53 protein-coding genes, 1 tRNA gene and 2 pseudogenes (1 of these 56 running past the window's edge) are annotated in these 47,951 nt (G+C 70.5%); 35 read left to right on the top strand and 21 right to left on the bottom strand.

Annotation, left to right across the window (positions count from 1 at the left end; translation table 11 throughout):
• Nucleotides 1-91 precede the first annotated feature (91 nt).
• Nucleotides 92-952: an NAD(+) diphosphatase gene (gene nudC, locus ACIBF5_RS08385; protein WP_396809396.1), complete on the bottom strand. Its 861-nt coding sequence runs from the start codon at nt 950-952 to the stop codon at nt 92-94.
• A gap of 321 nt (nt 953-1,273) precedes the next feature.
• On the opposite strand from nudC, the gene eno reads away from it, so the two are divergent.
• From eno to ACIBF5_RS08305, 16 genes are all read left to right on the top strand, one after another.
• Nucleotides 1,274-2,557 carry a phosphopyruvate hydratase gene (gene eno / locus ACIBF5_RS08380; RefSeq protein ID WP_121158538.1) on the top strand — a complete coding sequence of 428 codons (1,284 nt, stop codon included), beginning with the start codon at nt 1,274-1,276 and terminating at the stop codon, nt 2,555-2,557.
• Between the two features lie 38 nt (nt 2,558-2,595).
• The gene (locus ACIBF5_RS08375) at nt 2,596-3,213 is read left to right on the top strand and encodes a septum formation initiator family protein (RefSeq protein ID WP_396809394.1); all 618 of its coding nucleotides are present in this window, start codon (nt 2,596-2,598) and stop codon (nt 3,211-3,213) included.
• Nucleotides 3,210-3,767 (top strand): DUF501 domain-containing protein, encoded by a 558-nt coding sequence (locus ACIBF5_RS08370; protein ID WP_396809392.1) that lies wholly within the window; start codon nt 3,210-3,212, stop codon nt 3,765-3,767. Before ACIBF5_RS08375 ends, ACIBF5_RS08370 begins: the two co-directional genes overlap by 4 nt.
• A 49-nt stretch (nt 3,768-3,816) precedes the next feature.
• Entirely contained in the window at nt 3,817-4,326 is a 510-nt protein-coding gene (locus tag ACIBF5_RS08365) for an amino-acid N-acetyltransferase (RefSeq protein ID WP_396809390.1), read from the top strand.
• A 27-nt stretch (nt 4,327-4,353) separates the two neighbouring features.
• Nucleotides 4,354-5,316 (top strand): exopolyphosphatase, encoded by a 963-nt coding sequence (locus tag ACIBF5_RS08360; RefSeq protein WP_396809425.1) that lies wholly within the window; start codon nt 4,354-4,356, stop codon nt 5,314-5,316.
• A gap of 88 nt (nt 5,317-5,404) precedes the next feature.
• The gene (locus ACIBF5_RS08355) at nt 5,405-5,737 is read left to right on the top strand and encodes a PadR family transcriptional regulator (protein ID WP_396809388.1); all 333 of its coding nucleotides are present in this window, start codon (nt 5,405-5,407) and stop codon (nt 5,735-5,737) included.
• Entirely contained in the window at nt 5,734-6,798 is a 1,065-nt protein-coding gene (locus ACIBF5_RS08350; RefSeq protein ID WP_396809386.1) for an HAAS signaling domain-containing protein, read from the top strand. Before ACIBF5_RS08355 ends, ACIBF5_RS08350 begins: the two co-directional genes overlap by 4 nt.
• Before the next feature lie 226 nt (nt 6,799-7,024).
• A complete protein-coding gene (locus ACIBF5_RS08345) occupies nt 7,025-7,465 on the top strand; it encodes a hypothetical protein (RefSeq protein WP_396809384.1) in 441 nt (146 codons plus the stop codon).
• 168 nt (nt 7,466-7,633) lie between these two features.
• Complete coding sequence (locus ACIBF5_RS08340; RefSeq protein WP_396809382.1) at nt 7,634-8,320, top strand: dienelactone hydrolase family protein; 687 nt, start codon at nt 7,634-7,636, stop codon at nt 8,318-8,320.
• The gene (locus ACIBF5_RS08335; protein ID WP_396809380.1) at nt 8,313-9,056 is read left to right on the top strand and encodes a uracil-DNA glycosylase; all 744 of its coding nucleotides are present in this window, start codon (nt 8,313-8,315) and stop codon (nt 9,054-9,056) included. Before ACIBF5_RS08340 ends, ACIBF5_RS08335 begins: the two co-directional genes overlap by 8 nt.
• Nucleotides 9,057-9,089: 33 nt before the next feature.
• A complete protein-coding gene (locus ACIBF5_RS08330; RefSeq protein WP_396809379.1) occupies nt 9,090-9,800 on the top strand; it encodes a DUF4129 domain-containing protein in 711 nt (236 codons plus the stop codon).
• Complete coding sequence (locus tag ACIBF5_RS08325; protein ID WP_396809378.1) at nt 9,797-10,405, top strand: hypothetical protein; 609 nt, start codon at nt 9,797-9,799, stop codon at nt 10,403-10,405. The genes ACIBF5_RS08330 and ACIBF5_RS08325 overlap by 4 nt, the downstream gene beginning before the upstream one ends.
• Nucleotides 10,402-11,415, top strand: coding sequence for an AAA family ATPase (locus ACIBF5_RS08320; RefSeq protein WP_396809377.1), 1,014 nt, complete (start codon nt 10,402-10,404; stop codon nt 11,413-11,415). Before ACIBF5_RS08325 ends, ACIBF5_RS08320 begins: the two co-directional genes overlap by 4 nt.
• Nucleotides 11,412-12,848 (top strand): DUF58 domain-containing protein, encoded by a 1,437-nt coding sequence (locus tag ACIBF5_RS08315; protein WP_396809376.1) that lies wholly within the window; start codon nt 11,412-11,414, stop codon nt 12,846-12,848. Before ACIBF5_RS08320 ends, ACIBF5_RS08315 begins: the two co-directional genes overlap by 4 nt.
• Before the next feature lie 37 nt (nt 12,849-12,885).
• Nucleotides 12,886-13,455, top strand: a complete 570-nt coding sequence (locus tag ACIBF5_RS08310) for a hypothetical protein (protein WP_396809374.1) — start codon at nt 12,886-12,888, stop codon at nt 13,453-13,455.
• 105 nt (nt 13,456-13,560) lie between these two features.
• Complete coding sequence (locus ACIBF5_RS08305; protein WP_396809372.1) at nt 13,561-14,886, top strand: NAD(P)/FAD-dependent oxidoreductase; 1,326 nt, start codon at nt 13,561-13,563, stop codon at nt 14,884-14,886.
• 104 nt (nt 14,887-14,990) lie between these two features.
• Here the strand turns inward: ACIBF5_RS08305 and ACIBF5_RS08300 are convergent, their stop codons facing one another.
• Nucleotides 14,991-16,847 carry a hypothetical protein gene (locus ACIBF5_RS08300; protein WP_396809370.1) on the bottom strand — a complete coding sequence of 619 codons (1,857 nt, stop codon included), beginning with the start codon at nt 16,845-16,847 and terminating at the stop codon, nt 14,991-14,993.
• A 101-nt stretch (nt 16,848-16,948) separates the two neighbouring features.
• Here ACIBF5_RS08300 and ACIBF5_RS08295 point away from each other — a divergent pair.
• The 3 genes from ACIBF5_RS08295 (at nt 16,949) to ACIBF5_RS08285 (ending at nt 18,417) form a co-directional block, all read left to right on the top strand.
• Nucleotides 16,949-17,032, top strand: a tRNA-Leu gene (locus tag ACIBF5_RS08295).
• Between the two features lie 111 nt (nt 17,033-17,143).
• Complete coding sequence (locus tag ACIBF5_RS08290) at nt 17,144-17,962, top strand: Bax inhibitor-1/YccA family protein (RefSeq protein WP_396809368.1); 819 nt, start codon at nt 17,144-17,146, stop codon at nt 17,960-17,962.
• Nucleotides 17,963-18,096: 134 nt separating this feature from the next.
• Nucleotides 18,097-18,417: a hypothetical protein gene (locus ACIBF5_RS08285; RefSeq protein ID WP_396809366.1), complete on the top strand. Its 321-nt coding sequence runs from the start codon at nt 18,097-18,099 to the stop codon at nt 18,415-18,417.
• Between the two features lie 43 nt (nt 18,418-18,460).
• On the opposite strand, the gene ACIBF5_RS08280 is transcribed toward ACIBF5_RS08285, so the two are convergent.
• From ACIBF5_RS08280 to ACIBF5_RS08270, 3 genes are all read right to left on the bottom strand, one after another.
• Nucleotides 18,461-19,723, bottom strand: a complete 1,263-nt coding sequence (locus ACIBF5_RS08280) for an acetyl-CoA C-acetyltransferase (RefSeq protein WP_396809364.1) — start codon at nt 19,721-19,723, stop codon at nt 18,461-18,463.
• A gap of 91 nt (nt 19,724-19,814) precedes the next feature.
• Complete coding sequence (locus ACIBF5_RS08275) at nt 19,815-20,657, bottom strand: SGNH/GDSL hydrolase family protein (RefSeq protein WP_396809363.1); 843 nt, start codon at nt 20,655-20,657, stop codon at nt 19,815-19,817.
• Complete coding sequence (locus ACIBF5_RS08270) at nt 20,654-21,853, bottom strand: SGNH/GDSL hydrolase family protein (RefSeq protein WP_396809361.1); 1,200 nt, start codon at nt 21,851-21,853, stop codon at nt 20,654-20,656. The genes ACIBF5_RS08275 and ACIBF5_RS08270 overlap by 4 nt, the downstream gene beginning before the upstream one ends.
• Before the next feature lie 235 nt (nt 21,854-22,088).
• Between ACIBF5_RS08270 and ACIBF5_RS08265 the strand changes: the two genes are divergently transcribed.
• Both ACIBF5_RS08265 and ACIBF5_RS08260 read left to right on the top strand, forming a co-directional pair.
• The gene (locus ACIBF5_RS08265; RefSeq protein WP_396809359.1) at nt 22,089-22,445 is read left to right on the top strand and encodes a YkvA family protein; all 357 of its coding nucleotides are present in this window, start codon (nt 22,089-22,091) and stop codon (nt 22,443-22,445) included.
• Between the two features lie 105 nt (nt 22,446-22,550).
• Complete coding sequence (locus ACIBF5_RS08260; RefSeq protein WP_396809357.1) at nt 22,551-23,921, top strand: cystathionine beta-synthase; 1,371 nt, start codon at nt 22,551-22,553, stop codon at nt 23,919-23,921.
• Nucleotides 23,922-23,968: 47 nt separating this feature from the next.
• On the opposite strand, the gene ACIBF5_RS08255 is transcribed toward ACIBF5_RS08260, so the two are convergent.
• The 11 genes and pseudogenes from ACIBF5_RS08255 to ACIBF5_RS08205 form a co-directional block, all read right to left on the bottom strand.
• Complete coding sequence (locus ACIBF5_RS08255) at nt 23,969-24,478, bottom strand: GNAT family N-acetyltransferase (RefSeq protein ID WP_396809355.1); 510 nt, start codon at nt 24,476-24,478, stop codon at nt 23,969-23,971.
• Nucleotides 24,475-25,395 (bottom strand): ribonuclease Z, encoded by a 921-nt coding sequence (locus tag ACIBF5_RS08250; protein ID WP_396809353.1) that lies wholly within the window; start codon nt 25,393-25,395, stop codon nt 24,475-24,477. Before ACIBF5_RS08250 ends, ACIBF5_RS08255 begins: the two co-directional genes overlap by 4 nt.
• 335 nt (nt 25,396-25,730) lie before the next feature.
• Nucleotides 25,731-25,808 (bottom strand): annotated as a pseudogene (locus ACIBF5_RS08245) (peptide-methionine (S)-S-oxide reductase); the annotation flags it as partial.
• A gap of 20 nt (nt 25,809-25,828) precedes the next feature.
• The gene (locus ACIBF5_RS08240; RefSeq protein WP_396809351.1) at nt 25,829-26,140 is read right to left on the bottom strand and encodes a type II toxin-antitoxin system RelE/ParE family toxin; all 312 of its coding nucleotides are present in this window, start codon (nt 26,138-26,140) and stop codon (nt 25,829-25,831) included.
• The gene (locus ACIBF5_RS08235) at nt 26,137-26,421 is read right to left on the bottom strand and encodes a type II toxin-antitoxin system Phd/YefM family antitoxin (protein ID WP_396809349.1); all 285 of its coding nucleotides are present in this window, start codon (nt 26,419-26,421) and stop codon (nt 26,137-26,139) included. Before ACIBF5_RS08235 ends, ACIBF5_RS08240 begins: the two co-directional genes overlap by 4 nt.
• A 199-nt stretch (nt 26,422-26,620) precedes the next feature.
• Nucleotides 26,621-26,995 (bottom strand): hypothetical protein, encoded by a 375-nt coding sequence (locus ACIBF5_RS08230; RefSeq protein WP_396809347.1) that lies wholly within the window; start codon nt 26,993-26,995, stop codon nt 26,621-26,623.
• Nucleotides 26,996-27,016: 21 nt separating this feature from the next.
• On the bottom strand, nt 27,017-27,469 hold the full coding sequence (locus tag ACIBF5_RS08225; protein WP_396809345.1) for a hypothetical protein: 453 nt from the start codon (nt 27,467-27,469) through the stop codon (nt 27,017-27,019).
• 59 nt (nt 27,470-27,528) lie between these two features.
• Nucleotides 27,529-27,768, bottom strand: coding sequence for a DUF397 domain-containing protein (locus tag ACIBF5_RS08220; protein WP_396809343.1), 240 nt, complete (start codon nt 27,766-27,768; stop codon nt 27,529-27,531).
• 92 nt (nt 27,769-27,860) lie between these two features.
• Nucleotides 27,861-28,178 carry a hypothetical protein gene (locus ACIBF5_RS08215; RefSeq protein ID WP_396809341.1) on the bottom strand — a complete coding sequence of 106 codons (318 nt, stop codon included), beginning with the start codon at nt 28,176-28,178 and terminating at the stop codon, nt 27,861-27,863.
• Nucleotides 28,175-28,456, bottom strand: coding sequence for a hypothetical protein (locus ACIBF5_RS08210; RefSeq protein ID WP_396809339.1), 282 nt, complete (start codon nt 28,454-28,456; stop codon nt 28,175-28,177). The genes ACIBF5_RS08215 and ACIBF5_RS08210 overlap by 4 nt, the downstream gene beginning before the upstream one ends.
• A complete protein-coding gene (locus ACIBF5_RS08205) occupies nt 28,446-28,655 on the bottom strand; it encodes a hypothetical protein (protein ID WP_396809337.1) in 210 nt (69 codons plus the stop codon). The genes ACIBF5_RS08210 and ACIBF5_RS08205 overlap by 11 nt, the downstream gene beginning before the upstream one ends.
• 266 nt (nt 28,656-28,921) lie before the next feature.
• Between ACIBF5_RS08205 and ACIBF5_RS08200 the strand changes: the two genes are divergently transcribed.
• Together ACIBF5_RS08200 and ACIBF5_RS08195 are read left to right on the top strand one after the other, a co-directional pair.
• Entirely contained in the window at nt 28,922-29,788 is an 867-nt protein-coding gene (locus ACIBF5_RS08200) for a helix-turn-helix domain-containing protein (protein WP_396809335.1), read from the top strand.
• Entirely contained in the window at nt 29,785-29,976 is a 192-nt protein-coding gene (locus ACIBF5_RS08195) for a DUF397 domain-containing protein (protein WP_396809334.1), read from the top strand. The genes ACIBF5_RS08200 and ACIBF5_RS08195 overlap by 4 nt, the downstream gene beginning before the upstream one ends.
• A 127-nt stretch (nt 29,977-30,103) precedes the next feature.
• Here the strand turns inward: ACIBF5_RS08195 and ACIBF5_RS08190 are convergent.
• Nucleotides 30,104-30,184: pseudogene (locus ACIBF5_RS08190) on the bottom strand (peptide-methionine (S)-S-oxide reductase); the annotation flags it as partial.
• 102 nt (nt 30,185-30,286) lie between these two features.
• Between ACIBF5_RS08190 and ACIBF5_RS08185 the strand changes: the two are divergent.
• The gene (locus ACIBF5_RS08185) at nt 30,287-30,763 is read left to right on the top strand and encodes a hypothetical protein (RefSeq protein ID WP_396809332.1); all 477 of its coding nucleotides are present in this window, start codon (nt 30,287-30,289) and stop codon (nt 30,761-30,763) included.
• 346 nt (nt 30,764-31,109) lie between these two features.
• Here the strand turns inward: ACIBF5_RS08185 and msrA are convergent, their stop codons facing one another.
• Both msrA and ACIBF5_RS08175 read right to left on the bottom strand, forming a co-directional pair.
• Complete coding sequence (msrA, locus tag ACIBF5_RS08180) at nt 31,110-31,772, bottom strand: peptide-methionine (S)-S-oxide reductase MsrA (RefSeq protein WP_396809330.1); 663 nt, start codon at nt 31,770-31,772, stop codon at nt 31,110-31,112.
• A gap of 82 nt (nt 31,773-31,854) precedes the next feature.
• Nucleotides 31,855-32,262: an HIT family protein gene (locus tag ACIBF5_RS08175; RefSeq protein ID WP_396809328.1), complete on the bottom strand. Its 408-nt coding sequence runs from the start codon at nt 32,260-32,262 to the stop codon at nt 31,855-31,857.
• A gap of 35 nt (nt 32,263-32,297) precedes the next feature.
• On the opposite strand from ACIBF5_RS08175, the gene ACIBF5_RS08170 reads away from it, so the two are divergent.
• From ACIBF5_RS08170 to ilvA, 3 genes are all read left to right on the top strand, one after another.
• Nucleotides 32,298-33,440 (top strand): cystathionine gamma-synthase, encoded by a 1,143-nt coding sequence (locus tag ACIBF5_RS08170; RefSeq protein WP_396809326.1) that lies wholly within the window; start codon nt 32,298-32,300, stop codon nt 33,438-33,440.
• Between the two features lie 33 nt (nt 33,441-33,473).
• On the top strand, nt 33,474-34,856 hold the full coding sequence (locus tag ACIBF5_RS08165) for an amidase (protein ID WP_396809423.1): 1,383 nt from the start codon (nt 33,474-33,476) through the stop codon (nt 34,854-34,856).
• Between the two features lie 138 nt (nt 34,857-34,994).
• A complete protein-coding gene (gene ilvA, locus ACIBF5_RS08160) occupies nt 34,995-36,218 on the top strand; it encodes a threonine ammonia-lyase (protein WP_396809324.1) in 1,224 nt (407 codons plus the stop codon).
• A 111-nt stretch (nt 36,219-36,329) separates the two neighbouring features.
• Here ilvA and greA read toward each other — a convergent pair whose 3' ends face one another.
• Together greA and ACIBF5_RS08150 are read right to left on the bottom strand one after the other, a co-directional pair.
• Entirely contained in the window at nt 36,330-36,830 is a 501-nt protein-coding gene (greA, locus tag ACIBF5_RS08155; RefSeq protein ID WP_396809322.1) for a transcription elongation factor GreA, read from the bottom strand.
• 210 nt (nt 36,831-37,040) lie between these two features.
• On the bottom strand, nt 37,041-37,475 hold the full coding sequence (locus tag ACIBF5_RS08150; RefSeq protein WP_396809320.1) for a DUF4307 domain-containing protein: 435 nt from the start codon (nt 37,473-37,475) through the stop codon (nt 37,041-37,043).
• Nucleotides 37,476-37,619: 144 nt separating this feature from the next.
• Between ACIBF5_RS08150 and mca the strand changes: the two genes are divergently transcribed.
• The 8 genes from mca to ACIBF5_RS08110 form a co-directional block, all read left to right on the top strand.
• The gene (gene mca / locus ACIBF5_RS08145; protein WP_396809318.1) at nt 37,620-38,501 is read left to right on the top strand and encodes a mycothiol conjugate amidase Mca; all 882 of its coding nucleotides are present in this window, start codon (nt 37,620-37,622) and stop codon (nt 38,499-38,501) included.
• Between the two features lie 51 nt (nt 38,502-38,552).
• The gene (locus ACIBF5_RS08140; RefSeq protein ID WP_396809316.1) at nt 38,553-38,849 is read left to right on the top strand and encodes a hypothetical protein; all 297 of its coding nucleotides are present in this window, start codon (nt 38,553-38,555) and stop codon (nt 38,847-38,849) included.
• 262 nt (nt 38,850-39,111) lie between these two features.
• Nucleotides 39,112-41,661: a putative bifunctional diguanylate cyclase/phosphodiesterase gene (locus ACIBF5_RS08135; RefSeq protein ID WP_396809421.1), complete on the top strand. Its 2,550-nt coding sequence runs from the start codon at nt 39,112-39,114 to the stop codon at nt 41,659-41,661.
• Between the two features lie 82 nt (nt 41,662-41,743).
• Nucleotides 41,744-43,732, top strand: coding sequence for a thioredoxin domain-containing protein (locus tag ACIBF5_RS08130; protein ID WP_396809314.1), 1,989 nt, complete (start codon nt 41,744-41,746; stop codon nt 43,730-43,732).
• A 173-nt stretch (nt 43,733-43,905) separates the two neighbouring features.
• Entirely contained in the window at nt 43,906-45,078 is a 1,173-nt protein-coding gene (locus ACIBF5_RS08125) for a 5-(carboxyamino)imidazole ribonucleotide synthase (RefSeq protein ID WP_396809312.1), read from the top strand.
• Complete coding sequence (gene purE, locus ACIBF5_RS08120; protein ID WP_396809310.1) at nt 45,075-45,587, top strand: 5-(carboxyamino)imidazole ribonucleotide mutase; 513 nt, start codon at nt 45,075-45,077, stop codon at nt 45,585-45,587. The genes ACIBF5_RS08125 and purE overlap by 4 nt, the downstream gene beginning before the upstream one ends.
• 261 nt (nt 45,588-45,848) lie before the next feature.
• Nucleotides 45,849-47,504: a glutaminase A gene (gene glsA, locus ACIBF5_RS08115; protein ID WP_396809308.1), complete on the top strand. Its 1,656-nt coding sequence runs from the start codon at nt 45,849-45,851 to the stop codon at nt 47,502-47,504.
• A gap of 191 nt (nt 47,505-47,695) precedes the next feature.
• Nucleotides 47,696-47,951, top strand: partial view of a type VII secretion target gene (locus ACIBF5_RS08110; RefSeq protein WP_396809307.1) — the 5' portion only. The gene runs 212 nt beyond the window's last position; 256 of the gene's 468 nt are visible here — the first part of the coding sequence; the start codon lies at nt 47,696-47,698; its stop codon lies beyond the right edge, outside the window.

The following is a 47,951-nucleotide window of genomic DNA, read 5'->3' as shown; positions in this document are numbered from 1 at the left end:
TGCGACGGTCCTCATCGGTCAACGTCAACGGCGGCAGCGTCGGATCTGGCACCCCACCAGCCTACTGCCTACTTACTTCTGACTCAGGACACTAGGTCGTGGCCGGCACCCGGACCGACTCGACCAGCCACCGGGAGATCGAGTACGTCGGTGGCAGCGCCTCCGGCAGCGCGTCGAGCGGGAACCAGCGGGCCTGCGTCAACTCCCTACCGTCGACCACCGGCTCGGACATCGGATCCGGGCAGTACGCGGTGAATCCGGCGAGCACCACGCTGGGACCGGACATCGCCCAGGGCTGGCTGCCGAAGTAGACGAGCCGGTCGACCCGGAGTCCCACCTCCTCGGCGACCTCCCGGTGCACCGCCTGTTCCAGCGTCTCGCCCGCCTCGACGAAGCCGGCGACCAGGGCCCACACCTCGGTCGACCCGTACGAGTGGCGTACCAGCAGGAGCTGTTCGGGCGCGCCCGGCGGACCGGGGCGGCGGATCGCCACCAGCACGGCCGGGGAGAGCTGCATCGGCACGTAGAGCTGGCAGTCGGGGCAACGCCGCGCGTGTTCGCCCGGCACGTCGGCCAGCTCCGCCGTACAGGCCCCGCAGTAGCGGTGACTGCGCCGCCAGGTCACCACCTGTAGAGCCCGTCCGGCGAGGGCGGCGAGCGGCTCGGTGAGCCCGGAAGCCAACTCCCGCCAGCCGAGCCACCTACCGAGCGTGGCGTCGTCCGTCTCCCACGCAACCGCCCAGACCGGCACCCCGTCCAGGGTGCCGAGCGGAACCAGATCCGGCTCGGTGGCCCGGCCGGGCACGTCCGCGACCCGGGGAAAGTCGCCGTCGGGTCGGACCAGCAGCTTGCCGTCGGCCACCATCAGACAGTGGTCGGTCGGTTCCGCCGGTACGTCGGCCGCCGCCCCGGGAAGGAAGACCGGGCGGGTCGGCGGCGGGTCGGAGCTCACTGTGCGTGCCGCCGTCGGTGGCGGCGAGCCGCGCTCCGGGGTCGACCGGTGGCGGCGGATCGGGCGGTGGTGGTGGACCGGCCGGCGCCGGCGGGTGGGTCGGCGGACATGTCTGCCAGCCTTGTCGATCAGGGCAACCCCCGCAAACCCCGGCGCCGACGAGGGGGTGGAGAATCGGTAGATGTACGGCAGATCGTCGCCGTAGAAGGTGGAGGCAGTCCCCGTACGGCGACCACGGCCCGTTACGCTGCCATCGAACGCTTCCGCCGCACCGTCGCGGCCCGAGAGCATCAGCTGACACTCATCACGAGGAGCGACACAGTGGCCACCATCGAGGGAATCGTCGCCCGGGAGATTCTCGACTCGCGCGGCAACCCGACCATCGAGGTCGAGATCGGGCTGGACGACGGTACGACCGCCCGCGCGGCGGTGCCGTCGGGCGCCTCCACCGGCGCTTTCGAGGCGATCGAGCTGCGCGACGGCGACGCCGACCGTTACCAGGGCAAGGGTGTCGAGACCGCGGTCGCGAACATCGAGGACCGGATCGTCGACCAGCTCATCGGCTACGAGGCCAGCGAGCAGCGGCTGATCGACCAGAAGATGCTCGACATCGACGGCACCGCCGACAAGTCCGGCCTCGGCGCGAACGCGATCCTCGGCGTCTCGCTGGCGGTGGCGAAGGCGGCGGCGAGCAGCGCCGAACTGAGCCTCTTCCGCTACCTCGGTGGCCCGAACGCGCACCTGCTTCCGGTGCCGATGATGAACATCCTCAACGGTGGGGCGCACGCGGACTCCAACGTCGACGTGCAGGAGTTCATGATCGCTCCGATCGGCGCGCCGACCTTCCGTGAGGCGCTCCGTTCCGGTGCCGAGGTGTACCACGCGCTCAAGTCCGTACTGAAGAAGCGTGGTCTCTCCACCGGCCTCGGCGACGAGGGCGGCTTCGCGCCGGACCTGCCGACCAACGCCGCCGCCCTGGACCTGATCGCCGAGGCGGTCGAGAAGGCCGGCTACCGGCTGGGCCGGGACATCGTGTTCGCGCTCGACGTGGCCGCGACCGAGTTCTTCTCCGACGGTGTCTACACCTTCGAGCAGACCAAGAAGTCGGCCGACGAAATGGCCGCCTACTACACCAAGCTCGCGGACGAGTACCCGATCGTGTCGATCGAGGACCCGCTCTCCGAGGATGACTGGTCCGGTTGGGCGAGCCTGACCTCGGCGCTCGGCGACCGGGTCCAGATCGTCGGCGACGACCTGTTCGTGACCAACCCGCAGCGGATCGCCCGGGGCATCGCGGAGAGTTCGGCGAACGCCGTGCTGGTGAAGGTGAACCAGATCGGTTCGCTGACCGAGACCCTGGACGCGGTGGACCTGGCGCACCGGGCCGGGTTCCGCTGCATGATGAGTCACCGTTCCGGCGAGACCGAGGACACCACCATCGCCGACCTGGCGGTGGCGACCGGCTGCGGCCAGATCAAGACCGGTGCCCCGGCCCGTTCAGACCGGGTGGCCAAGTACAACCAGTTGCTCCGGATCGAGGAGGAGCTGGCGGACGCGGCGCGCTACGCCGGGGCCGGTGCGTTCCCGCGTTACCGTTCTGCCTGACATCGCGTGAGTGGCCTCGGGGGAGGGGTGCGTCAACGGTGACGACTCGTCGCATACCCAGCGGTCAGCGGCCCGCACGCCGGCCCGGCCAGCCCGGCCGGGTGGCCAGCCGGGTCACCGGCCGCGACCCCGGGGCGCGCTCCGAGCGGGGTACCACCGCCCGCTACTCCCGGGGCGCGGACGCCCCACGATCGGCCACCCGCCCGGCGGCGGCGCGACGCGCCGCCGCCGGAGGTGGCGGCACCACCCGTACCTCCGCTCCGCAGCCCCGGCGCATCACCGGTCGGGCGACGGCGCTCTTCGCGGTCTTCGTCGCGCTCGCGCTCGCCTACACCTACCCGGTCCGGGTCTACCTGGGCCAGCAGGCGGACATCGCCCAGTTGGAGGCGGCGCAGGCGGCGCAGCGAGAGAAGATCGGCGAGCTGTCGGACGAGGCGGCGCTCTGGAAGGACCCGGCGTACGTCTCGATCAAGGCCCGGGAGCGGTTCTACATGGTCCGGCCGGGTGACAAGCTGGTGGTGGTGCTCAACGACCCGGAGGGCGCCGCCCGAGACGCCGGGGCCGCGCCGCCCGCCGCGCCGAAACCGGCGGAACCCTGGTACGACATGCTCTGGTCCAGCGTTCGGGCCGCCAACGAGGAAGGACCGACTTCTTGACCGTCGTACCTCCGGACCGGCCCGCGGCCGGTCTGGTTCCCGCGCCGACCCGGCAGCCGGCCACCGACGACGACCTGGCGGCGGTGGCCGCACAGCTCGGCCGGACGCCCCGGGGCACCCGCGCGGTGGCGCACCGCTGTCCCTGTGGTCGGCCGGACGTGGTGGAGACGACGCCTCGGCTCGCCGACGGCACCCCGTTTCCGACCCTGTTCTATCTGACCTGCCCCCGGGCGGTCGGCGCGTGCAGCCGGCTGGAGTCGGCCGGGGTGATGAAGGAGATGGCCGACCGGCTGGTCGACGACCCCGAGTTGGCGGCCCGCTACCGGGCGGCGCACGAGGACTACCTCGCCCGGCGGTCGGCGATCGCCGAGGTGCCGGAGATCGACGGGATCTCGGCCGGTGGCATGCCCGGCCGGGTGAAGTGCCTGCACGTTCACCTCGGACACGCGTTGGCCACCGGTCCCGGCGTCAACCCGTTCGGTGACGAGACGCTTGAGTTGATCGAGCCGTGGTGGCTCGGCGGCTCGTGCGTGGACGCGCCCGAAACCGACTGATCGGCACCGGCCGGGACCGGCCGCCGCCCGTCCCCGCTACGCTCAGGCGATGAGCGCGGATCTTGTTATCCGGCGGGCGCGGACCGGCGACGTACGCGGCATCCGCGAGCTGATCGACACGTACAGCCCGGGTGGGCGGCTGCTCAGCAAGGCGACCGTGACCCTGTACGAGCACGTGCAGGAGTTCTGGGTGGCGGTCCGCCCGGCCGACGGTGCGGTGGTCGGCTGTGGGGCGCTGCACGTGATGTGGGAGGACCTGGCCGAGATCCGTACGGTGGCGGTCCATCCCGAGTGCCGGGGCATGAAGATCGGCCACCAGATCGTCGCGGAGCTGTTGACGGTGGCGCGGGAGTTGGGCGTGACCCGGGTCTTCGTACTGACCTTCGAGACCGGGTTCTTCGGCGCGTTCGGGTTCGTCGAGATCGACGGGGCGCCGGTGCCGCAGGCGGTCTACGAGCAGTTGCTGCGCTCGTACGACGAGGGTGTGGCGGAGTTCCTCGGGTTGGAACGGGTCAAGCCGAACACCCTGGGCAACGTGCGGATGCTGCTGCGGCTCTGACGTAGGGTGACTGCCGTGACGACCAGAGTGGCGGCGATCGACTGCGGTACCAACTCCATCCGGCTGCTCGTGGCGGACGTGCCCGATCCGGCGGCCGGTCCGTCGGCGTCGCTGGTCGACGTCGCCCGGCGGATGGAGATCGTCCGGTTGGGTCAGGGTGTGGACCGGACCGGGCGGCTCGCCCCGGAGGCGATCGAACGGACCCGGGTGGCGTTGGCGGGATACGCCGCCGAGATCGCCGAACTGGGAGCGGAGCGGGTACGCATGTGCGCCACCTCCGCCTCCCGGGACGCCAGTAACGCGGACGAGTTCCGGGCGATGGTGCGGCAGACGCTCGGGGTGGCTCCGGAGGTCGTCACCGGCGAGGAGGAGGCCCGGCTCTCGTTCACCGGCGCCGTACGCGGGCTGGCCGCCGACGCCCGGTCGCCGTACCTGGTGGTGGACATCGGTGGTGGTTCGACCGAGTTCGTGGTCGGTGACCGGACCAGCGGTTCGGTGACCGGTGACAGTAGCGGGATCAGGGTCGACGCGGCGATCTCGGTTGACATCGGCTGCGTCCGGATGACCGAGCGGCATCTGCATGACGATCCGCCGACGCCCGAGCAGATCGCCGCCGCCGAGGCGGACATCGCCGGGGCGGTGGACCGCGCGCTGTCCGTGGTGCCCGGTCGGGAGGCCGCCACCCTGATCGGTCTGGCGGGATCGGTGACCACGGTGGTGGCGATCGCGCTCGGACTCGACACGTACCAGCCGGAGCGGATCCACCACGCCCGGATCTCGTACGACGAGGTGGCGAAGGTGACCGAGGACCTGTTGTCCCGGTCGTCGGCGCGGCGGATGGAGTACCCGGTGATGCACCCGGGGCGGGCCGACGTGATCGGGGCGGGCGCGTTGGTGCTCCGGACGATCATGGAGCGGGCCGGGATGCCCTCGGTCGTCGCGAGCGAGCACGACATTCTGGACGGCATCGCCTACAGCCTGATGGTCTAGCGGGGGGCGGGCGTCCGGGCGAGGGGTCGCCGCACCCCTACTACAACGCTCTTGACGGTATCTCGCAATGCGCACTACTGTGCTCCGCGTGGACACTACCCAGCTGCTCAAAGGCGTGCTGGATCTCGCAGTCCTGGCCGTTCTCAAGGAAGAGGACGGCTACGGCTACGACATCATGCGTCGTCTGCGCACCGCCGGTCTGGACGAGATCGGAGACGCCTCGGTGTACGGCACCCTGCGCCGGCTCTTCCAGGCCGGGCTGCTCACCACCTACGTGGTCCCGAGTGAGTCGGGGCCGCACCGCAAGTACTACGCCCTCAACGCGGCCGGACGCGACCAGCTCGACCGGTCCGGCAAGGTGTGGCGGGCCTTCGCCTCAACAATGGACAAACTTCTCGATGAACGGGGGCGCGTGGCATGACCGCGCGCGACGAGGAGGGCGTGACTCAGCGGAGCGAGGATGGCATGACCGAGCGGGAGATCACGGAGTACGTCGAACGGGTCCGCTGGGCCCTGGCCGACCTGCCCGAGGTGGACCGGGACGAGTTGCTCGAAGACCTGCCCGAACACCTGGCCGAGGTGGCGGCCGAGGGGACCGGGGCGCTCGTCGACCGGCTCGGCACCCCGGAGGCGTACGCGGCCGAGCTACGCGCGGCGGCCGGACTGGCCGCACCGAACCAACCGGCCAAGTCGGACAACCGGGTCGCCAGCGCGGTGCGCCAGCTCCGCGACCGGCTCCAGACGGTGGACCGCCGGGTCGCACCTCTGATCGGGTACGCCAGTGTCACCGATCTCCTCCGGCTGCTCCGGCCCGCCTGGTGGGTGCTCCGGGCCTACCTGGTGGCGATGCTGGTCACCGTCATGACCACCAACGGGCAGTTCGGGCTCCTGCCCCGGGTCGACGACAACGACATCGCCGGCCTGCTCCTGCTCGCCCTCTGCATCATCGGCTCGACCTGGCTCGGGCGACGCAGCGACCAGTTCCGGGGGTGGCGGCGTCATCTGCTCCGGCTCGGCACGGTGGCGATCGTGATCTTCGGACTCGTCGGCTTCGTCGACGTGGACAAGCGTGGCCGCCAGAGCGGTTACTACGAGCCGGCGTACAACGCCGACCCGTACGCCGACGTACGCGACGTCTATGTCTACGACCCGCAGGGTCGACTCGTCGAGGGGGTGCGCCTGTTCGACCAGGAGGGTCGGCCGATCCGGCTCGGATATCCCTGGTGCGAGACGGTGGACCGACACCTCGGCCAGCCGTACCCGGAGCTGGCGCTGCCGGACGCGCTGCGCCAGCCGTACCCGTACTGCCCACAGGGGGCGCCGTTCCGGTTCTCGACCACACCGCCGATCGTGCGCCCGTCGGACCTGCCCCTGGCGGAGCTTTCGCCGAGCGGCTCCCCGACACCGAGCGGGACCGGTGTTGCGCCGGGCGGGTCACCGAGCGCGTCGGCGGTCCCGACGCCGTCGGTCTCGGCCCGCTAGCACCGGCACGGGTGGGGCGACGGCATGGTGCGGCGGCGCGGTGACGAGACAGGGCGGACGGCGGGCAAGTCCGGCTGAAAGGTGGAGGGCGGCGGACGGCAGCCCGTCAGGGGTGGTGGATACGGTATTCCCGCACTTGATCATCTTGTGTGGACAGAACAGCCCCTCGAAAGGACAGTCAGTGACTGACCAGGCACCCCCGCCCCCCGTTCCCCCGGCAGCCCCCGTGCCGGGCACGTCGGTGCCGCCGCCGTTCGACGCCGCCCCCGTGCCGGCACCCCCGCCGCAAAAGAAGAGTCCGGTCAAGAAGATCGTCAGCGTGTTGGTGGCCATCGTCGTGGCGGTGGCGGTGAAGTTCGGCCTCGGCACCGTGCTCGGCGGCGAGGACAAGACCGCCGAGGCGAAGGTCGGCGACTGTCTCGCCGCGCTCCCCGAGCTCGGCGAGGGTGAGGAGAAGGCGGCGCCGAACGCGAAGATTGTCGACTGCACCTCCACCGAGGCCGTCTACAACGTCGTCGCCCGGGTCGAGAACCAGACCGAGCGGCAGGCGTCGGAGAGCACCGAATGCGAGCAGTACGTCGCCGAGGGGGAGGAGTACGCGATGTTCACCGCGATCCCCACGGGCGGCACCGGTTACCTGCTCTGCCTCAAGCCCGCGAAGGCCTGACAGCGCAGTAGTACGACGCGGGGGCGGCGAGGTGGACACCTACCAATACGGGAGGCGTACGCCACGCCGTCTTCCCCGCTGACGGTCGGGCATGGCAGGCTACCCGCACGCAACGGAGCAGTAACTGTGCGACCAGCCAATGATGACTGACCGACAGGAGGCCGGCCGATGGGCGAAAAGGTTACCTACCAGAGCAATGGTGGTACCAGCGAGGGATACCTGGCCTTACCCGCCAGCGGGGCGTCCGGCCCGGCCGTCATCGTGATCCAGGAGTGGTGGGGACTCGTCCCGCACATCACCGGCGTCGCCGACCGGTTCGCCGAGGCCGGCTTCGTGGCCCTCGCGCCCGACCTCTACCACGGCGCCGCGACCAGCGAACCCGACCAGGCCCAGCGGTTGCTCATGGGCCTGGCGATGGACCAGGCGGCCCGGGACATCGCGGGTGCGGCCGACTACCTCGCCGGACGACCGGAGACCACCGGTCAGGTCGGTGCCGTCGGTTTCTGCGCCGGCGGCAGCCTGGCCCTCTGGTCCGCGACGCTCTCGCCCCGGATCGTCGCGACCGTCGGTTTCTACCCGGCCCTGCCGTGGGAGCGGATGCGACCGGAGTGGGCGGGGTACGCCGGCAAGTCCGCCGTCGTCCACTGCTCCGAAGAGGACGGCACCTCAGCCGACGAGGGCATACAGGCCGCCCAGCGAGCGATCAAGGAAGCCGGCGGCGAGTGCACCCTGCACGACTACCCGGGCAGCCGGCACGCCTTCTTCAACGACGACCGGCCGGAGGTCTTCGACCGGCAGTCCGCCGCCAGCGCCTGGGCCCGCACGCTCGAATTCTTCCGGGGCAAGCTTGGCTGAGCCCCGTACGGCCGACGAGGTGCTCGCCCGCGCACAGCGGGCGAGCGACCTGCCCGACCTCGACGGCGCCATCGCCGACTGTTTTGCCTGCTCCCGTCTTGTCACCTGGCGGGAGGAGGTGGCCGCGACCCGCCGGGCGGCGTTCCGGGACCAGGAGTACTGGGGACGCCCGGTGCCCGGATTCGGCGTCGCCGACGCCCAGATCGCCATCCTCGGACTGGCCCCGGCCGCGCACGGCGGTAACCGCACCGGTCGGATCTTCACCGGTGACCGTTCCGGCGACGTGCTCTTCGCCGGGATGCACCGGGCCGGCCTGGCGAACCAGCCGACCAGCGTCGCCGCCGCCGACGGACTGACCCTGCGGCACACCCGGATCTTCTCCGCGGTGCGGTGCGCACCGCCGGACAACAAGCCGACCCCGGTCGAGCGGGACACCTGCGCACCCTGGCTGCACCGGGAGGTGCGCCTGATCGCGCCGACCCTGCGGGTGGTGGTGGCACTGGGTGCCTTCGCCTGGGCCGCGTGGTGGCCGGTGCTCCGCCAGGTGTACGGCGTACGACCGCCCAGCCCGCGCCCCAGGTTCGCCCATGGGGCACACTGGTCGGGCGGCGGGACCGCGCCGGATCTGCTCGGCTGCTACCACGTCAGTCAGCAAAACACCTTCACCGGGCGGTTGACACCAGCGATGCTGGACGGGATATTCACCCGGGCAAAGGGTCTGGCCGGGTTGGAATAAGACATAGGCGACGGTTCGGGGGCGGTACGCGGGATGGCCGGTTCCGCTCTGCGTAGATGGTGGCCGCTTGCGGCGGTGGCGCTTCTGCTCGCCCTCGCCGCGCTCTCGACCGCGCAGTCGTCGCTCCGGATCGACCGGCTCGAACAGGCCGAGGAGTCCCGACCGGCCGAGGATGTCCTGATCCAGCCGTCGCAGCAGGTGCCGCAGACCGAACCTCCGCTGGAACTCGCCCCCGCCGAGCCGTGGACGGTTCCCGGCTGGCTGGTCGCCGCCGCCTTCGGGCTCGCCGCCCTCGGGCTGCTGGCCCTGCTCGTCGTGGTGGTCCGCCGACTCCTGCGGGATCTCGCCCGGCGACGGGCCGGACGGATGCCACCGGGTGCCCGGACGGCGACCGCCGCGCAGACCGCCGAGGCGGTGGTGGCCGCCCTCGACGCCGGGCTGGTCGACCTCTCCGACTCCGACACCGACCCGCGCCGGGCGGTGATCGCCTGCTGGGTCCGGTTGGAGCAGGCGGCGTCTGCCGCCGGGGTACCCCGGCAGGTCGGCGACACCCCGACCGACCTGGTGACCCGGCTGCTGCGCGGCGGCACCGGAGTGGTCAGCGCCGAGGTGCTGGCCGCGTTCGCCCAGGTCTACCGCGAGGCCAGGTACGCCACCCACAGTGTCGACGAGCGGATGCGGGCACAGGCCCGGTCCGCGCTGGAGCGGCTCCGCTCCGAACTGACCGCGGGGGCGGCATCGTGAGCGACCGTGCGGCCAGCATCGACGACCTGCTCAGCACCGGGGAACCGGTCGGCTACGGGCCGGAGCCGGAACCGGAACCCACGCTCACCCGCCGACGGTTCCGCGCCGGATGGTGGATCCGGGCGGTGCTGCTCGCCGCCGGTTTCACCGCCGTCACCGTCGTCGGGCTCCGGATGTTCTCCCTCGGGATCTCCGTACCGGCGGCGTTCGCCGGCTGGCTGGCCCTGTTGCTGCTGCGCCGGGCCACCGGCCAGGTGGCACCGCCACCACGGCGTACGGTCCGGCCACTGCACTCGTCCGGCGCCGACGACGGGCTGTACAACTTCGGTTCGATCGACGCGCTACGGGCCGCGGTCAACGTGTGGGAGAACAGGTTGATCTCGTCCGAGACCCGGGCCAGGTACGCCGATGGGGTACTCCCGGGACTCGGTGACCTGGTCGACGAGAGGCTGCGCCAGCGGCACGGACTGACCCGGGCCACCGAACCGGAGCGGGCCCGCGAGCTCCTCGGCGAGCAGGTCTGGAAGTTCCTCGACAGCCCCCCGAAGCGGACGCCCCCACCGCGTGAACTCGCCGCGATCGTCGCCCAATTGGAGAAGCTATGAACGACGCCGACCAGGTCCAGCCAACGTCCGTCTTCGAGGTGGCCCGACTGGCCCGGGCGGTGCTGGACCAGGTCTGCACCGTGGTCGTCGGCAAACGGGATGCCCTGGAACTGGTGCTCGCCGGCATCCTGGCCGGCGGTCACGTACTCCTGGAGGACCTGCCGGGTCTGGGCAAGACGCTGACCGCGCGCTCGTTCGCGCAGGCGCTCGGGCTCGACTTCCGCCGGTTGCAGTTCACCCCGGACCTGCTCCCCGCCGACGTGACCGGTTCGTTCCTCTACGACCAGCGCAGTGCCGACTTCACCTTCCGCGCCGGGCCGGTCTTCACCAACCTGCTGCTCGCTGACGAGATCAACCGGACCCCGCCGAAGACCCAGGCGGCGCTGCTGGAGGCAATGCAGGAGAAGCAGGTCTCGGTCGAGGGTGTCACCTACCGGCTCGACCCGCCGTTCCACGTCCTCGCCACCGCCAACCCGATCGAGTACGAGGGCACCTACCCGCTGCCCGAGGCACAGCTCGACCGGTTCCTGCTCCGGGTCTCGTTCGGTTACCCGGCCCGCGAGGAGGAGTGGGAGGTGCTGCGCCGCCGGATGTCCCGCCGCCAGGAGGAGGCGGAACTGGCGCCGATCGTCAACGCGGCCCGGCTGCGCCAGATGCAGGCGGCGCTGGAGGACGTGGTGGTGGAGGACTCGATCGGCCGTTACATCGTCGACCTGACCGCGGCCACCCGTGAGCACGCCTCGGTGCTGGTCGGAGCCTCGCCCCGGGGCTCGCTCGCCCTGCTGCTGCTGGCCCGGGCGAAGGCCGCGCTCGCCGGCCGGGACTACGTCATCCCGGAGGACGTCAAGGAGGTGGCGGCGCCCGCGCTGGCACACCGGATCACGCTACGGCCGGAGATGTGGCTGCGTCGGGTCGATCCCGCCTTCGTCGTCCACGAGGTGCTCGACCGGACCCCGGCGCCGGCCAGCGGCGCGCTGCCCAGCTACGCCGGCGGAGCACGGGCGGTATGACCGGCAGCTCCGTGCCCCTGAGGGCCGCCGTACCGCAGCCGCGTCGTGGCGCGCTGGGCGACCCCGGCCCGGAGTCGGTGCCGGTGTCGGCTCCGGAGACCGGGGCGGTGCCGCAGTGCTGGACGCCGACCCGGGCGCTCGGCCGGGCCGTGCTCCTCACCGGTCTGCTGCTGATCGGTGGGGTGCTGCTGGGTCGGGTCGATCTTGTCGTGCTCGCCGCGCCGTTCGCGCTCGGCACCGCGTACGCCCTGCGTCGACGTCCCGTCGAGCCGCCCAGGATCCAGGTGACGGCCGAGGACGGGACGCTGGTCGAGGGCGGCGCGTTCGCCGGAGTGGTGACCGTGGGCAACCCGGACCTGGCCGGTTACGACCTGGCTGTGGTCCGGACCAGGGTCTCGCCCTGGATCACCATCCGTGAGGCAGGCTTCGCCGGGGCGGCCGGGGTGGGCCGGCCGTTGGCGTTCTCCGTGGTCGCGGGTGAGGCGGTCGACCTGGAGCTGACCGGACTCACCACCCGCTGGGGTCGGCACCCGTTCGGGCCGGCGGGTGTGCGGGCCGTCGCCTGTGCCGGGTTGCTCTCCAGCCGGCCGGTGCTGGTCGACCCGGAACTGGTCCGGGTCTATCCGATGACCGAGCCGTTCGACGCCGACGAGGCGATGCCCCGGGCCGCGGGCCTGGTCGGCGGCCACCGGTCCCGGCGACCGGGCGAGGGCGGGGAGCTGGCCGGCGTACGCATCTTCGGCCCCGGTGACCGGCTGCGCCGGGTCGACTGGCGGGTGTCGTTGCGGGCCCGGCAACTGCACGTCGCCGCCACCCTGTCGGACCGGGATGCCGAGGTGGTGCTCCTGCTCGACGTGCTCGCCGAGGCGGGCCGCTCCGGCGGCGTACGGGGCTCCGCGTCGGTGCTCGACACCACCGTCCGGGCCGCCGCCGCGATCGCCGAGCACTACCTGCACCGGGGTGACCGGGTCTCGTTGGTCGAGTACGGCCCCGCCGCCCGCCGTCTGCGTCCCGCCACCGGCCGGCGGCAGTACCTGATCGCGCTGGAGTGGCTGCTCGACGTCACCGCCGCCAACTCCGAGCACGAACCGTACGACCAGGTCTTCGGACCCCAGGTGCTCTCCTCGAACGCACTCGTGGTGGTGTTCACCCCGCTGATCGACAACCGGTCGGCGGCGATGCTGGCCCGGTTGGCCCGCTCCGGTCGGTTCGTGGTCGCGGTGGACACCCTGCCGGAGCTGACCGCCCCGTCTCGACGCGGCCAGTGGACCGAGGTGGCCCACCGGCTCTGGCGACTCGATCGGGAGAACACCATCGGCGCGCTGCGCGAACACGGCGTACCGGTGGTGCCGTGGGCCGGCGCCGGCAGCCTCGACCTGGTGCTCCGTGACGTCGCCCGGCTCGCCTCCGCTCCCAGGGCGGTCGGCCGGTGACCCAGGCGATCATGGATGACCGAAGGTGGGTGGGCCGGTGAACGCCATCTCCGAGCGGATCAGATCGATCTATACGGTGGTCACGCGCGCCACCCTGGCCCCGCTGCTGCTGCGCTGCGTGATCTTTCTCAGCGGGTTGGTGGCGTTCGTGCTGGCGTACCCGCCGACGATCCTCGCCAGCCGTGCAGTGGTCCTGCTGCTGATCGTGGCGCTCCTGCCGGCGATCGCCCCGGGACGGCTCTGGCCGACCCTCACCGCGCTCCTGACGGTGATCGGGTGGGTGGCCCAGACGAGCTACTACGGCGAGCCGATCGCGCTCTGGCGGCTGCTCGGGCTGGCCACCTTCCTCTATCTGACCCACAGCCTCTGCGCCCTGGCGGCCCAACTCCCGTACGACGCGGCGGTCTCGCCCGACCTGATCGCCCGCTGGGTGGTGAACGCGCTGGCGGTGGTGCTCGCCTCGGCCGTTCTGGCGGTGTTGCTGATCGCGCTGACCGAGCGGTGGGACGAGGGCGGCTACGTGGTCGCCGCGATCGCGGGTCTTGGCGTCGCTGCCCTGGCGGCCTCTCTGCTCAGTTGGATGTTGCGTCGCGCCGGGAAAGAGTGACATCGATCGCACATGTGCCCTGGTCAGCTACGTCACGCTGGCGTTCTCGGTCACAACCGGGGCATCTGGCGGCCAGAAGTTATCAGGCCGAGGAAAGATAGGGGCGTGAAAAAACGGATCCTCGTAGTTGGCGCTGGGCACGTCGGGTTGTACGCGGCCCTGCGTCTGTCGAAGAAGCTCCACTCGTGGGAGGCCGAGGTGATGGTGGTTGACCCCCAACCACACATGACCTATCAGCCGTTCCTACCCGAGGCGTCCGCGGGCAACATCTCCCCGCGACACGCGGTGGTTCCGCTGCGCCGGGCGCTGCGGAAGTGCACGATCGTCGCCGGTGAGGTGACGCGGATCGAACACGCCCGGAAGACCGCGACCGTCCAGCCGATCATCGGACCGGCTCGGGAGATCTCGTACGACCACGTCATCGTGGCGCCGGGGTCGGTGTCGCGAACCCTGCCGATCCCCGGTCTGCGTGAGCAGGGGATCGGGTTCAAGACCATCGGTGAGGCCATCTACCTGCGCAACCACGTGCTGGACCGGCTCGACGTGGCAGCCGCCACCACCGACCCGGTGACCCGGCGCAACGCGTTGACGTTCGTCTTCGTCGGTGGCGGGTACGCCGGCATCGAGGCTCTGGCCGAGATGGAGGACATGGCCCGGGACGCGCTGAAGTACTACCCGGAGCTCTCGGCGGAGGACATGCGCTGGGTGCTGGTCGAGGCGACCCTGCGGGTGCTGCCCGAGGTCGACCGTGACATGGGCGCGTACACCGTGCAGCAGTTGCTCAAGCGCAAGATGGACATCCGGCTGGACACCCGGTTGGAATCCTGCGTGGATGGCGTGGTCAAGCTCTCCGACGGGGACAGCTTCCGGGCCGACACGATCGTCTGGACCGCCGGCGTGAAGCCGTCGCCGGTGCTCGACCAGACCGACCTGCCCCGTGACGAGCGGCGCCGGGTGACCTGCCTGCCCACCCTCCAGGTGGTGGACGGGAACCAGGTGCTGGAGGGGGCGTGGAGCGCCGGTGACTGCGCGGCGGTGCCGGACCTGACCGGTCCGCCCGGCTCGTTCTGCTCGCCGAGCGCCCAGCACGCGGTCCGTCAGGCGGCCCAGATGGCCGACAACATCCGGGCGGTGCTGCGGAGCCGGCTGCCGAAGAACTACAAGCACAAGCACGCGGGCAGCGTGGCGAGCCTCGGGCTGCACAAGGGCGTGGCCCAGGTGTACGGCATCAAGTTGACCGGCCTGCCGGCGTGGGCCATGCACCGGGCGTACCACCTGGGTCGGATCCCGTCGCTCAACCGCAAGATCCGGGTGCTGGTCGACTGGGTGCTCGCCTTCGCGCTGCGCCGTGAGGTGGTCGCTCTCGGCCAGTTGCACGATCCCCGCGAGGAGTTCGTCGAGGCCACCCCCCGCATCACCCCCCGCGTCTGAGGTGTTAGGAAGGGCCCCTTGTTATCGCTTTTCGTATAACAAGGGGCCCTTCCTAACGCTCGGGCGGGGTGCCCGTGCCCGGCGGCTGCCGGGCACGCGGGGTGTCAGCGGATCTTCCAGGTCCAGGCGTCAGCGACCCGGGTCGCCGGCCCCAGCAGGCCCTCGAGCGCGGGGAGCAGGCTCTCGGCCCGGGGTGCGTCGCCGGCCAGCACCACGCAGGAGGCGTTCCAGAAGGCCAGGTCGTCGCGGGCACGCTGGCGCTGTTCGTCGCTGATCGGGGGCACCGCGCCGGTCTTCGCCACCTCGGCCAGGAGCGCCGAGGTCGGCTGCTTGTAGGTGCCCATCGACGCCTTGCCGCCGGACGCGTACGGACCGATGAAGAAGCCTTCCGGCATGCCGAACTCGTTGTTTGTCGCGGCTGCCCAGCGCATCGCCCACGGTTCCTTCGGTGTCGGCAGCGGCACCGGCACCATCACTCCGTCCGGGGCGACACAGTCGCGCCAGTGTCCGCCGCTGATGAACGTCGGCAGGGGCGGTCGCGCCGCGGTCGGCACCGGCGTGGGGAAGATCGGCAGGAGGGCGGCGGCGGCCAGCGCCGGCACCAGGATCCGGGTCGACCGGACCTCGGCCCGCAACGCTCGGTCGACGGCGAGCACCAGCACCGTCGCGATCAGCGGGATCAGCGCCAGGGCGAACCGCATCGGCAGCGCGCCGTCCACCACGGGTACGCCGAGCAGCAGCCCGTACGGCCCGGGGAAGCTGGTCCGCTCTCCGTTGATCACCAGGTCGGGGCCGAGCGAGAGCGCTGCCATCAGCAGTCCGGCGGCGGTGACCGCGATCAGGAGTGGGCGTCGGACCTGTTGCTGGAACAGCCAGACCACGGCGGCGACGGTGACGAGCAGCAGCGGCCAGCCGAGGAAGGTGTTGTACTCGGCCGGTCCGGTGGTGAGCCGGGCAGCCGCGTCGCTGCCGGCGAGCGAGAGCGGTGAGATCGCCGCCCAGCTCGCCAGGTCGGCGGAGAAGTAGTACGGGCTGAACATGCCGTTCGGGACGCTCTGCGGTCCGGCGAACTGGAACCAGAGCGGGTAGGCCAGGGCGGCTCCGGCCAGCCCGACCGCGACCAGCAGTCCGGTGGCGAATCCCCGCAGCGCCCGCTGGAGGAGTTGCCGGTTCGCGACCGCGTACGCGACGGTCATGATGATCAACGTGAGGGCGGTGAGGAAGAGCACCTCCTCGCCGACGAAGACCTGCACGAAGACCGCCGTGGCGAGTCCGATCCCGGAGGTGACGATCCGGCGCCGGTCCGGCCCGGGTCGGTCCGGCCGGGCGGTCGGGTCGGCGGCCCGGAGCAGCCGTACCACCAGCCAGACGATCACCGGGACCAGCCAGAGCGCGGTCATGTGCAGGTGGCTGTTGGTCTGGGAGATCATGCCGGGGGCGAAGCCGCAGAAGCCGCCGCCGAGCGCGGCGGCGAGCCGCCGGGCGCCCAGGACCCGGCGGAAGAGCAGGAACCAGGCGATCGCTGTGACGGCGAGGTTGCCGGCGACCAGTAGGGCGAAGGTCGTCGCCACCCCGAAGAGGAGGGTTACCGGGGCGAAGAGCAGACCCGGGGCGATGACCGTGGTGTTCGCCATCAGGTTCACCCCGTCGGGGGCGTTGAGCCGGTCGCTGAGCAGCCCGAAGTCGCCGAGCAGGGCTCGGGCGTCGGCGGCCAGGAACCACTCGTAGAGCACCTGGTCCTCGGGGTTGAGCGCGAGCGTACGGGCACCCGGGTCGGGCCACATCCCGCTGGTCAGCCACCCGGCCAGGAGGAGGAAGAGGAGGCAGATCCCCAGATCGGGTAGGTGCGGGCCGATGGCTGCGTGCCACCGAACCCACCGGGACCGGGGTACGCCGGGAATGGTGTCCGCTGTGTCCTCGCTAAGTTTGGTGTCCTGCGCTGCGGGGGCTGGGCTGGTCACGGCCTTGACCCTAATGCCGATCGGTCGACGGGGTGCGCCCGGTGGGCACCGACCCGCTACCGTGACAGGCACGAGGGCGCGGGTGCCCTCGTGAGCCGCCCGCCCGGGTGGTGGAAAGGCAGACACGGCCGCCTTAAAAGCGGCTGCCGCAAGGCATGCGGGTTCGACCCCCGCCCCGGGCACCAGCATTTGCCATACCATCTGGGTATCTGAATCCCGCAAAGTTGGCAAAGACCCACTACCCTTGAGCGCGGCACGGTCTCACCGTGTATCGACCCCCTGAGGGAGGCCTGAAAGTGAAGACTTCCAACCCGGTGCTGGCCCGGCTCGGCCAGGCGGCCGAGCGCGAGCGGGCCGCCGGGTACGCCCCGGCCGGTCCGTACGGGCAGCCCGGCTACGGGCAGCCGTACCCGACGACGGCGGGAGCCTACCCGGCCGCACCCCCTGCGGTGCAGCCGATGTCCATCGACGATGTTGTGGTCAAGACCGTCACCCTGCTCGGCATCACGGGGGTCTCCGCCACCGCGGCCTGGCTGCTGGTGCCGGACGCCCTGATGGGCGTCGCCTGGATCGGTGCGCTGGTGCTCGGCCTGGTGCTCGGCCTGGTGATCAGCTTCTCCCGGATGGCCAACCCGGCGCTGGTGATCGTCTACGCCGTGGTCGAGGGCGTCCTCGTCGGCGCGGTGAGCAAGGCATTCGAGTCGCTCTACAACGGCATCGTGCTCCAGGCGGTGGTCGCCACGTTCGGGGTGTTCTTCCTGATGGCGATCCTCTACCGGGCGAAGGCGATCCGGGCGACCCCCAAGTTCGTCCGGGGCGTCATCGCCGCGATGGTCGGCCTGTTCGCGGTCATTCTGATCAACCTGGTGCTGTCGTTGTTCGGCTTCGACACCGGCCTGCGCAGTGGTGGCCCGCTGGCGATCGGCTTCAGCCTGATCTGCATCGTGGTCGCCTCGCTCAGCTTCATCCTGAGCTTCCACGAGGTCGAAGAGGGCGTACGCATGGGCCTGCCCCAGCGTTACTCCTGGACTGCGGCGTTCGGCATTCTGGTGAGCCTCATCTGGCTCTACTTCGAGGTGCTGCGCCTGATCAGCTACTTCCAGGGTGACGACTGACGCCAATCGCGTCGTCGGCCTGGTCAGCTCTGCCGGACGCCCGCCCCGAGTAACTCGGGGCGGGCGTCCGCCGTTGTGGCCCAGCCACCGGTCGGGGTCTCGGAACTGGAACGCCGGGGCATTAGGGTCGGGGGATGGGTGCGGAGGAGTTGGGACGGTCGGTCGAACTGCTGGTCGGTCAGGTGGCGCACTGGATCGCGCCGCGGTGGGCCGCCTCGGCCACGGTCGGCAACGTCTCCAGGGCGGACCTGCTGCACCGGCTGATCCAGCAGATCGCCAACCTGGCCGCGGACGCCGAGGGCGGACCACGACGTACGGTGCCCCGCCTCGACAACGATCTCGCCCTACCCGACCAGCTTCGGGTGGTCACGGCCGACCTGCTGGCCGCCGCCCCGGCCGCGTCGGTGCTCGCGGAGGCGGAGGCGGAGGTGACGGCGACCCGCCGTGCCCTGTAGGGCATCGGCAGGGCCGGACCGTCCGCCCGGGGGAGTGCCCGGACTAGCTGAGCCGTTCCAGGATCAGGGCCATCCCCTGACCGCCGCCGACGCACATGGTCTCCAGGCCGATGCTCTTGTCGTGCCAGCGCATCGAGTTGATCAGGGTGCCGGTGATCCGCGCTCCGGTCATGCCGAACGGGTGGCCGACCGCGATCGCTCCCCCCATCACGTTCAGCTTCTCCAGCGGGATGTCCAACTCCCGGTACGAGGGGATCACCTGGGCGGCGAACGCCTCGTTGATCTCGACCAGGTCGACGTCGTCGATGGTCATACCGGCCCGCCGCAGCGCCTGCCGGGACGCCTCGACCGGCCCGAGGCCCATGATCTCCGGGGAGAGCCCGGTGACCCCGGTGGCGACGATCCGGGCCAGTGGGGTGATGCCGAGGTCGCGGGCGCGCTGCTCGCTCATCACGACCACCGCCGCCGCGCCGTCGTTCAACGGGCAGCAGTTGCCGGCGGTGATCCTGCCATCCGGGCGGAACACCGGCTTGAGGCCGGCCACCGCCTCCGTCGTCACCCCGGGACGGGGTCCGTCGTCGGTGCCCACCATCTCACCCGAGGGAAGCTTCACCGGTGTGATCTCGCGGGACCAGAAGCCGGCCGCGATCGCCTGTTCGGCGAGGTTCTGGCTGCGTACCCCGAACTCGTCCATCTCCGCGCGGGTGACGTCGTAGACCTGGGCCAGGTTTTCCGCGGTCTGCCCCATGGCCAGGTAGATGTCGGGTAGTGCGCCGTCGAGCCGGGGGTCGGTCCAGCGCTCGGCGCCGGCCTCGGTCCGGGCTGCGGACCGGGCCCGGGCCTCGGCGAAGCGCGGATTTTGCCAGCCTCCACCGACCAGGGCCTGAGCCTCCGAGGGCAGACTGTCCGAACTGCCGCGACTGAAGCGCGACACGCATTCGACGCCGGCCGAGACGAAGACATCTCCCTCACCTGCCGCGATGGCGTGGAAGGCCATCCGGGTGGTCTGCAGCGACGAGGCGCAGTAGCGGGTCACGGTCGCCGCCGGCAGGGTGTCGAGGCCGAGCAGGGTGGCCACCACCCGGCCCATGTTGAAGCCCTGCTCGCCGCCGGGCAGACCGCAGCCGAGATAGAGGTCGTCGATCTGGGTGGGGTCGAGCTGGGGTACCTGGTCGAGCGCGGCCTGGACGATGGTGGCGGCAAGGTCGTCCGGTCGCAGATCGCGCAGCGAACCCTTGCCGGCGCGGCCGATCGGGGAACGGGCGGTGGCGACGATGACGGCGGTGCGGGAGGGGTCGGTCGACATGGCTCCAACTTAACCGCCGGGTAACTTGTTGCGGAAGTGAGCGCCGCTGTGACCAATCCGGCCCGTCAGGCGCAAGCGTCGCCCGCGGCGGTCAGTGCTGGCGGGTCACCGCCGCCGCTTCGGCCACCGCCGGCAGCAGGGCGTGCGCCCAGACCCGGTACCCGTCCGCCGACGGGTGGTAGCCGTCATGGCAGAGCGTGCCGGCGTCGGCCCGGAAGACCGGCCCGGTCTCGGCAGCGAGGTCGACCGCGACCCCGCCCGCTTCCAGTACGGCCCGGGCTTGCGCCTTCGCGGTACGTCGACCGAGCAGGCCGGCGATCTGCCGTAGTGGCGGCGCGAGGGCGCGTACCGCCCCGAGATCCGGGCAGGTGCCGACGACGACCTCCACCCCGGCGTTGCGCAGTCGGCGTACGGCGGCGCCGAGGTAGGAGGCGGTCTCGCCGGTACGGCGCAACGCCGTCACGTCATTGGCCCCGATCAGGATCACCGCCACGTCCGGGCGTTCGCCGAGCAGTGCTCGCGCCACCTGGGTCGCCAGGTCAGTCGCCCGGGAGCCGGAGACACCCACGCTGGAGAGGTGGACCAGCCGTTGCCCCTGCGCCGCCATGGTCCCGCCGCCGATGCCCGCGCCCTCGGAGAGCAGCCAGGCGAGCTGGCCGCCGACGGTGTCCCGGAGCCGGTTGACACCGACCCCGAGTGCGGACGAGTCGCCGAGCAGGACCAGTCGCAGTGGTGGCGCACCGCTCCGGCCGACCACCGAGCGCAGCGCCAGGCCCAGTTCAGGTTCGGCGTACCGGCGGTTGCGGGCGAGTACGACCTCGCCGGCGAGCAGGGCCGCCCCGCCGACCGTACCGGCGACGAGCGTGATCGCGGCGGCCCGGCCGATCCGGCCCGCGATACCGCCCCGACGGCGCCCGGTCCTGCTCGCTGTCATGCTCGCTCCTCCACTGTGGATGACGTCGCTCCGGTCGCCGCCGGCCGTCCGTCGTGCCCGGGTTCCGGGCCGCTCGTCGCCGGCTCCAGTCCGCTCGCCGGCTCCAGTCCGGTCACCGCCGGCTCGGTACCGCTCGTTGTGGGCCCAGTGTCCCGTGCCGCCGGCTCCGGGCCACGCGCTGCCGGCTCCTCGCCGCGTTGGTGGCCGAACCAGGCGCGGCGGCGGCGCAGTTGTGCCCAGCGGCCGGCGGGTCCGCGTTCCCGGCCGCCGACCTCCGTGCCGCTGACCTCCGTACCGGCGTTGCGGGCGGCCTCGTGCGCGGCGGCCGGCAACGACCGGACCCCCTCGCCCACGGCGATCGGCGGACGCTGCTCCTCGGTCGCCCCGAGCACCATCAGCACGGTCGGCAACAGCGCCGCCGCGGCGACCGCGTACCCCTCCGCCGACGGGTGGAAGTGGTCCCAGGCGAACATCCGGGCGGGCTCGGCGGCGAACCGGGGGCCGAGCAGGTCGCCCAGGGAGACCGTGGCCCCACCGGCCTCGACCACCGCCACGGTCTGTGCGGCGGCCAGTTGTCGGCTCCAGCGCCGGGCCAGCCAGCGCAGCGGGGGTTTGATCGGTCGGATCGCACCCAGGTCGGGGCAGGTGCCGACAACCACCTGGGCGCCGGCCGCGCGCAGCTCGCGGACCGCGTCGACCAGATAGCGTACGGCGATCGGCAGCGGTGTACGGGCGGTTACGTCGTTTCCGCCGACCAGGATCACGGCCAGGTCCGGCTGCTGTTCCAGGGCGGCTTCCACCTGTGGGGCGAGCCCGGCGGACCGGCTGCCCACCACCGCGTACCGGTGCAGTCGGACCGGTCGGCGCAGTCGGCGCGAGACACCGGTCGCGAGCAGGGCACCCGGAGTCTCCCGTGGGCGGTGCACACCGTAGCCGGCGGCGGAGGAGTCACCGAGAATGACCATGGTCAGGGGCTTGCCCGGGAACCGGGCACCGTACACCCCGTTCCCACGCGGCGGCGGTGCCTCCGCGAGGGGAATGACCCGCCGGGCCTGCCGGGCCTGACCGATCAGCACTCCCCACGCCGCCACCGTGGTCGCCGCTGTGACGCCGGCGCCAAGGAGGGTCAGCTTCGCGACCCGGCGTGCGCGGCGCCACGGCGCCCGTTCCCGCGCCACCGAACCGGCCGTACTCATCAAGCGCCCCCCGCCTACGCGGTCATCCTGCGGCCTCCGAGGCTATCGCGGTGAGTCCTTCCGCGCTGTCATGGTTCCGGCTCCCGTGCGCCGAACCGGGTCGCGCTGGCTGTCCTTCCTGTCCCTTGTCCAGGGGTTCTCGCCCTCTGCGGCCTGGTGGGCACCTCCGTCCGGTTCCGGTCCTGGAAAGGATGTCGCCCCCATGTGCATCATGGGCGGAAGGAGGGTGCGGACAATGGCAAAGACACTGAAGCGGACGGCGGCATTCGCGGCGCTGGCCCGGGCACTGACATCCGGGTCGCGGGGCGGTCCGTCGTTGGGCGCCCGGCTGGCCGCGTTACCCCGGATGATCCGCGCGACCGCGCGCGGCGAGTACGACGGCGGCCTGCGACTGGCGCTGATGGCGGCGGCGACCGCGTACGTGGCGTCCCCGATCGACTTCGCCCCGGAACTGCTGCTGGCCGTCTTCGGCCTGGCCGACGACGCGCTGATGGTGACCTGGCTGGCCGGGAGCGTGCTCGCCGAGACCGAGCGTTTCCTGCTCTGGGAGGCGCGTCGGGACAGCGTGATCCCCGGTCACGTGGTGCCCTGACGGCACGTAGGCTGGCCTCGCAGCCATGGGGGCTGACCTGGTACAGCCACGGACCGCCGCCCCGGCCACGAGCCGAGGCCGGCCACGCGGAAAGGGCACAGTGAAGTGCGCTACTACGACAATGTCGTCGACCTGATCGGGCACACGCCCCTGGTGCGGCTGCACCAGGTCACCGCCGGCATCACCGCGACGGTGCTCGCCAAGGTGGAGTACTTCAACCCGGGCGGTTCGGTCAAGGACCGGATCGCGCTGCGGATGGTCGAGGAGGCGGAGAAGGCCGGGCTGCTCAAGCCCGGCGGCACGATTGTCGAGCCGACCAGCGGTAACACCGGTGTCGGGCTGGCCCTGGTCGCCCAGCTCAAGGGCTACAAGTGTGTGTTCGTCTGCCCGGACAAGGTCAGCGAGGACAAGCGCAACGTGCTGCGGGCGTACGGCGCCGAGGTCGTGGTCTGCCCGACCAATGTCGCGCCGGAGGACCCGCGCTCCTACTACAACGTGTCGAACCGTCTCGCCGCCGAGATTCCGAACGCCTGGAAGCCGAACCAGTACGCCAACCCGGCCAACCCGCGTTCGCACTACGAGACGACCGGCCCGGAGCTGTGGGAGCAGACCGAGGGGCGGATCACCCACTTCGTGGCCGGCGTCGGCACCGGCGGCACGATCTCCGGCATCGGCCGTTACCTCAAGGAGGTCTCCGGCGGGGCGGTGAAGATCATCGGAGCTGACCCGGAGGGCTCGGTCTACTCCGGTGGCACCGGCCGGCCGTACCTGGTCGAGGGGGTGGGCGAGGACTTCTGGCCGGAGGCGTACGACCAGAACGTCGCCGACCAGATCATCGAGGTGTCGGACAAGGCGTCGTTCGAGCTGACCCGGCGGCTGGCCCGCGAGGAGGGGCTGCTGGTCGGCGGCTCCTGCGGGATGGCCGTGGTCGCCGCGCTGGAGGTGGCCCGGCAGGCCGGACCGGACGACGTGGTCGTGGTGCTGCTGCCAGACGGCGGCCGGGGCTACCTGTCGAAGATCTTCAACGACGACTGGATGGCCCGCTACGGTTTCCTGGAGACCGACAATACCCAGCCGACCGTGGCCGACGCGCTGGCCAGCAAGCCGGGCGGGGTGCCGGAGCTGATCCACGTACACCCGACCGAGACGGTCCGGGACGCGATCGACTACATGCGCGAGTACGCCGTCTCCCAGTTGCCGGTGCTCAAGGCCGAGCCGCCGGTGGTCACCGGCGAGGTGGCCGGTTCGATCGCCGAACGGGACCTGCTCGACGCGCTCTTCACCGGTCAGGCACACCTGCACGACACGATCGAGCGGCACATGGGGCCGCCGCTGCCGATGATCGGTGGCGGGCAGCCGGTGAGCGAGGCGGTCGGGCTGCTGGAGAAGTCCGACGCCGCGCTGGTGCTGGTCGACGGCAAGCCCAGGGGCGTACTGACCCGTCAGGACCTGCTCGCCCACCTCGGCGCCCGCTGACCCGTCCGACGAGTGCACCCCGTTGACCCCCGGGTCGGCGGGGTGGCTCAGGGCAGGTCGCGGACGTAACGCCGCTGCATGGTCGGGGCGGTGCCGATCTGCTCGGTCCGGGTGGTGCCGTCGGCGGTCCAGCCGCCGCGCCGGTAGAACTCCTGGGCGCGAGTGTTGCCGGTGAGGACCCAGAGCGCGGCCCGGCGCCAGCCGCGTCCGTGCAGGGTCTCCAGCGCGTTGACCATCAACGCCCTGCCCAGGCCCCGGCCCCGCTGGTCGGGCTCCAGGTGGATGGCGCAGAGTTCGCCGTACCCGGCCGGGTCGAGTTCGTGCGGGCCGACGTAGCTGAAGCCGACCAGCCGGTCGCCCGCGTCGACCACGGTCATCAGGTGGGTTTCCCGCTCCCACTTCCACCGCTCGCTCCACCACGGGCCGAGTAGTTCCCCGGAGGAGGCGAGCGCCTCCGCGGGCAGGAAGCTGCCGTAGGCGGCCTGGCGGGAGCGCGCGTGCAGGGCGCCGACGGCGATCAGGTCATCGGCGGTGGCGGGGCGTAGGAGGGCGGTCACACGGGCGAGGATAGCCGGGGCACACGTACCCGGCCGAGGTCCTCGGCGATCACCAGGTCACCGGTGAAGTGCTCCCGTGCCTCGGCGGCGAATCGCGCCGGGTCCGGGTAGCGCTGGGAGAAGTGGGTGAGCACGAGGCGGCGTACCCCGGATTCCGTGGCCACCCGCGCGGCCTGCGCCGCGGTCAGGTGGCCGGCCTCGGCGGCCAGCGCGGCGTCCTCGGTCAGGAAGGTCGATTCGATCACCAGCAGGTCGGCGGCTTCGGCGAGGGCGTAGACCGCGTCGCAGAGTCCGGTGTCCATGACGAAGGCGAAGCGCTGGCCCCGGCGTGCCTCGCTGACGTCGGCCAGGAGCACGCGGCGTCCGTCGAGGTCGAGGTGGCCGGCGCGGATCAGGTCACCGATCGCCGGACCGGTGATGCCGTACGCGGCCAGCCGTTGCGGCAGCATCCGGCGTCCGTCCGGTTCGACGAGTTGGTAGCCGTACGCCTCGACGGGGTGGCGCAGCCGGCGGGCGGTGATCGTGCCGCCGCGTACCGGAATGGTTTGTCCCTCCCGTTCGACCGGCTCCGGGCGTATGTCGGCGGTTTCGTGGAAGGCGCTGGCGTGCCGTAGCCGGGCGAAGTACTCGGCGCCGCCGGCGGGGAAGTGGATCGGCACCGGGTGCGGCACCCGGTCCAGGGAGAGACGCTGGATCATCCCGGGTAGTCCGAGGCAGTGGTCGCCGTGGAAGTGGGTGACGCAGATCCGGGTGAGGTCGGTGGCGGAGGCACCGGCCCGGAGCATCTGTCGCTGGCTGCCCTCGCCCGGATCGAACATGATCATCTCGTCGTCCCAGCGCAACAGGTAGCCGTTGTGGTTGCGCTGCCGGGTGGGCACCTGGCTCGCGGTGCCCAGGATCACCAGTTCTCTGGTCACCGGGGGCTCTTTCAGGTTGGAGAGAGATCGCGGCCGGCGTCGGTACGTCGCCGGATATGGAACGACCCCCGGGGCTTCCGCGCGGTGCGCGGGCCGGTCGGACTGAACCGGCACCCCGGGGGTCGGGTGGCTGTCTGGAATTCGCCGCACCGCTGCCACACGGTCTCGACGGTTGTGCACTGTCAAGGACAGCGGCTAGCGGACAGCCACCTCACGAGTCCCGTTGCTACACAAAGCCTGGACCACCTCCCTTCACGTGTACGGCCACGTTAACCACACCGGGACGGGTCCGCCAATGGTTTTAGATCACTGGTCTGGTCCGGGTTCGCCCTGTCTCAGACGCTGGTACGGGCCACCCCGACCGGGCAACTCATCCCGTTCGGGCCGTGGTTGCAGTAATCGTCCGGGTTCTTGAACCCTGGCGGACGGTGTATTACTGATTCCCGCCTTCGCACCAACGCGACCGGTAAGCGTCGGCGCGGTGCTCGATTGCCGTCACGGTCACGACGCGGTCGTCCTCGTCGATCTCGTAGAGGACACGGTACGTGCCGCGCCTGGCCGACCAGGTGCCTTCGAACGGCGGCAGAAGAAGTCGTTTGCCGACGCGATGCGGGTTGTCGAGCAGAGCGGTGGTGATGAACTCGTAGACGGCCGCGGAGATCTTCTCTGGTAGCCGTCCGGCCAAGGCGCGGGCGGCCGGGCCGGTGACCTGAAGTCGGTAGCGGTCGGGGGCGGGGCCAGTCACCGTGCCCGCTTCGACCGCTTCGCCATCAGCGCCGCGAGTTCGTCGGCGTCGAGTACGTCACCGGCTTCGACGGCGGCCTTGGATTCGCCAAGTTGCCGCATGGCCTCGGCGCTGGAGAGAACCTCCAGGGTCTCTTCCAACGCGGCGAGGTCGTCGGCGGAAATGAGCACAGCGGCGGCGTGGCCGTGCCTGGTGATCTCTATCCGCTCATGGGTCGAGGCCACCTCGTCGATGAGTTCCGAAAGGCGGTTGCGGGCGTCAGTGAACGGCACGGTAGTCATGCTCGAAGTATAGGCAGATTCTGGCGCGAAGTCTGTACCAACTTCCGGCCGAGGCCACCGGGCCATAAGCCCGGTGGCCTGTGGTGGCTAGATGGTCTTCGCGACACCTACGGGGCAGGTCATCCCGTTCGGGCCGTGGGCCGGTCAGGTCGGGCGCGAAGGCCCTCTGCGTAGATGCCGTCATGTGGGCCAGCCTCGATCAGGCTCGCTCGCTTCTTTGCGCTTCACAGCGTGGAGTGGCTGGTCTCCTGCTGGGCGGCGCGGCGTAGGGATGCCAACGGTTCAGCTCGCGGAGCTGGATGGTGACACCCTGATCGATGAGGAGCTGCACGGAGGCCGGTGCTACTCGGTCGTCGGAGGTGAAGCGGCCGGGGTGCAGCGCCTCGCCCCGGTGGAACATGTTGACGTAGTTGCTCGGTGCGCAGCCGGCGTCGAGGAAGCCGCGAATCGTCTTCGCGTTGATCACCCGACCGATCGGGCTGTCGGGCGGCAGTGTCAAAGTGAATGGTTTGGTAGGCCATTCGGTCAGAAAGTCAGCGGCGGCCTCGCGGCCGATGATCATGTCGAGGGACATGGGGGTCTCCCAAAATCGCGGTCACATCGGTGGGAGGGGACATGGGATTTCCTGGAGGTGGCGATGCGGGCAGGAGATCACCGCGTACGTCACGACCCTGTTGCCGTTCTTGCTGGTGGTGTAGTGCCAGGTGGCGTCGCCCCCGTGCCTCAGTGACGCTTCTGTGTGCTCAAGCCAGTCGGCCGGGGTGCCGTACCTGAGAGTCGGGTCGGGCGGACACTGGGCATACGTTTCGGTGAGCCAGGCCAGCGGCCCCTGCAAGTCGGTCCATGTCCGCTTCGGCGTCGTCTGGCTTTGGCGCAGGAGGTAGTGGCCGTTCTGCATGGGCGGCGTGTTTGCCGCGATGAACGCAACCGTTTGCGCGTCGCCGGGGATGTCGCCGGGGCGCCGCTCATGCTCGTGCTGACGCTGGAAAAACTCATGCGAACCCAGCCAGGGGCCGTAACCGTGCCAATGGTGCGCCACCAGCGCCATCATCCCCTCCGGGGGCGGGCTGGCCACACGACTCGCGCGGCCAGCCCTCGATCGGTCGGTTAGCTGATCTCACCGGCCTGGTACGCCGCGAAGAAGTTGTTCAACTCCTGGCGGGTGAACCGGAGGGTCGGCGTGTCGGCGCCGAGCTTGCTGTCGCCGATGATGTAGGCGTCGGGGTTGCCGGGCAGGATGGCGGCGGCGACGCAGCTCTCCATGGAGAGGTTGTTGATGCCACCGCCGCAGAGCTTGCGGAGGTTCACGCTGGAGGCGTCGACCTCGTACAGATTGACCTTCTCCACGAGACAATCTCCTTTCAGGTGCGCTGTGCGGGGATTCGGTCCCCGCGCCGGTGGTGCCTGTGCGCCCGTCAGGCGTTGCCTGGTCAGGACAACTACTGGCGGGAGTCTGGGCGACTGTCGCCTTGGACGGCCGCCGGCTGGCTCGGCATCCAGCACATGATTCGCTCGAAGATGGCACGCACGTCCGGCGGCGGTCCCAGCGCCGAGTCGTAGACGTGCAGGTCGGAGACCGCGTCGACGAACTGGGTGCCGAGGTAGAGCATCAGCGCGATGCGTTGGTGTCGGAAGCTGACGGTCAGGTCGAGTCGGGCGTCCGCGCACGGCCAGGGTTGGGCGCAGACCCGGCAGCACCAGACCGGGCGCAACGGCAGGTGGAGTTGCCGACCGGCGACGGGTTTCGGGTCGATCACCAGGTTGGCCCTTTCGGTGCGGGGCGTTCGATGTCGAGGAGGACGCGGCGGCGGATGACGTATTCGGCTTCGGGGCGTTCGGGTTTGCCCATGGGTTTTTCGATGCCGCGTACGGGGATCCATTCCCGGTTGTCGTGATGGGTGTGGGTCGGGACTCGGGTGACCCGTAGGTGGAGGTCTCCGACGCCGGGTCGGCGGTTGGCTCCGGTGCCCCGGTAGTAGTCCTCGCCTTCGGCGTTGACGATGTCACCGATCCTGACCAGGGGTTCATCGGACATGGTGACGACCCCTGTTCCGGGGCACGCGGTAGCCCATGGCCTGCCCGTGGGTGAACAGCGGCAGCGGGCGCAGGTTCGCCGTACGCTCGTCGGCCCACGACGGACGGGCGGGCGGTGGGGGCGGGGCGGGTGGCTGTGGCTCGGTGGGCTTGACGGACCAGGGCCACAGGTGGACCCACCATCGGTGGTAGACGGTCATCGCATCTCCTCGACTTTGGAGGCGGGGCCGCCCCGACTTCCCTGCGGGACGGCCCCGCGCGGTTCCGCCCGTCCTTGCGGTGCGTGGGCGACATCCGAGGGGTATGGATTCGAGCGGTTCCGCTACTGCCACTCTCTGTGCCCGAGCACGCAGCTGCAACCATCTACGCTGACACATGTCATGATGGTTGTCTCGGTCGCGTCAGTCGGCGAGAATCAGTCCCAAGCTCGATGGGTGGATTGCTTCATTCCGAGACAGGAGGCTGAATGGCCAACGTGGGGTCATCCATACCGCGACGGCAGCTCGGGCGGTATTTGAAGCAGGCTCGCGAACAGGCTGGACTGTCCCTGGAGGCCGCCGGGGAGGTGCTGGAGTGGTCGCGGTCCACGATGTACCGCATCGAAGGAGGAGGGTCGCCGGTCAAGGCTCGCGATGTCGCGGCCATGTGTTCGCTGTACGGCACGTCCCCTGAGATGACGTCGGCGCTGATTGCCCTGGCGGCAGAGACGAAGGCGAACGGGTGGTGGCACGCCTACGGCGACACGTTGCCGACCTGGTTCGAGTTGTACGTCGGAATGGAATCGGCGGCCTCACGCCTGCGGCACTGGGAGCCGGACTCACTTCCCGGCTTGCTTCAGACGAGGGCGTACGCCGAACACCTGCTTCGGTCACATCCGGAGCTGGCAGAGCGGGAGGTCGGACGCCTGGTCGAGCTTCGGATGGAGCGCCAGAGGATTCTAAAGCGCAAGAATCCGGAACCTCCGCACCTTGAGGTCATTGTGGATGAGAACGTACTGCGCCGGCCGTGGCACGGGATGGCGGACCAGCTCGTCCACCTCCACAACCAGGTGGTCGCCGAGGTCGCAACCGTCCGCATTGTGCCTCGAGATGCGCCGCCCAACTACGCGCTTACCGGCGGCGGGTTCGTGATTTTGGAATTTCCTACAGTCGGCATCCGTACCCCCGAACCCACCACGGTTTACAGCGAGTCACTGACCGGAGCCCTGTATCTCGACAAACCGACGGAGGTCGCGGCGTACGCTGTGTGCTGGAGGGTGCTTGAAGGTCTGACGCTCAATGCAGACCGGTCAGCCGACCTACTAACCATGATCGTCAAGGAGATGCAGCAATGAGCAACCTAACCGGTGCCGTGTGGCGCAAGAGCAGCCGCAGTGGGGGCAACGGCGGGCAGTGCGTAGAGGTCGCCGACAACCTCACGGGCGTTGTTTTCGTCCGCGACACGAAGAACCGCGACGGAGGCACGCTGACCTTCGCCCCCGAGGCGTGGCGCGCCTTCGTCGGTTTCGCCAAGCAGGGCTAGCAGACCTTTTCGCGCCCCCGTGCCAGCTCGGTACGGGGGTGTTGCTTATCTCCGGTACGTCGAACGCCCCCGGCGCGTGGTGCCGGGGGCGTTCTAGGTATCGGGTGTGTAAACGGCGCTTCGTCGGCTACTCGGCTACCCGCGCGACGCCAACCGGGCAGCTCATGCCGTTCGGGCCGTGGTTGCAGTAGCCGTCCGGGTTCTTGGACTCCAGCGGACGGTGTGGTGCTGCTGTACTGGTCCGCCGACTGATCCGGCATCCTGACCATCCGCCTTGCCAGGAGTTCTGAAAAAGTTCAGAATTGACCATGTGGATGTCAAGGAAGTGCAGTGGAGCGAGTTGCAGCGTGATCCCAAGAGCGTCGCAGCGCTAGCCGATGCCGGCGACGTGCGCGTGCGACGCAGGGACGGCGCCGACCTGCTGTTGACCAGGGAAGATCGGATAGCCACTTCCGGCGAGGGAGCCATCGCCACCGTGCGGGCGCTCCGCAACCTTCTGGCGCATGTTCCCGTCGAGACCGCCGCAGCGGCGCTGAGCGAGGAGTTTCCCTGGCTCGGGCTGCTGCCTGCCGACGCGGTGGCTCAGTTCGTCGCCGAATTCATCAAGGCAGCGAGGATATCGGCTGAGTTGGGGCAATGGTCGGTGCTGGCCGAGATGCTGCGTGGGTGGAAGTCGACGGCCATGGTCTATGCCGATCCGGATCTTCTGCGCCAGCTGAGCGGACCGTTGGACAAGGACCTGGGCCCGGTGCCTGCTCCCGTGGATGGCGACGCTGATGCCCGCTAAGCGAGGCGATCGGGTGGCCCCGCCGGGGAAACCGGGCGGGTGGGAAGCGCGGTTCGCCACGTCCGAGGCCGCCAAAGGTTGGGAACACCTGTGTCAGGCCGCCCGGTCGAACACCTGGGAGGCGCGGTAGGTCGTTCTCACTGAACGACCTACCGCGCCGACAAATCCGGCGCGGCAGCATCGACTTTACGGCCCCCTGGGGCATCGCGAGATCGGCGGTAGACGTCTCGACCAATGGCAATACGAGGTGACGGCCGGCGGCCGAATCTGGTACTGCCCAGACGCGGACCGCCGGATCGTCTGGATTGTCGCAGCCGGTCCGTCACACCCGAAGCTGACTGAGTGATCAGCCCTCGGTCTTGGCGACCCCGACTGGGCAGGTCATCCCGTTCGGGCCGTGGTTGCAGTAGCCGTCCGGGTTCTTGGTCGGCGCGAGGTACTGCTGGTGGTAGTCCTCGGCGTAGTAGTACTCGCCCAGTTTGTCGATCTCGGTGGTGATCTCCGGCAGGCCGGCCTTCGCCACCACCGGGGCGAACGCCTCGCGGGACGCCCGGGCGATCTCCAACTGCTCGTCGTTTGTGGCGTAGATCGTCGAGCGGTACTGGGTGCCCACGTCATTGCCCTGGCGCATGCCCTGGGTCGGGTTGTGGTTCTCCCAGAAGACCTTGAGCAGGTCCTCGTAGCTGATCTTCGTGGGGTCGTAGACCACCTGGACCGCCTCGGTGTGCCCGGTCAGGCCGGAGCAGACCTCCTCGTACGTCGGGTTGGCGGTCTCTCCGCCGGCGTACCCGACGGAGGTGGAGATCACCCCTGGCAGGGTCCAGAACAGGCGCTCGGCACCCCAGAAACAGCCCATGCCGAAGACCGCCGTACGGCTGCCCTCGGGCCACGGCCCCTGCATCGGCGTGCCGAGTACGACGTGCTTGTCGGCCACCGGCATCCGGAAACTGCGTCCGGGCAGTGCCTCGCCGGGACCGGGCAGGTCGGCCTTCATTCGCCGTAGGAACACGGTTGGTCTCCTCTCGTACGTCTGCCGGGTGTAACGCTGGCCGGTCCGCGATCCTTACCCGGCTTACCCGCCACCGCGCGGCTCAGGCGGGTGGGAGCGCGGCGGTGATCCGGGCGGCGTACCCGGTCGCCGAGTCGGCGGAGTCGTACGTGGTGCGGGGCCAGAAGAAGCCGCGCAGGCCGTCGCCCTTGGTTCGGGGCACCACGTGGGTGTGCAGGTGCGGCACCGACTGGGAGACCCGGTTGTTCATGGCCACGAACGTGCCGCCGCTGCCGAGGCCGGTCTCGACCGCGACCGCGATCCGACGTACGAGGCCGAAGTATCCAGCAAGCGATGAAACGGGCAAATCGGGTAAAACCTCGTAGTGCTCGCGCGGTACGACCAGCACGTGACCCCGGAACACCGGCCTGGTGTCCAGAAACGCCACTCCGGCCGGTTCGTCGGCAACGGTGAAGGCCGGCACGGAACCCGCGACAATGCCACAGAACACGCAAGGCTTCACCGGGGCAGACTAACGTCACCCAGATGAACTACGGCTTCGAGACTCTCGCCATCCACGCCGGTCAGGAACCTGATCCACGTACCGGTGCGGTGGTCACACCCATCTACGCGACCAGCACCTACGCCCAGGACGAAGTCGGTTCACCCCGACTCGGCTACGAGTACAGCCGCTCGGGCAACCCGACCCGCGCGGCACTGCAGGAATGCCTCGCAGCGCTGGAGGGCGGCCAGGTCGGGCTCGCCTTCGCCAGCGGCCTCGCCGCCGAGGACGCCCTGCTCCGTACGGTCTGCCGGCCCGGCGACCACGTGGTGATCCCGGACGACGCGTACGGCGGCACGTACCGGCTCTTCGCCAAGGTGCTGCACCGCTGGGGGCTGGAGTGGACTCCGGCGAGGATCTCCGACCCGGACGCCGTACGGGCCGCCGTCCGCCCCGGCCAGACCAAGGTCGTCTGGGTGGAGACGCCGACCAACCCGCTGCTCGGCATCGCCGACATCGCGGCGCTCTCCGCGATCGCCCACGAGGCCGGAGCGCTGCTCGCGGTCGACAACACGTTCGCGTCGCCGTACCTGCAACAGCCGCTGGCGCACGGGGCGGACGTGGTGGTCCACTCCACCACCAAGTACCTCGGCGGCCACTCGGACGTGATCGGCGGGGCGCTCATCGCCGCCGACCGGGGACTGGGCGAGGAACTGACCTACCACCAGAACGCGATGGGCGGCGTACCCGGCCCGTTCGACGCCTGGCTCACCCTGCGCGGCGTGAAGACCCTCGGCGTACGGATGGACCGGCACTGCGACAACGCGGAGCGGGTGGTGGACTACCTGAGCACGCACCGGGCGGTCGCCGAGGTGCGCTACCCCGGCCTGCCCGACCACCCGGGACACGAGACGGCGGCCAAGCAGATGCGCCGGTTCGGCGGCATGATCTCGTTCCGGGCGGCCGGCGGCGAGGCGCACGCGGTGGAGATCTGCAACCGGGCCAAGCTCTTCGTGCTCGCCGAGTCGCTCGGCGGGGTGGAATCGCTGATCGAACACCCCGGTCGGATGACACACGCGAGTGCCGCCGGCTCGGCGCTTGAAGTTCCCGCCGATCTCGTGCGACTGTCTGTCGGCATCGAGACGGCTGACGACCTGCTCGCCGATTTGGAGCAGGCGCTCGGCTGAGGCTTCGGGGAGGGGTGGGGAGTGCAGGAGCTCATGCCGTCCTGGGTGGGCGCGACCGCCAAGCAGATCGCCCGGGCGGTCCGCCGAGGTGACGCGTCGGCGACCCAGGTGGTGGCCGACCACCTCGACCACATCGCCCGGAGCGACGGCGAACTCGCCGCGTTCCGGGTGATCCGGGGCGGCGAGGCGATCGTCGAGGCGGAGAAGGTCGACGAGCAGGACGACCTGGCCAACCTGCCGCTCGCCGGGGTGCCGATCGCGGTCAAGGAGAACACCGCCGTGGCCGGCCTGCCGACCTGGAACGGTTCCGCCGCCGCCCGCACCGCGGTCGCCGAGGAGGACCACGAGGTGGTCCGCCGGCTGCGCGGGGCGGGCGCGGTCATCGTCGGCGTCACCCGGATGCCGGAACTCGGCCTCTGGGCGCTCACCGACGACGAGAGTGCCACCACCCGCAACCCCTGGGACCCGGACCGTACCCCCGGCGGCTCGTCCGGCGGTGCGGCGGCAGCCGTCGCCTCCGGGCTGGTCCCGATCGCCCACGGCAACGACGCGTTGGGCTCGCTGCGCATCCCCGCCGCCTGCTGCGGCCTGGTCGCGCTCAAGCCCGGCTCGGGCGTGGTGCCGTCCCAACTTGGCGCGGACGACTGGTTCGGGCTGACCGAGCACGGCATCCTCGCCACCACCGTGGCCGACGCCGCCGTTGGCTTCTCCGTCCTCGCCGGCCGGCGTCCGGACAAGCTGGTCCCGCCACAGCGGCTACGGGTGGCGGTCTCGCTGCGCTCACCGGTGAACGGCGTACGCCCGGACGCGCCCAACACCGACGCGGTCGCCACCGGTGCCCGGCTCCTCGCCGCCGCCGGACACGACACGGTCACCGCCGACCCGGTCTACCCGACCGCGGTCGGCCTGCGCGGCATCGCCACCTGGCTCGCCGCCGCCGCCCGGGACGCCGAAGCGGCCGGAGTGGACCGGCGCAGTCTGCAACGGCGTACTCGGCGACACATCGGGCTCGGTGACTGGGCCTACCGCCGGGGTTACGTCCGGGAGGCCGACCGTGCCGCCTGGCGTGAGCGCTCCATCGGGTTCTTCACCGACAACTCCGTGGACCTGCTGCTCACGCCGGCGCTGGCCGCCGCCCCGCCGCCGGCCGACGGATGGGCGACCCGTTCCTGGCGGGCGAACATGCTGACCAACATCCGGTACGCCCCGTACGCCGCACCGTGGAACATCGCCGGCCTGCCGTCGCTGGTGGTGCCGGTCGGCGTACGCCCGGACGGGCTCCCGGTCGGGGTGCAGTTGGTCGGGCCGCCCGGCTCGGAACTGCTGCTGCTCGGCGTGGCCGGACAGTTCGAGATGACCGCTCCCTGGTCTCGACACGCCCCCGGCTGGCCCCGCGTCCCCCAACTCATCGCCTGACCGTAAGGAAGGGCCCCCTGTTATCGGAATCCGATGTATAAGGGGCCCTTCCTAACGCAAATGCCGTGCTGCTGTGATGCCGGGCATCAGTGGGCCGCCCCCGGTGACGGGCCCGGGGCGGGATGCGACGATCGGGACATGACGGACCTGGTCGGCCTTGCCGACGTACGCGCCGCGCGGGAACTGCTCGCCGGCATCACCCGGACCACCCCGCTTGAGCCGTCCCGGCCGCTGAGCGCCGCACTCGACGGGCCGGCCTGGCTCAAGTGCGAGCACCTGCAGCGCGCCGGGTCGTACAAGGTACGCGGCGCGTACGTCCGGATCTCCCGGCTGTCGGCGGCGGAACGCGCCCGTGGCGTGGTGGCGGCGAGCGCCGGCAACCACGCACAGGGGGTGGCCCTCGCCGCCGGCCTGCTCGGCATCTCCGCCACCGTCTTCATGCCGGTCGGCGCGCCCCTGCCCAAGGTCGCCGCGACCAAGGGGTACGGCGCCCAGATCGAACTGGTCGGCAACACCGTCGACGAGTCGCTCGTCGCGGCCCGGGACTTCGCCGACCGCACCGGGGCGGTCTTCATCCACCCGTTCGACCACGCTGACGTGATCGCCGGCCAGGGCACGGTCGCGCTGGAGATCCTGGAGCAGTGCCCGGAGGTGAAGACGATCGTCGCCGGAGTGGGCGGTGGTGGGCTCGTCTCCGGCATCGCGGTGGCGGCGAAGGCCATCCGACCCGACGTACGCGTGATCGGGGTGCAGGCGGCGGGCGCCGCAGCCTTCCCGCCCTCGCTCCTCGCCGGCCGGCCGGTACGCCTGCCCGCCTACTCCACCATCGCCGACGGCATCGCCGTGGGGATTCCCGGCGACCTGACCTTCGCGCACGTCAGCAAGTTGGTCGACGAGGTCGTGACGGTTTCCGAGGAGGACATCTCCCGGGCCTTGCTGATGCTCCTGGAACGGGGCAAGCAGGTGGTCGAACCGGCCGGGGCGGTGGGCGTGGCCGCATTGCTGGCCGGCGTCGTCGAGGTGGAGGCGCCGGTGGTCGCGGTCCTCTCCGGCGGCAACATCGACCCGCTGCTGATGCTGCGGGTGATCGAGCATGGGCTCGCGGCGGCCGGCCGTTATCTGCGGTTGACCGTGCGCTGCAACGACCGTCCGGGTCAGTTGGCGCTGCTGCTGAGCCAGATCGCCGAGCACCGGGGCAACGTGGTCGACGTGGTGCACCTGCGGCAGAACCCGCACCTGGGGCTCGGCGAGGTCGAGGTCGCGCTCTCGGTGGAGACCCGGGGCGCGGAGCATTCCGATCGACTGATCAGCGCGCTACGGGCCAGCGGGTACCAGGTCGCCTTCGGCGAGACGGCCGGCTGACCTTCCGTCCCGTCGTCTGTACGGCAGGGAGTTGGCTGACCGGGGTCGGATCTGGCACCTCGACCCCGGTCGCGCCGTCGTGGACGGGACGGCGTCGCCGTCCCGGAGGGATCAGCCGCCGAACGGTTCGAAGGCCACCACGGTGACCTTGATGTCCGCGCCGCTTGGCGCGGTGTAGGTGACCGTCTGACCGGCGCGGCTGCCGAGGATGGCCTTGCCCAGGGCGGACTCCGGGCTGTAGACCGTGAGGTCGGTGGTGGCCGCGATCTCCCGGGAACCGAGCAGGAAGGTCTCCCGGTCCTCCTCGTCGTCGTCGAAGTGGATCGTGACGACGGTGCCGGGGGCGACAGAATCGGCCTTGGGTGCCTCACCCACCTGGGCGGTACGCAGCAGTTCCTGCAGGTAGCGGATGCGCCCCTCCTGCTTGCCCTGCTCCTCGCGGGCGGCGTGGTATCCGCCGTTCTCCCGCAGGTCGCCTTCTTCACGGCGTGCGTTGATCTCCGCGGCGATCACCGGGCGGCCAGCGATCAACTCGTTGAGCTCTGCCTGCAGGCGGTCGTGCGCGTCCTGGGACAGCCAGGTGGCGGGCGCCTCGCGGTCGGTCGTCGACACAGACGATCTCCTCGGGTGAACGGACTACGGCGGACAGGACGAAGTACCAAGTTACCAGTGCGCTACACACCGGACGGGCAGTGATTTATTGCCGAACCCGACTGATCCGCCCGAATCAGCTCCCCGGCAGCCTCTACGGCCTGTTCTGGGAGCGCTACCCCCGGTCCGGTACGTCGCGGGTTCAGGCGGGGCAGCCGGCCGAGGGCTGGCTCAGTTCGCGGCCCGGCAGCGGAGCACCTCGCCGATTATCGCCACGCCGGAGGTCTTGAGCAGGTGCTCGACCACCGGCTGGCGCTCACCGGGCGGGGCGTCGACGCGTACCTCTTCGCGGGCGACCTCGGCGCCGTCCCGGGAGCGTGCCCGTACGGCGCAGACCGCCGACCCGCCGGCCGGTACGGTCACCCGGAACACCAGCCGCAACTGGCTGTCGGTAATGTCGGTGTAGGTGATCACCTGAGCGTCGTACGTGGGATCGCCGTACTGCCGGTAGAGCCGGGCCGCGGCTAGTCCCAGCACGGCCAGCAGGGCGACCGCCAGCAGTGCGCTGAGCCAGGGCCGCCGGCGTCCGGAGGTGCGGCGGTGTCCGTACCGGCCCTCGGGGAAGACCGGCGTGTCGGAGGAACGGGTGGCGTTCGTCTCGGTCACCGGGCACATCTCCTGCGGGGCACGTTGTCGGTGGCATCGGCCAGAATGGCAGAGTCCATCTTCGCAGCCGGTGACCGAACGATACCGGCAGGTCAGCCAGTCGAGCCGCGGGGGCTCGACGGCAGCACGGACGAGGAGCATCCGTTGGCAGAGCAACTACGTCTCATGGCCGTACACGCCCATCCCGACGACGAGTCGAGCAAGGGCGCCGCGACCATGGCGAAATACGTCGCCGAGGGCGTGAGCGTGCTCGTGGCGACCTGCACCGGGGGTGAGCGCGGCAGCGTACTCAACCCCAAGCTGGACCGCCCGGACGTCTGGGCGAACATCGCCGACATCCGCCGGGCGGAGATGGACGCCGCCCGGGCGATCCTCGGTGTGGAGCAGGCGTGGCTCGGGTTCGTGGACTCCGGGCTGCCCGAGGGCGACCCACTGCCGCCGCTGCCCGAGGGCTGTTTCGGGCTGCAGGACCTGACGGTGGCGACCCGCCCGCTGGTTCGGCTGATGCGGGAGTTCCGGCCGCACGTGGTGACCACCTACCCGGAGGACGGCGGCTACCCGCACCCGGACCACATCATGTGCCACAAGATCACCGTGGCCGCCTTCGAGGCCGCGGGTGACCCCGAGCAGTTCCCGGAGCTGGGTGAGGCATGGCAGCCCTTGAAGCTCTACTACGACATCGGCTTCTCCAAGGCGCGGTTGATGGCGCTGCACGAGGCGGTGCTCGCGGCGGGGCTCACGTCGCCGTACGAGGAGTGGCTCAAGAACTGGGAGAACCGCCCGGACAAGGGGCCACGGGTCACCACCCGGGTGGAGTGCGCGGAGTACTTCCCCGTCCGCGACGACGCGTTGCGGGCTCACGCCACCCAGATCGACCCGGACGGCTTCTTCTTCCAGGTGCCGATGGAGATCCAGCAGCGGTCCTGGCCGACCGAGGACTTCGAGTTGGTCAAGTCGCTGGTGGAGAGCCCGATGCCGGAGTCTGACCTGTTCGCTGGCATCCGTGGGACCACCCATGCCCGTTGACCCAGTCCAGGCGTACTGTTATGAAAGCTCGCCTATCGAAGGATCCCAGTCATGCTGACCGCTGTGCAGGTGCTCGCGGCGAACAACTTCGGGGACACCCGGACCGGTGGCCTGGCCGGTCCGATGGGCCTCTTCCTGATCGTGGTGCTGGCCATCGCCACGGTTCTGTTGATTCGCAACATGAACGCGCGGCTGCGGCGGTTGCCGGACCGGTTCCCCGACCAGTCGCTCGACGCCCGGTCCGGGAGGGTCGATTCGTCCGTTACGGGGGCCGGTGAGGTGGACTCGACAGAGGAATCTGGCGGGAGCGCTCCCAGTGCCTCCCACCAGGGCGGGAACGACCGCTAGCGGGCATGTTCCCGGCTAAACCGGCCGGCCGCCCCCTGTTGCGCCAAACCGGTTTGGCTTAGCCTTCCGCCGGGGACCAAAAGTCCCCGCACCGTGCGCGGGAGGGGGCGCCGATGAGAGTCAGATCCGACGCCCGGCGCGGTGCGCGGCCCGCTGACGCCCTGCGTCCGGGGACTGCGGGCGGAGGCGGCCCGTGACATCGGGCCGACCGGCCGCCCCACGGTTCGCGGCCCTGGTCGGCATCACCGAAACGCCCCGCCGCATGCTCGTCCTCACCGCGGCGGTGCTGGCGGCGGCGCTCGCCGCCGCCGGTGCCGGACTCGCGGTCCCGGCCCAACTGCCACCGGACGACCCGCTCGACTCCGTCGAACCGCTCGTCCGGATCGCCATCGTCGCCGGCGTGTTCGCGCTCGCCCAACTCGCCCGGCTCCGTTTCCGGGTCGCGGCCGGCATGGTGAACGTGACCTGGGGCGAAGCCGCACTCGTCATCGGGCTCTACCTGGCGCCCGCCGGTTGGCTCCCGGTCGCGGCACTGGTCGGGGCGGGACTCGGCTGGGGAGTGCTGTCGATCTTTCCAGATCGGCGTTCGGTCGTCGAGGTGGTGCACATCGCCGCCTCCCTGACCGCCGCCATCGCCGTCGCCACCACTGTCACCACCACCTTCGGCGCCCCACTCGGTGCCGGGCTCACCCCCGCGCTCACCATCGCCCTGCTGCTCGGCGCGTCGACCTACCTGCTGGCCAGCGGTTGGCTCGCCGCGCTGACCATGTCGCTGCGGCACCGGCTGCCGATGGGGCAGCTACTGCTGCGCGCGTTGCGCGGCAAGCTCCTGATGTTCGTCGGCAACGTCCTGGTCGGTCTCGCCGTCGTCACCATCCTCGAACACAGTCCCCGCTGGCTGCTGGCGCTGCCACCGGTCTGGTGGCTGCTCCAGCAGACGTACGGCCAGCGGCTGCGGGCCCACGACGAACGCCGTACCTGGCGCGCCTTCGCGGAGGCGACCAGCACCCTCAACAAACTTGACGAACGGGGCGTGGCGATCGCCGGGGTGAACGGCGCACTGGCTGTCTTCGGCGCGGACGGAGTCGACCTCGACGTCGCCCGGGGCGACGGGCGGTGGCGGCGCTACAGCGTCACCGCCGGCGGACCGGTGACGGACCAGGACGTGCTGGTGCGCGTCCAGGGCGGCAGCGGCGGCCACGTGCTGTCCCGTCCGCTTGAGGTCGGCACCGCGCAGGTCGGCGAACTCCGGGTGCGACTGCCCCGGTCGGTAGTCCCCGGCGAGCGGGACCAGGACGTGCTGTCCGCGTTCGCCGACGCGCTCGCGGCGGCCCTGCACGATGCCGCCACCCACCAGGAACTGCGAATCATGGCCGCCCAGTCGTCGTACGAGGCGGTGCACGACCCGTTGACCAAACTGGTCAACCGCGCGGCCATGCTGAGCAAGGGCGACCTCGCACTGCACCGGCTCGGGCACGACCACCCGGTGGCGTTGCTGCTGCTCGACATCAACAACTTCAAAGAGGTCAACGACACCCTCGGGCACGCCGCCGGAGACGAACTGCTCCAGGTGACCGCCCGCCGACTGCAGGAACTCCGCCGCGACGGCGAGGTGCTCGGCCGGCTCGGCGGCGACGAGTTCGCACTGCTGATCACGTCGCTACCGGCCACGCCACTGCCGGCGGTCGCGCTGCCGACGACCGCGCTCCCCCTGCCGGTCGCGACCGAACTGAACATCTTCGGTGAGTGGCCCGCCTCGCTGCCGTACCCGCTGCGCCGGGCTCGGGAGATCGTGGCCGAGCTGGCCGCACCGACCGAGGTCGCCGGCGTACGGATGTCGGTCGAGGCATCGGTCGGCGTGGTGGTGGCCGGCGCCGGCACCGCCGACATGACCGAGCTGCTGCGCCGAGCCGATATCGCGATGTACCAGGCCAAGGCGGGCGGAGGAAGCGTCGCCAGTTACGACAGCGGCCAGGACGCGGCCAGCACCGACCAGCTCGCGCTCCTCGCCGAGCTGCGTGAGGCGCTCGCCTCGGACGACCAGCTCATGCTCGCCCTGCAACCCGCGGTCGACCTCGCCACCGGTGCGCCAACCGGGGTGGAGGCGCTGATCCGCTGGCGACACCCGCGTCGCGGTCGACTCGGACCGGTCGACTTCGTCCGCACCATCGAGGGCAGCGAACTGCTCGGCCCGTTCACCCGGTACGTGATCGACAAGGCGCTCGCGGTCGCCGCCGACTGGGCCCGGCACGGACTCGACGTACCGATTTCGATCAACCTTTCCGCGCGCAGCCTGCTCGACCCGAGGCTGCCGGCGGAGGTGGCCGAGTCGTTGCGCCGGCATCAGGTGCCGGCCCACCGGCTGGTGCTGGAGATCACCGAGACGGTGGTGATGAGCGAGCTGGGCGTGATCGACGAAGTGCTATCCGAACTCCGGGCGATGGGGATCCAGCTCGCGGTGGACGACTTCGGCACCGGCTTCTCCTCGCTCACCTTCCTGACCCGGGTGCCCGTCGACGAACTCAAGGTGGACCGCTCCTTCGTGATGGCGATGGCCGACTCGCCGGAGGCCGCGGCGATCGTACGGTCGACCGTCGGGCTCGGACGGGAGCTGGGCCTACGGGTGGTGGCCGAAGGGGTGGAGACCGCCGACCAGCGCGCCGCCCTGGCCGAACTCGGCTGCACGGCGGCCCAGGGCTACCACTTCTTCCGGCCGATGCCCTCCGACAAGATCGTCACGGTGCTCCGTAGCCAGCTCGACAGCGCCCAGCAGGCAAGGATCTTCCCGCTGCGCGCCGACGGCGCTTCCTGACCGGCAGCTCGCCCCAGGCACCGGCGACAGCGCAGACCGGGGGACGCGGGCGCGGTCGGACGCCGCTGGATATGGTCGTCAGGTGAATCGACTGGCGAGCGCGACCAGCCCCTATCTGCTCCAGCACGCGGAGAACCCGGTCGACTGGTGGCCGTGGTCCGAGGAGGCGTTCGCCGAGGCGAAGCGGCGTGACGTACCCGTGCTCATCTCGGTGGGGTACGCGGCCTGTCACTGGTGCCACGTGATGGCACACGAGTCGTTCGAGGACCCGGCGGTCGGCCGGCTGCTCAACGACAACTTCGTGTCGATCAAAGTGGACCGGGAGGAGCGGCCGGACGTCGACGCGGTCTACATGACCGCCACCCAGGCGATGACCGGCCAGGGCGGCTGGCCGATGACCGTACTCGCCGCGCCCGACGGCACCCCGTTCTTCTGCGGCACGTACTTCCCCAGGGCCAACTTCGTCCGACTGCTCGAATCGGTCACCACCGCGTGGCGGGACCAGCGCGAGGCCGTGTTGCAGCAGGGCGCCGCGGTGGTCGAGGCGATCGGTGGCGCCCAGGCCCTCGGCGGGCCGACCGCACCGCTCACCGCCGAACTGCTCGACGCCGCCGCCGACCAGCTTGCCCGGGAGTACGACTCCGTCAACGGAGGGTTCGGCGGCGCCCCGAAGTTCCCGCCGCACATGAACCTGCTCTTCCAACTCCGGCACTACCAGCGGACCGGCTCGGTTCGGACGCTGGAGATCGTCCGGCACACCGCCGAGGCGATGGCCCGGGGCGGGATCTACGACCAACTCGCGGGTGGCTTTGCCCGCTACTCCGTGGACGGGCACTGGACCGTGCCGCACTTCGAGAAGATGCTCTACGACAACGCCCTGCTGCTGCGCGTCTACACCCAGCTCTGGCGGCTCACCGGGGACCGGATGGCCGAGCGGATCGCGGCGGAGACCGCCGGCTTCCTCCTGGACGACCTCGGCACCGCCGCCGGCGGGCTCGCCTCCGCCCTCGACGCCGACACCGAGGGGGTGGAGGGGGCCACCTACGCCTGGACCCCGGACCAACTCGTCGAGGCGCTCGGCACCGACGACGGGCAGTGGGCGGCCGACCTCTTCGCGGTCACTCCGGCTGGCAGTTTTGAACACGGGACCAGCGTGCTCCGACTCGCCCGGGACATCGACGACGTCGACCCCGAGGTGGCCGCCCGCTGGCGGCGGGTACGGGGTGCCCTGCGCGCCGTACGCGACCTGCGTCCCCAACCGGCCCGGGACGACAAGGTGGTCGCCGCCTGGAACGGGCTGGCGGTCACCGCCCTGGTCGAGTACGCGACCCTGACCGGTGACGCGGTGACCGCCGGGGCGGCCCGGGACATCGCCGGGGTGCTCGCCGAGCGGCACATCGTCGACGGGCGGCTGCGCCGGGTCTCGCGGGACGGCAAGGTGGGCGAACCCGCCGGGGTGCTGGAGGACTACGGGGCGGTGGCCGAGGCGTTCTGCGCCGTACACCAGCTCACCGGCGAGGGGCGCTGGCTGACGCTCGCCGGTGAGCTGCTGGACGTGGCGCTGGCCCATTTCGCGACCGGGAGCGGCGGGTTCTACGACACCGCCGACGACGCCGAGAGGCTGATCACGCGGCCAGCCGACCCGACCGACAACGCCACCCCGTCCGGGCTCTCCGCCCTGGTGGCGGCGTTGGTGGCGTACTCGGCGCTGACCGGTGAGCCGCGCTACCGGGAGGTCGCCGAGACGGCGCTGGCCACGATCGCCCCGATCGTGGCCCGGCATGCCCGGTTCACCGGCTACGCCGCCACCACCGGGGAGGCGCTGCTCTCCGGCCCGTACGAGGTGGCGATCGTCACGACCGATCCGGTGGGCGATCCGCTGCTGCTTGCCGCCCGGAGGCACGCGCCGCCCGGGGCGGTCGTCGTCGCCGGGGCTCCGGACCAGCCGGGGGTGCCGCTGCTGGCGGACCGGCCGCTGCTGGACGAGGGTTCCACGGCGTACGTCTGCCGTGGTTTTGTCTGTGACCGTCCGGTTCGTACCGTCGAGGACCTGCTCGCCCAACTCGGCTGATCCCCGCCCGCTCGTCGCCTGCCGCCCCCCGTCGCGGCCCGCCCCGCTCACCGGCGTCTGCGTTAGGAAGGGGCCCTTCCTATACAGAAAGCGATAACAAGGGGCCCTTCCTTACCCCTCGGGACCGGGTGCGGGGGTAAGGGGGCGGAGAGCCCGCTAGGCTTGCCGGCGTTATGGATTCTCGAACCGGTCTGCCCGTTGTCGGCATGGTGGGGGGCGGTCAACTCGCCCGGATGACCCACCAGGCCGCTATCGCCCTCGGCCAGTCACTGCGTGTCCTGGCGCTCACCCCGGAGGACGGGGCCGCGCTGGTCGCCGCTGACGTCCGGTACGGCGACCACACCGACCTCTCCGCACTACGGATCTTCGCGAAGGGCTGCGACGTGGTCACCTTCGACCACGAGCATGTGCCGTCCGAACACATCCGCGCCCTCGCGGCGGAAGAGGTGACCCTCTACCCGTCCGCTGACGCCCTGCTCTACGCGCAGGACAAGCGGGCGATGCGGGAACGGCTCGGTGCGTTCGGCGCACCGGTGCCGCGCTGGCGGCCGGTGGCCGCCCCGGCGGACCTCACCGGCTTCGGGGACGAGGTCGGCTTGCCGGTGGTGCTCAAGGCGGCCCGTGGTGGCTACGACGGCCGGGGCGTCTGGGTCGTGTCGGACGCCGCCGACGGAGAAGCCCTGGTGTCGAAGCTGCTCGACAGCGGCACCGAGTTGATCGTCGAAGAGCGGGTGGCGCTCCGTAGGGAGTTGGCCGTACAGGTGGCTCGTTCGCCGTTCGGGCAGGTCGCCGCGTACCCGGTGGTGGAGACGGTGCAGCGGGACGGGATCTGTGTCGAGGTGCTCGCCCCGGCGCCGGACCTGCCGGAGCCGCTGGCCCTGGCCGCCCAGCAGTTGGCGATCGACATCGCCACCACGCTTGACGTCGTCGGCCTGCTCGCGGTCGAACTGTTCGAGGTCACCGACCCGGACGGCAACCCGGCGTTGGTGATCAACGAGCTGGCCATGCGGCCGCACAACTCCGGCCACTGGACCATCGAGGGGGCCCGGACCTCGCAGTTCGAGCAGCACCTGCGGGCGGTGCTCGACTATCCGATGGGGGACACCGCGCTGACCGCGCCGGTCGTGGTGATGGCGAACGTGCTCGGCGGGGCCGAGGGCGGGATCTCGATCGACGAGCGGTTGCACCACCTCTTCGCCACCGATCCCGGCGCCAAGGTGCATCTCTACGGCAAGCAGGTCCGTCCCGGTCGGAAGATCGGCCACGTCACGGTCCTTGGCGACAACCTCGAACAGGTACGGGCACGCGCCGCGCGGGCCGCCCAGTGGCTCCAGGAGGGGCGATGACGGCTGCGGAAGCAGCGACCCAGGTCGGTCTGATCATGGGAAGCGACTCGGACTGGCCCACGATGAAGGCCGCCGCCAGTGTGCTGGACGAGTTCGGCATCGGCTACGAGGTGCGGGTCGTCTCGGCGCACCGTACGCCGGTCAAAATGATCGAGTACGGCCAGCAGGCGGCCGGACGCGGTCTCAAGGTGATCATCGCGGGTGCGGGTGGGGCGGCTGCCCTGCCCGGCATGGTCGCCTCGGTCACCCCGTTGCCCGTGATCGGTGTTCCGGTGCCGCTCACGCACCTCGACGGGGTGGATTCGCTCTACTCGATCGTGCAGATGCCGGCCGGCATCCCGGTCGCCACGGTCTCGATCGGCAATGCCCGCAACGCCGGGCTGCTCGCCGTACGCATCCTGGCCACCGGCGACGCCGAGTTGCAGGCCCGGGTCACCGCGTTCGCGGAATCGCTGGAGGTTCTGGTCGAGCAGAAGGAAAAGGCGCTCCAGGCCAGCCTCACCTCCTGAGTCGACGCCGCACCGGAACCGAGTGGCATCGTGCCCGATGGGTGCTCAACTATCAGATTGCGCATTTCATCGCTTTCCGTCGCCGGTGGGGTTGCGGCTGCGCGGCGTTTACCTGTTATTGGTGCGGGTTGGCAGTCGGTGAGCCCTACTCTCCCGTAGGTAATCAATTCGGGTGGGCATTATTACAATGCCTCGACGCGGGTTGGAGAACCGTTCGGGCTCCCGTATGTCTTATGGGTGATCGGGCGGGGAGGGGCAACGGTGACCGCGAAATCCACAAGCAACGGTGTGTCGACCACGGTTCCGGGCACCGGACGGGTCGACGCGCAGGACCCGCGCGCCGTCGACCGGACGGCGACCTACCAGAGGTTGTACGACTCGCTCAGCCGCGCCGCCGACGGAACCGTCTCCCCGCTGGAGCTGGTCGACCGCCTCGGCCCGACCGGAATCTCCGCCAGCGATCCCCGGCTGCGGGAGACGCTGGCCCATGTCCGCGCCGAGTCCGGCGACGTTCGTGGCCTGAGCCTGGAGAGCTTCGTCGCGATGTGTCAGCGCGACAACGATCTCATCGCTCGTGCGCTTCGTGGTGATCTGGTGGTGCCGGACTTCGCCACGTTCGGCGACGAGCTGACGGGCATGTACGAAGCGCTGCTCGGCGACGTGCGGGGAGCGGTCGCCGACTACATACCGCAACTGGCCCGGGTCGATCCGAACCAACTGGCGATCGCGGTTTGTACGGTCGACGGCCAGCGGTTCGCCATCGGCGACTCCAACACCGGTTTCTGCGTGGAATCGGTCTGCAAGCCGATCAACTACTGTCTGGCGCTGGAGGAGCATGGGGCCGACGTCGTCCATCGGCATGTGGGCCGGGAGCCGAGCGGGCGGGGCTTCAACGAGTTGACCCTCAACAACGACGGCCTGCCGCACAACCCGATGATCAATTCGGGGGCCATCATGTGCTGCTCGCTGATACGCCCCGAGATGGACTCGGCCGACCGGTTCGACTACTACACGGACGCGTGGCGGAAACTCTCCGGCGGTGGGCGGATCGGATTCAACAACGCGGTGTATCTGTCCGAGCGGCAGACCGCAGATCGGAACTTCGCGCTGGGCTATTCCATGCGGGAGAGTGGCGCCTTCCCGTCGGGCACCAACCTGCTCGACACATTGGAATTCTACTTCCAGTGCTGCTCGCTGGAGATCGACGCCGAGTCGCTGGCGGTGGTGGCGGCGTCACTTGCCGGCGGTGGTGTCTCGCCGTTGGGTGGTGGACGCATATTCTCGACGGGTACGGTTCAGAACTGCTTGTCGCTCATGTCCTCGTGTGGGATGTACGACTATTCCGGGGAGTTTGCCTTCTCGATCGGGCTGCCGGCCAAGAGCGGCGTTTCCGGCGGGCTGATGCTGGTGATTCCTCAGGTGATGGGGATTTGCATCTGGTCGCCCCGGCTCGACTCGCTGGGTAATTCCGTACGGGGGATCGAGTTCAGTCGCAGCCTGGTGTCGAAGTACAACTTCCACGTCTTCGACGGGCTGGTCGACAACGAGAACTCGGGCAAGCGCGACCCGCGGAAGCGGAAGCACGAGGCGGCGCTGAACGACATGGTCAGGCTCTGTTGGGCCGCCAGCCAGGGCGACCTCGACGAGGTCCGGGCCCTGGTCGCCGGTGGGATCGATCCGAACGCCGGCGACTACGACGGGCGTACCGCCCTTCATCTGGCTGCCTCCGAGGGGCGGTACGAGATCGTCGAGTATCTGCTCGACCAGGGGGCGGATCCCGCTCCGGTCGACCGGTGGGGCAACGCCCCGGTGGTCGACGCGGTACGCGGCGACCACCAGAGCATCGTGGACTTGCTGCGCCAGAGATTGGCTGGCCCGGCCGACGCCGAGTCGGTCGCCCTTCCAGTCGTAGGCTGAACGTTCCGGTGGTCGGTCCGCTATCTGGTTGATCGCTCTTGTGTGGATTCGATTGGGTATCAGAGGCCCGTCAAGATCGTGTGCGCGCGTGTACAGGTGTCGTCAAAGCCGGTTCCGGCGAAGGGGCACGCGCTGCTGTGCTGGGTGAGCGGCCTCGACAGAGCCGCTTGTCCGGCTTTGGGAGGTCACCTGTGCCCACGCCGTCTACGCCTGGTCCGGACGTTCCGGGCCCGGTGGGTGGCTATCGCAACGCCCCGGTTACGGCCCCGGGTTTCGACTCGCCGGTGCCGGATGGCCTGGGCGGCCCGCTGGACCTGCCCGGTCACCTGGTGGTGGACACGGAGGCGCTGGACAAGGCGGCTGCCGCGGCCGGCGAGGCGGCGGATGAGGCGGCTGGCGCGGCACGGCTGGTGGACAGCGCGGTGGACCGTTCCGGACCGACCCCGT

The sequence above is a fragment of the Micromonospora sp. NPDC050417 genome (assembly GCF_044458865.1).
Lineage (GTDB): Bacteria > Actinomycetota > Actinomycetes > Mycobacteriales > Micromonosporaceae > Micromonospora_G.
The sequence above is the reverse complement of the archived record's forward strand: the minus strand, read 5'-3'. Positions and strand labels throughout refer to the sequence as shown.

Bases quoted from the DNA above. Each gene is read 5' to 3' on its own strand.
- ACIBF5_RS08170 (WP_396809326.1), top strand. From the start codon at position 32,298: ATGAACTACGGCTTCGAGACTCTCGCCATCCACGCCGGTCAGGAACCT.
- ACIBF5_RS08205 (WP_396809337.1), bottom strand. From the start codon at position 28,655: ATGACCGTCTACCACCGATGGTGGGTCCACCTGTGGCCCTGGTCCGTC.
- ACIBF5_RS08350 (WP_396809386.1), top strand. From the start codon at position 5,734: ATGACCGCGCGCGACGAGGAGGGCGTGACTCAGCGGAGCGAGGATGGC.
- ACIBF5_RS08330 (WP_396809379.1), top strand. From the start codon at position 9,090: ATGGCCGGTTCCGCTCTGCGTAGATGGTGGCCGCTTGCGGCGGTGGCG.
- ACIBF5_RS08165 (WP_396809423.1), top strand. From the start codon at position 33,474: ATGCCGTCCTGGGTGGGCGCGACCGCCAAGCAGATCGCCCGGGCGGTC.
- ACIBF5_RS08340 (WP_396809382.1), top strand. From the start codon at position 7,634: ATGGGCGAAAAGGTTACCTACCAGAGCAATGGTGGTACCAGCGAGGGA.
- ACIBF5_RS08230 (WP_396809347.1), bottom strand. From the start codon at position 26,995: ATGTCCCTCGACATGATCATCGGCCGCGAGGCCGCCGCTGACTTTCTG.
- ACIBF5_RS08280 (WP_396809364.1), bottom strand. From the start codon at position 19,723: ATGTCGACCGACCCCTCCCGCACCGCCGTCATCGTCGCCACCGCCCGT.
- ACIBF5_RS08320 (WP_396809377.1), top strand. From the start codon at position 10,402: ATGAACGACGCCGACCAGGTCCAGCCAACGTCCGTCTTCGAGGTGGCC.
- ACIBF5_RS08140 (WP_396809316.1), top strand. From the start codon at position 38,553: ATGCTGACCGCTGTGCAGGTGCTCGCGGCGAACAACTTCGGGGACACC.
- ACIBF5_RS08275 (WP_396809363.1), bottom strand. From the start codon at position 20,657: ATGACAGCGAGCAGGACCGGGCGCCGTCGGGGCGGTATCGCGGGCCGG.
- ACIBF5_RS08315 (WP_396809376.1), top strand. From the start codon at position 11,412: ATGACCGGCAGCTCCGTGCCCCTGAGGGCCGCCGTACCGCAGCCGCGT.
- ilvA (WP_396809324.1), top strand. From the start codon at position 34,995: ATGACGGACCTGGTCGGCCTTGCCGACGTACGCGCCGCGCGGGAACTG.
- ACIBF5_RS08135 (WP_396809421.1), top strand. From the start codon at position 39,112: ATGCTCGTCCTCACCGCGGCGGTGCTGGCGGCGGCGCTCGCCGCCGCC.
- ACIBF5_RS08200 (WP_396809335.1), top strand. From the start codon at position 28,922: ATGGCCAACGTGGGGTCATCCATACCGCGACGGCAGCTCGGGCGGTAT.
- ACIBF5_RS08225 (WP_396809345.1), bottom strand. From the start codon at position 27,469: ATGGCGCTGGTGGCGCACCATTGGCACGGTTACGGCCCCTGGCTGGGT.
- ACIBF5_RS08270 (WP_396809361.1), bottom strand. From the start codon at position 21,853: ATGAGTACGGCCGGTTCGGTGGCGCGGGAACGGGCGCCGTGGCGCCGC.
- ACIBF5_RS08235 (WP_396809349.1), bottom strand. From the start codon at position 26,421: ATGACTACCGTGCCGTTCACTGACGCCCGCAACCGCCTTTCGGAACTC.
- ACIBF5_RS08195 (WP_396809334.1), top strand. From the start codon at position 29,785: ATGAGCAACCTAACCGGTGCCGTGTGGCGCAAGAGCAGCCGCAGTGGG.
- ACIBF5_RS08265 (WP_396809359.1), top strand. From the start codon at position 22,089: ATGGCAAAGACACTGAAGCGGACGGCGGCATTCGCGGCGCTGGCCCGG.
- purE (WP_396809310.1), top strand. From the start codon at position 45,075: ATGACGGCTGCGGAAGCAGCGACCCAGGTCGGTCTGATCATGGGAAGC.
- ACIBF5_RS08365 (WP_396809390.1), top strand. From the start codon at position 3,817: ATGAGCGCGGATCTTGTTATCCGGCGGGCGCGGACCGGCGACGTACGC.
- ACIBF5_RS08285 (WP_396809366.1), top strand. From the start codon at position 18,097: ATGGGTGCGGAGGAGTTGGGACGGTCGGTCGAACTGCTGGTCGGTCAG.
- ACIBF5_RS08125 (WP_396809312.1), top strand. From the start codon at position 43,906: ATGGATTCTCGAACCGGTCTGCCCGTTGTCGGCATGGTGGGGGGCGGT.
- ACIBF5_RS08210 (WP_396809339.1), bottom strand. From the start codon at position 28,456: ATGTCCGATGAACCCCTGGTCAGGATCGGTGACATCGTCAACGCCGAA.